The organism is Collinsella sp. AF02-46-1, assembly GCF_003465825.1.
Taxonomy (GTDB): domain Bacteria; phylum Actinomycetota; class Coriobacteriia; order Coriobacteriales; family Coriobacteriaceae; genus Collinsella.
The window spans coordinates 1-57671 of record NZ_QSBV01000014.1 but is presented as its reverse complement, the minus strand read 5'-3'; the positions used below and the strand labels follow the sequence as shown (position 1 = coordinate 57671).

The 57671-nt window shown below is 60.3% G+C and carries 49 protein-coding genes (1 of these 49 running past the window's edge); 35 read left to right on the top strand and 14 right to left on the bottom strand.

Going from position 1 to position 57671, the window contains the following annotated elements:
* Window positions 1–154, top strand: partial view of a PIN domain-containing protein gene (locus DWV20_RS07115; protein WP_118237087.1) — the 3' end only. The gene continues 341 nt to the left of window position 1, outside the view; only the last 154 of its 495 coding nucleotides appear in the window; its start codon lies off the left edge, out of view; its stop codon occupies window positions 152–154.
* Between the two features lie 234 nt (window positions 155–388).
* Here DWV20_RS07115 and DWV20_RS07110 read toward each other — a convergent pair whose 3' ends face one another.
* The 3 genes from DWV20_RS07110 to DWV20_RS07100 form a co-directional block, all read right to left on the bottom strand.
* Window positions 389–1324 (bottom strand): D-2-hydroxyacid dehydrogenase, encoded by a 936-nt coding sequence (locus DWV20_RS07110; protein WP_118237085.1) that lies wholly within the window; start codon window positions 1322–1324, stop codon window positions 389–391.
* 135 nt (window positions 1325–1459) lie between these two features.
* Window positions 1460–2347: a type I methionyl aminopeptidase gene (gene map, locus DWV20_RS07105; protein WP_118237083.1), complete on the bottom strand. Its 888-nt coding sequence runs from the start codon at window positions 2345–2347 to the stop codon at window positions 1460–1462.
* A 92-nt stretch (window positions 2348–2439) separates the two neighbouring features.
* Window positions 2440–3216: a radical SAM protein gene (locus tag DWV20_RS07100; protein WP_117584148.1), complete on the bottom strand. Its 777-nt coding sequence runs from the start codon at window positions 3214–3216 to the stop codon at window positions 2440–2442.
* Between the two features lie 225 nt (window positions 3217–3441).
* Between DWV20_RS07100 and DWV20_RS07095 the strand changes: the two genes are divergently transcribed.
* The 8 genes from DWV20_RS07095 (at window position 3442) to DWV20_RS07060 (ending at window position 10369) form a co-directional block, all read left to right on the top strand.
* Window positions 3442–4239 (top strand): alpha/beta fold hydrolase, encoded by a 798-nt coding sequence (locus DWV20_RS07095; RefSeq protein ID WP_117758378.1) that lies wholly within the window; start codon window positions 3442–3444, stop codon window positions 4237–4239.
* A gap of 211 nt (window positions 4240–4450) precedes the next feature.
* Entirely contained in the window at window positions 4451–6331 is a 1881-nt protein-coding gene (locus DWV20_RS07090) for a diguanylate cyclase (protein ID WP_117758379.1), read from the top strand.
* A 23-nt stretch (window positions 6332–6354) separates the two neighbouring features.
* Window positions 6355–6711, top strand: a complete 357-nt coding sequence (locus DWV20_RS07085) for an Hpt domain-containing protein (protein WP_117758380.1) — start codon at window positions 6355–6357, stop codon at window positions 6709–6711.
* Between the two features lie 230 nt (window positions 6712–6941).
* Window positions 6942–7502 carry a hypothetical protein gene (locus DWV20_RS07080; protein ID WP_117758381.1) on the top strand — a complete coding sequence of 187 codons (561 nt, stop codon included), beginning with the start codon at window positions 6942–6944 and terminating at the stop codon, window positions 7500–7502.
* An 8-nt stretch (window positions 7503–7510) separates the two neighbouring features.
* Window positions 7511–7840 (top strand): helix-turn-helix transcriptional regulator, encoded by a 330-nt coding sequence (locus DWV20_RS07075; protein WP_089572320.1) that lies wholly within the window; start codon window positions 7511–7513, stop codon window positions 7838–7840.
* A 144-nt stretch (window positions 7841–7984) separates the two neighbouring features.
* Complete coding sequence (locus tag DWV20_RS07070) at window positions 7985–8746, top strand: ABC transporter ATP-binding protein (protein WP_117640226.1); 762 nt, start codon at window positions 7985–7987, stop codon at window positions 8744–8746.
* Window positions 8743–9567 (top strand): hypothetical protein, encoded by an 825-nt coding sequence (locus DWV20_RS07065; protein ID WP_118256678.1) that lies wholly within the window; start codon window positions 8743–8745, stop codon window positions 9565–9567. The genes DWV20_RS07070 and DWV20_RS07065 overlap by 4 nt, the downstream gene beginning before the upstream one ends.
* Complete coding sequence (locus tag DWV20_RS07060; protein ID WP_118256677.1) at window positions 9551–10369, top strand: hypothetical protein; 819 nt, start codon at window positions 9551–9553, stop codon at window positions 10367–10369. The genes DWV20_RS07065 and DWV20_RS07060 overlap by 17 nt, the downstream gene beginning before the upstream one ends.
* 110 nt (window positions 10370–10479) lie before the next feature.
* On the opposite strand, the gene DWV20_RS07055 is transcribed toward DWV20_RS07060, so the two are convergent.
* The 6 genes from DWV20_RS07055 to DWV20_RS07030 form a co-directional block, all read right to left on the bottom strand.
* The gene (locus DWV20_RS07055; protein WP_118256676.1) at window positions 10480–11289 is read right to left on the bottom strand and encodes a gamma-glutamyl-gamma-aminobutyrate hydrolase family protein; all 810 of its coding nucleotides are present in this window, start codon (window positions 11287–11289) and stop codon (window positions 10480–10482) included.
* Window positions 11290–11341: 52 nt separating this feature from the next.
* Complete coding sequence (locus DWV20_RS07050; RefSeq protein ID WP_118256675.1) at window positions 11342–12106, bottom strand: amino acid ABC transporter ATP-binding protein; 765 nt, start codon at window positions 12104–12106, stop codon at window positions 11342–11344.
* A 36-nt stretch (window positions 12107–12142) separates the two neighbouring features.
* Window positions 12143–12976 carry an amino acid ABC transporter permease gene (locus DWV20_RS07045; RefSeq protein ID WP_118256674.1) on the bottom strand — a complete coding sequence of 278 codons (834 nt, stop codon included), beginning with the start codon at window positions 12974–12976 and terminating at the stop codon, window positions 12143–12145.
* Window positions 12973–13632, bottom strand: coding sequence for an amino acid ABC transporter permease (locus tag DWV20_RS07040; protein WP_022094657.1), 660 nt, complete (start codon window positions 13630–13632; stop codon window positions 12973–12975). Before DWV20_RS07040 ends, DWV20_RS07045 begins: the two co-directional genes overlap by 4 nt.
* A gap of 138 nt (window positions 13633–13770) precedes the next feature.
* Complete coding sequence (locus tag DWV20_RS07035; RefSeq protein WP_117785902.1) at window positions 13771–14766, bottom strand: glutamate ABC transporter substrate-binding protein; 996 nt, start codon at window positions 14764–14766, stop codon at window positions 13771–13773.
* Window positions 14767–15223: 457 nt separating this feature from the next.
* Window positions 15224–17005, bottom strand: a complete 1782-nt coding sequence (locus DWV20_RS07030; RefSeq protein WP_117758389.1) for a 1-deoxy-D-xylulose-5-phosphate synthase — start codon at window positions 17003–17005, stop codon at window positions 15224–15226.
* A gap of 228 nt (window positions 17006–17233) precedes the next feature.
* Between DWV20_RS07030 and DWV20_RS07025 the strand changes: the two genes are divergently transcribed.
* From DWV20_RS07025 to DWV20_RS06985, 9 genes are all read left to right on the top strand, one after another.
* Window positions 17234–17791 (top strand): HD domain-containing protein, encoded by a 558-nt coding sequence (locus tag DWV20_RS07025; RefSeq protein ID WP_117584135.1) that lies wholly within the window; start codon window positions 17234–17236, stop codon window positions 17789–17791.
* A gap of 3 nt (window positions 17792–17794) precedes the next feature.
* Entirely contained in the window at window positions 17795–18814 is a 1020-nt protein-coding gene (locus tag DWV20_RS07020; RefSeq protein WP_233502699.1) for a putative ABC transporter permease, read from the top strand.
* A gap of 198 nt (window positions 18815–19012) precedes the next feature.
* On the top strand, window positions 19013–20290 hold the full coding sequence (locus DWV20_RS07015) for an ammonium transporter (protein WP_117584134.1): 1278 nt from the start codon (window positions 19013–19015) through the stop codon (window positions 20288–20290).
* A 208-nt stretch (window positions 20291–20498) separates the two neighbouring features.
* Window positions 20499–20837, top strand: coding sequence for a P-II family nitrogen regulator (locus DWV20_RS07010; RefSeq protein WP_118237071.1), 339 nt, complete (start codon window positions 20499–20501; stop codon window positions 20835–20837).
* Window positions 20838–20924: 87 nt separating this feature from the next.
* The gene (locus DWV20_RS07005; protein ID WP_118237069.1) at window positions 20925–21782 is read left to right on the top strand and encodes an HAD-IIB family hydrolase; all 858 of its coding nucleotides are present in this window, start codon (window positions 20925–20927) and stop codon (window positions 21780–21782) included.
* A gap of 121 nt (window positions 21783–21903) precedes the next feature.
* Window positions 21904–22614, top strand: coding sequence for a TetR/AcrR family transcriptional regulator (locus DWV20_RS07000; RefSeq protein ID WP_117584131.1), 711 nt, complete (start codon window positions 21904–21906; stop codon window positions 22612–22614).
* An 11-nt stretch (window positions 22615–22625) separates the two neighbouring features.
* The gene (locus DWV20_RS06995; protein WP_118237067.1) at window positions 22626–27407 is read left to right on the top strand and encodes a 2-hydroxyacyl-CoA dehydratase; all 4782 of its coding nucleotides are present in this window, start codon (window positions 22626–22628) and stop codon (window positions 27405–27407) included.
* 416 nt (window positions 27408–27823) lie between these two features.
* Window positions 27824–28783, top strand: coding sequence for a 3-hydroxyacyl-CoA dehydrogenase (locus DWV20_RS06990; RefSeq protein WP_117790163.1), 960 nt, complete (start codon window positions 27824–27826; stop codon window positions 28781–28783).
* Between the two features lie 270 nt (window positions 28784–29053).
* A complete protein-coding gene (locus tag DWV20_RS06985) occupies window positions 29054–29503 on the top strand; it encodes a hypothetical protein (protein WP_147346313.1) in 450 nt (149 codons plus the stop codon).
* A 125-nt stretch (window positions 29504–29628) separates the two neighbouring features.
* Here DWV20_RS06985 and DWV20_RS06980 read toward each other — a convergent pair whose 3' ends face one another.
* Window positions 29629–30768, bottom strand: a complete 1140-nt coding sequence (locus tag DWV20_RS06980; protein WP_118256672.1) for a DUF389 domain-containing protein — start codon at window positions 30766–30768, stop codon at window positions 29629–29631.
* A 288-nt stretch (window positions 30769–31056) separates the two neighbouring features.
* Between DWV20_RS06980 and DWV20_RS06975 the strand changes: the two genes are divergently transcribed.
* Entirely contained in the window at window positions 31057–34506 is a 3450-nt protein-coding gene (locus DWV20_RS06975) for a CAP domain-containing protein (RefSeq protein ID WP_118256671.1), read from the top strand.
* 223 nt (window positions 34507–34729) lie between these two features.
* Here the strand turns inward: DWV20_RS06975 and DWV20_RS06970 are convergent, their stop codons facing one another.
* Window positions 34730–36433 (bottom strand): OPT/YSL family transporter, encoded by a 1704-nt coding sequence (locus tag DWV20_RS06970; protein ID WP_118256670.1) that lies wholly within the window; start codon window positions 36431–36433, stop codon window positions 34730–34732.
* 193 nt (window positions 36434–36626) lie between these two features.
* Between DWV20_RS06970 and DWV20_RS06965 the strand changes: the two genes are divergently transcribed.
* From DWV20_RS06965 to DWV20_RS06900, 13 genes are all read left to right on the top strand, one after another.
* Complete coding sequence (locus tag DWV20_RS06965) at window positions 36627–37478, top strand: type III pantothenate kinase (RefSeq protein ID WP_118256669.1); 852 nt, start codon at window positions 36627–36629, stop codon at window positions 37476–37478.
* A gap of 82 nt (window positions 37479–37560) precedes the next feature.
* Window positions 37561–38085 (top strand): dCMP deaminase family protein, encoded by a 525-nt coding sequence (locus tag DWV20_RS06960; RefSeq protein ID WP_117790158.1) that lies wholly within the window; start codon window positions 37561–37563, stop codon window positions 38083–38085.
* 170 nt (window positions 38086–38255) lie between these two features.
* Window positions 38256–38534 (top strand): NifU family protein, encoded by a 279-nt coding sequence (locus DWV20_RS06955; protein WP_035137589.1) that lies wholly within the window; start codon window positions 38256–38258, stop codon window positions 38532–38534.
* A gap of 109 nt (window positions 38535–38643) precedes the next feature.
* Window positions 38644–39465, top strand: coding sequence for a prolipoprotein diacylglyceryl transferase (gene lgt / locus DWV20_RS06950; protein ID WP_118256668.1), 822 nt, complete (start codon window positions 38644–38646; stop codon window positions 39463–39465).
* 74 nt (window positions 39466–39539) lie between these two features.
* A complete protein-coding gene (locus DWV20_RS06945) occupies window positions 39540–41723 on the top strand; it encodes a DUF6020 family protein (protein ID WP_233539793.1) in 2184 nt (727 codons plus the stop codon).
* Between the two features lie 165 nt (window positions 41724–41888).
* Entirely contained in the window at window positions 41889–42695 is an 807-nt protein-coding gene (locus DWV20_RS06940; protein WP_055251993.1) for a YebC/PmpR family DNA-binding transcriptional regulator, read from the top strand.
* A 165-nt stretch (window positions 42696–42860) separates the two neighbouring features.
* Window positions 42861–43406: a hypothetical protein gene (locus DWV20_RS06935; protein WP_118256667.1), complete on the top strand. Its 546-nt coding sequence runs from the start codon at window positions 42861–42863 to the stop codon at window positions 43404–43406.
* Window positions 43399–43776 carry a DUF2273 domain-containing protein gene (locus tag DWV20_RS06930; protein WP_233502694.1) on the top strand — a complete coding sequence of 126 codons (378 nt, stop codon included), beginning with the start codon at window positions 43399–43401 and terminating at the stop codon, window positions 43774–43776. The genes DWV20_RS06935 and DWV20_RS06930 overlap by 8 nt, the downstream gene beginning before the upstream one ends.
* Window positions 43777–43820: 44 nt before the next feature.
* Window positions 43821–44342, top strand: a complete 522-nt coding sequence (locus DWV20_RS06925) for an Asp23/Gls24 family envelope stress response protein (protein WP_118256666.1) — start codon at window positions 43821–43823, stop codon at window positions 44340–44342.
* A 204-nt stretch (window positions 44343–44546) separates the two neighbouring features.
* Complete coding sequence (locus tag DWV20_RS06920) at window positions 44547–45569, top strand: YitT family protein (RefSeq protein WP_118256665.1); 1023 nt, start codon at window positions 44547–44549, stop codon at window positions 45567–45569.
* Window positions 45570–45719: 150 nt separating this feature from the next.
* Window positions 45720–47084: a zinc-ribbon domain-containing protein gene (locus tag DWV20_RS06915; protein WP_158566346.1), complete on the top strand. Its 1365-nt coding sequence runs from the start codon at window positions 45720–45722 to the stop codon at window positions 47082–47084.
* Between the two features lie 195 nt (window positions 47085–47279).
* Window positions 47280–47957 (top strand): DUF4234 domain-containing protein, encoded by a 678-nt coding sequence (locus DWV20_RS09995; RefSeq protein ID WP_199576336.1) that lies wholly within the window; start codon window positions 47280–47282, stop codon window positions 47955–47957.
* Window positions 47950–48447: a DUF2752 domain-containing protein gene (locus DWV20_RS06900; protein ID WP_158566344.1), complete on the top strand. Its 498-nt coding sequence runs from the start codon at window positions 47950–47952 to the stop codon at window positions 48445–48447. Before DWV20_RS09995 ends, DWV20_RS06900 begins: the two co-directional genes overlap by 8 nt.
* 107 nt (window positions 48448–48554) lie before the next feature.
* Here DWV20_RS06900 and DWV20_RS06895 read toward each other — a convergent pair whose 3' ends face one another.
* Window positions 48555–50018, bottom strand: coding sequence for a M20 family metallopeptidase (locus DWV20_RS06895; RefSeq protein ID WP_118206293.1), 1464 nt, complete (start codon window positions 50016–50018; stop codon window positions 48555–48557).
* Between the two features lie 168 nt (window positions 50019–50186).
* Between DWV20_RS06895 and DWV20_RS06890 the strand changes: the two genes are divergently transcribed.
* The gene (locus DWV20_RS06890; protein WP_233539792.1) at window positions 50187–51824 is read left to right on the top strand and encodes an amidohydrolase; all 1638 of its coding nucleotides are present in this window, start codon (window positions 50187–50189) and stop codon (window positions 51822–51824) included.
* A gap of 604 nt (window positions 51825–52428) precedes the next feature.
* Here the strand turns inward: DWV20_RS06890 and DWV20_RS06885 are convergent.
* Window positions 52429–54480, bottom strand: a complete 2052-nt coding sequence (locus DWV20_RS06885; protein WP_158566342.1) for an LTA synthase family protein — start codon at window positions 54478–54480, stop codon at window positions 52429–52431.
* A 364-nt stretch (window positions 54481–54844) separates the two neighbouring features.
* On the bottom strand, window positions 54845–55213 hold the full coding sequence (locus tag DWV20_RS06880) for a hypothetical protein (RefSeq protein WP_118206295.1): 369 nt from the start codon (window positions 55211–55213) through the stop codon (window positions 54845–54847).
* Between the two features lie 283 nt (window positions 55214–55496).
* Between DWV20_RS06880 and groES the strand changes: the two genes are divergently transcribed.
* Entirely contained in the window at window positions 55497–55790 is a 294-nt protein-coding gene (gene groES / locus DWV20_RS06875) for a co-chaperone GroES (protein ID WP_040358989.1), read from the top strand.
* A gap of 96 nt (window positions 55791–55886) precedes the next feature.
* Window positions 55887–57524 (top strand): chaperonin GroEL, encoded by a 1638-nt coding sequence (groL, locus tag DWV20_RS06870; protein WP_006234938.1) that lies wholly within the window; start codon window positions 55887–55889, stop codon window positions 57522–57524.
* The last annotated feature ends 147 nt before the right edge of the window (window positions 57525–57671 follow it).

Genomic DNA, 57671 nt, shown 5'->3' with positions numbered 1-57671 from the left:
CCATAGCGATTACGAAGACGATTTAATCATTGCGGCAGCGATACGCGCAAAGGCAGATCTCCTGGTCACCAACGATGTCAAGCTCTCTTCGCATGCGCCCGTCGCAGCAATGAACGTCGAAAACGCAAGAAACTATCTAACAACGCTTAAATAGCGCTAGACCCCTCTGGTCGAATAATGGTCAGCGAGAGTCCACAGGTAGGGCCGCGCCAGCAAAGCGCCGCAGGTTGAACAAAAGTCAGCGAGAGCCCGCCGTTTGAGCCAAGGTGCCGTGAAATGAAAAGGCGCTGACCTTCTGGTCGCGCCTTTGAAATTGAACGGCAGATTGGCCAAACGGCGGGCTCGCAGCGTCGAGGGGTTCCGGCGTTTGGTAAAACGCCGGAACAAATCAGTGCTCGATCCAGCAGCGCAGGGTCTCGCCGGCCTGCAGGTGACGCAGATTCTTGGCGGCGATGTCGACCACGTTGTTAAGTGTGGCTGCCAGGTGGAACCAACCGGAGACGTGCGGCGTGATGAGCATGTTGGGTGCATCCCACAGTGGGCTTGTCTCAGGCAGCGGCTCGGGGTCGGTGACGTCGACCGCGGCGCCGGCGAGATGTCCCGACTCCAGGGCGGCAACCAAGTCGTCGGCGACCACAAGATCGCCGCGGCCGCCGTTGGCAAAGAAGGTGCCCGGTTTCATCGCGGCGAAGAACTCGGCGTTCGCCAGGCCGCGGGTCTCGGGTGTGCTGGGCATAAAGGATGCGACGATGTCGGCCTCGGCTAGGCGCTCGGACAGGGCATCCATGCCGTCCATGTCCTCAAACACAATGGGATAGACGAGCGGATGGCGCTTGATGCCGCGGACGTGCGCACCCATGCTGCGGCAGAGCGTGGCAAAGTGGCCGCCGATATCGCCCGCGCCCAGCACCAGCACGTTGGCATTTTTGAGCGAGGTGACCGGGCCCAAGTCCTCCCAGCGATGTTCGCGCTGCAGGTCCTGGTAGCCGGGCAGGCGCTTCATCATTGACAGCACCATGGCAAACATGTGCTCGCTCACGGCCTGGCCGTAGGCGCCCACCGAGCAAGACAGCTTGGCGTCAGCCGGCACGGTGCCGGCAGCAAGGTAGTCGTCATAGCCCGCGGTCTGCAGCTGCAGTAGCTGGAGGTGCTCGCATGCGGTAAGCAGGGCAGGGTCTATGTTGCCCAAGATCACGTCGGCGTTGGCGACTTGTTCATGCGTGATGGCGTCGGCGCTCGTATAGATAAAGTTCTCGCCCGGAGCGCTCGACTCAAGAATTGCGCGATGGCGGTCGTTGACGGGCAACAAAACCAGGATGTTCACAAGCAGTCCTCTCCGCTTGACCTGCCAAAAAGGGACAGGTTTATTTTGGCAGGTTTTATCAGGCAAAACGCTTAAATAAAGCGCCGGGCGCTCATGGACGGTTTATAAGTCCATGAGCGCCCGGCGTCCGTGCGGCTACCAGCTCAGCAGCTCGTAGCCGTCCTCGGTCACTACGAGCTGTACCTCGCACTGGGCCGAATCGCTGCCGTCCTTGGTGCGCACGCACCAACCGTCACCCTTGCTAATCTTGATGTCGGGCGCTCCGGCATTGACCATGGGCTCGATGGTAAAGACCATGCCCGGAGCCATGATGGTGTCCACATCGGGCGCCTCGGTGGTAAAGCCTACAAACGGGTCCTCGTGGAACTCCTTGCCAATGCCGTGTCCGCCGTACTCGCGCACCACGCTAAAACCGGCGTCCTCGACCGTCTTTTGCACGGCCTCGGCCATCACGGACAGCGGTAGCCATGGCTTGACGGCGGCTAGACCCGCTTCCACGCTGGCGCGAGTGACGTCGACCAGACGCTGGCGCTCGGCAGAGACCTTGCCGATGCAGAACATGCGGCTCGAATCGCTAAAGTAGCCGTCCAAGATCGTGGAACAATCGACGTTGATGATGTCGCCCTCGTGCAGCACGTCCGTATCGCAGGGGATGCCGTGACAGACCACGTCGTTGATCGAGGTGCACACGCTCTTGGGGTAGCCCTCATAGTTGAGGTCAGCCGGCGTGCCATCGTGATCGATGGTGTAGTCGTAGATCATCTGGTCGATCTGGTTGGTGGTCATGCCCGCGGCGATGTGCTCGCCTACGTAGTCGAGCACGCCCACGTTGATGGCGGCCGAGCGCTTGATGCCCTCGATGTCGGCGGGTGTCTTGTAGAGCGTGCGGGGCAGAACCTCCCAGCCCTCTTCCCACAAGCGCTCGAGGCGCTCATCAAAGGCGCTATGGCATTTCTTATATTTTTTGCCGCTGCCGCACCAGCAGGCGTCGTTGCGGCCGGGCACGGGTCCATTGTCAAACATGGCTAACTTCCTTTCATTCGCAGCTAGTATAGCCCACCCGCAGACCAGCTCATTTGGGATGGGGCTAATTTAGCTGCTGGCGGGCGGCCGCGCTAGTAGCTCACCTGGCAGGGAATACCGAGGGCGCGCACGCGCGCGGCAATGGCGTCGAGCACCTCGGGCGCTGCTTTGGCAAGGCCGGCGACTGGTGTCTCGCGCGCGACCGTGTAGATGGTCGCCTCCTGCGGACGAATGCGCTCAAGCGCCGCGAGCCAGGGGGCAACATACTCCTCGCCGGTATTGTCGATGAGCTTGCCCTGATACTCGCCGGTCAAAAAGATCGTCTGGATAATAACGTGACCGTCAAAGCTTGCGAACGTCTCGATCTGGTGTTCGACGTTGTAGGGGCCAACAGGCTGGTCGAGCAGCTGGATAAACGCCGGGTCGACGGTATCGAGCTTAAGAATGTTGTCGTCGACCATCATGAGCGCGTCGTGCACCTCGGGGCGGTCGGCGCGTGTGCCGTTGGAGAGCACGGCGATCTTGGAGTTTGGGGCAAGCTCGTCGCGCAGTGCGACGGCGCCGGCGATGGCCCGTGGAAACTCCGGTGCGGCGGTGGGCTCGCCGTTGCCTGCGAAGGTGATTACATCGGGGAGCTCGCCCTCGGCTGCCATCTCGCGCAGCTTTGCCTCGAGCGCTTCGAGTACCACGGCAGCCGTGTTATACGGCTCATGGCAGGGGCGCTCGGCGTTGAGGCCGTTCTCGCAGTAGATGCAGTCGAACGTGCAGATTTTGCCGCTGGCCGGCATCATGTTGACGCCGAGCGAGAGACCAAGGCGACGGCTGCGAACGGGCCCAAAGATGGGGCTGGCATTCAAAAACGTAGACATAGGCATATGCTCCTCAAGACAATTGTGCCTAAGCATAGCATCGGCTCCAAAGCAAGGTGTGGGCTCTTGCTTTACAAGTTTCGTTTTTTCACGTCGCTCATGATGCCGTGCCATGAAAAGCCTCGGGTCGGGTAAAGTTAATCTGTTAACAAGGTGTAAAGCAATGCGGGTCCATCCAACCGTGCTGACGTGCAACTGGATGAGCATTGATGATGGGGGCACAACATGGATTTTACGGTCGAGAATGCGGGCACCACGATTGCCTGTCGCGAATATGCCGACCCGGATGTGTCGCCTGATGCTCCTGCCTTGGTGTGCGTGCACGGCGCTTGTGTCGACGGCACATTTTTCGACGGCATCGCTTGTGAGCTCAGTCGCAACTACCGCGTAATTGCCTACGACCGCCGCGGCTGTGGTGGCAGCAGCGATGCGGCAGACGGCAGCTATGATCTTGCCGCTCAGGCCGCCGATCTGCAAGCCGTGATCGAACACGTTGGCGCTCCGACAAATGTGCTTGCGCACAGCGCCGGTACGTTGGTGGCGCTGGAGCTTCTTCGTACCGAACCCCATCTCGTCGCCCGTGCGATTCTGCATGAGCCGGCTGTGTCGGCCGAAGGCGTCGGCATGGGCGCAGCCCCGGTTTTGCTCGATATGATTGCGGCTGGAAAGGTTTCAAGGGCGCTCCGGCTTTTCTTGGGAGCCCTCGGCGACTTGGACCCCGAGGCTCCTGGAACGACCGAAGCGGAAGCCAAACATGCCCTGCGCAATGGTCGTTGCTTCATGGCCAATGAATACGGGATTACTATGACCTGCGTTCCCGATTGGGATAGCGTTCGCGCGTCAAAAACGGTGGCCGCCGTGCTCCTGGGCGAGCTCTCGATTGGCACGCCCCGCGAGGCTGGCACGCGAGCGGCTGCCGAATATCTCGATTGCCCTCTCGTGACGATCCCGGGCGCGCATAACGGTCTGCGCGATCGCCCGGCAGCGGCTGCCCGGGCTGTCCGTGGCATCCTGGGGCTCTAACACCCGCAATGGCCAAAGCAGGCTTCACCCGCAAACGTTTCGGCCGTGTTAACAAATGTGCTCAAAACCTCACGTCTGCGACTTCAATCGCGCCGCCTGCCAACTCATAAAAATGTAACAGCATTCACGTACTTACCTGCATCGACAAGGTGTTACCCTTGTAGCATTTGGAACCCACCGCTACCATGCGAAACTATCGAAAGGGCCCCATATGCTCAATAATCACGAGGTCAATCTAACCGACGAGGAGGCTGCCGCTGAGGTCGCCCGTGTCGCGAAGAACTACCCCGTGGTGCGTTTGCTGTCGGCCGATCAGATTAAGAGCGAGCCTAACTGCTTGCTCGCCGGCGATCGCTGCCCTTGTCTGCGTCAGTCGAGTCTTGAGGCTTTGGCAGACTCCGATGAGGTGTCGGAGCAACTGCTCAATGATGGCACTGAGTACCGCGCCCGTCTACGCCCTCTGAAGGTCGAGGGCGAGCCTCACGTCTTGCTGATGGTGCGTCCGATTGATGAGCAAGAGGCCGCGGAAGAGGACCTTGTCTACACCGACGTGCTGACGAGCGTGCGCAATCGCCGATATTACGAGGAAAAGCTTCGCAGCGCCCGCATGAATGCCGGCGTTGCGATGATCGACGTTGATGATTTTAGGGCCTTCAACGATACGTGTGGCCGTCATGCCGGCGACCTTGCGCTCGGTGCTGTGGCGACAGCCATACGCAGCGGAATTCGTTCGACTGACGAGCTTGTGCGCTATGGCTGCGACAAGTTTGTGGTTGTCATGCCCAATATTCCCTCCGATGACTTCACCCGTCGCCTGCATCAGGTGTCCGATGCCGTTCATTCCACGATTATTCCGGGCCATGAGTACGTGAGCTTGACGGCATGTGTTGGTGGCGTTCGCATTCATGGCGAGACGGTCGATGAGGGCGTTGGCCGCGCTGCTCAGTTACTGAGCCGCGCTAAGGCGAAAGCCGGTACGGTCGTGACCGATGCCGATTCCATCGAGGCCTTCCAAAGCGAAAAGCCTTTGGTGCTTATCGCCGATGACTCCGAGATGAACCGAGCCATTCTCAGCGAGATGCTCAAGGACGAGCATTGCATCCTCGAGGCCGATAACGGTCGTGCGGCGCTCGACATGGTCGACCGCTATGGCGATGAGTTGTCGCTCGTGCTGTTGGACATTGTGATGCCGGGCATAAGCGGCTTTGAGGTGCTGGCCGATCTGTCGCGCCGATCGGGTATCGATAATCTGCCTGTCATCATGATTTCGAGCGAAGATTCCGATGATGCGGTTCTGCGCGCGTACGAGCTGGGCGCCTCGGACTATATCAACCGCCCGTTTGACTCCCGTGTCGTGCGCCGCCGCGTAAGCAACACCATCCGCCTGTACGCCAAACAGCGCCGCCTGACGAACCTGCTGTCCCAACAGTACAACGAGCGCGTCAAGAACAGTCGCATGCTCATCGACATCATGGCCGGCGTCATGGAGCTTCGCAACGGCGAGAGCGGCAGGCACGTTACGAACATCGAAAAGCTGACCGAGCTGCTGCTTGGCTATCTGGTCCAGCGTAGCGGCACGATCTCCCTCGACAATGAGGAACGCTCCACGATCGCCCTGGCTTCGGCGCTGCACGATATCGGCAAGATGTCGATTGACGATGCGATCCTCAACAAGCCCGGACGCCTTACGCCCGATGAGTTCGAGATTATGAAGACGCATACCACGATCGGCGCCGACATGCTGCTTGAGCTGGGTAGCCATCACGCCGGTAATGCGCTTATGGAATATGCGTACCAGATTGCGCGTTGGCACCACGAGCGCTGGGACGGCAAGGGTTATCCCGATGGCCTTAAGGGCGACGATATCCCCATCGCCGCACAGGTGGTTTCGGTGGCCGACGTATACGATGCGCTGACGAGCGTGCGCGTGTACAAGGATGCCATCCCGCACGAGGAGGCGATCCAGATGATCCTGGACGGTAAGTGCGGCACCTTTAACCCGCTGCTGCTCGACTGTCTGCTCGAGGTGCAAGACCGTATTGCCGAAACATTGGCGCGCCCTGCCGAGGTCGTTGCGCTTCCTACGATTTAGTTTGACCAAAGGAGTTTGAATCCATGATTTCCATGCGTGAAGCGTATGAGAAGATCGGCGCCAATTATGATGACGCTTGCACTCGGCTGATGGGCGAGGAGATGCTTGCCCGCTTTGCCCTCAAGTTTTTGGATGACGAGAGCATGGACAAGCTGGAGGCCGCCATGGCGGCAGGAGACGCCAAGGAAGCGTTTATGGCAGCTCACACGCTCAAGGGCGTGAGCCAGAACCTGGGATTCGATAATCTGTACGAGCCGGCGGTCGTGGTGACCGAGGCGCTGCGCGGCGCCGATGCCGTTGACGGCGCTCGCGCGGGAATGCATGCGTTGCAGCAGCAATATGCGGCTACGATGTCGGCCCTGCGCGAGGTGGCCGAGTAAGAGCTCGCGAGCTTTGATGGCTATGAGAGTGGATAATCTCCCGTTTTAGGCCCGGTGGCGACCTCAAAGTGGGAGATTATCCACTCTCGTTCGATACGTGTCCAAAAATCCACTCTCACCCCTTCTGATTGGTGAATGGCCTATGCGCACTGGCGGGGCTTTCCGCATGCAATCCATATCGTTGTTCGATAAACTATTCGGATAACGATAGATTCGATGAGGGTGAGTGTATGTCCAACAGCGTTCAGCGTATGGCCAAGGCGGGCGAGACTGTAAGGAAGCTTGGCTTTTGCATGGCGGTCGTTTTTGCGGGAATGCTCGTCGCTTTTGCCGCGTTGGTTGTTTACGTGATCTGGTATGCGGTTGCAAACGTTGTTTCTGTCGATTCTTTCGGTGTCGTGACGCTTCTCGATGGCGGGAGCATCGTTATCCCAAGCGGGCTGTGCCTGGCACTCGTCGTGGGTGTTTCGCTTGTCGTTTTGTGCGGAATCAGCCATAACATCTCTCGGGGCGTCTCGCCCTTTACCAAGACGCATGTGCGGCTTATCCGTGTTCTCGCGCTTGCCTTTGCTGTTAACGCCGCGGTTTCGCTTGTTGGTGCCTATGGATCGGTCAATCTCACCATTGGCGGACTGGAGCTTTACATCGTGCCTCATTCCTTCGTTATTGAGATTTGCCAAGGCGCTACCTTTGATGCGGGGTCGTTTATCGGCGCAGTTGTCTGTTTGTTTATCTCGGCGATCTGGAGCTATGCCTCGCTGCTCCAAGAGCAGTCTGACGAGCTTGTGTAGGAGGAAACATGAGCTATCTCATCATCGAGCTTGAGACGCAGCTGCTTAAGACCGGAAAGACCAGTGCTGATCTGATTCGAGCGACGGGGCATACTCCGGCTAATATTTCAAAGCTTAGAAACGGAAAGATAAAAGCTATTCGCCTAAAGACGCTCCTCGATATCTGTGATGAGCTTGATTGTCAACCGGGAGATATTATTCAGCGCGTGAGCGAGAAAGAGCTTGAGGAGCTTATTGTCGAGCGTGCAAAAAACGTTGTGAGGCAGATGCGGGACGGCGGAGGCAACGAGGCGTCGCTTCCGACATCAGTCTTTGCTGTCGATTTGAGCGACGAGTAGCTTAAGGCGAACAACTAAAACGAAATATCAGCGTGAAGGGACCCGTGTCTAACACGGGTTCTTTCTTTTAGATTATCTTGACAAATATGAGTTATCGAAAAACAATAACAACTATGGAAAACGATAAAGTAAAGAAGGAACGATATGAGCGGTTTTGCTATCAAGCGGAACGGGAGGCCAATGAACGCATCAACGATAAGGCTATCAAGGGTGTCAAAGCGCTACGGGAAACGGCGCGTTTTGCATGACGTTTCCTTCGAGGTGGATCAGTCTGAGCTTTGCGCCCTTGTTGGTGCAAACGGGGCGGGCAAAAGCACGCTTATTAAAATAGTGCTGGGCCTCTGTGAGCCATCGTCGGGGAGCGTGGAGCTCTTTGGAGGCAAGTCGAAAAAAGAGCTGAGCCTGATGCGGACGCGTGTCGGCTATGTGCCAGATTCTTGCGGAGCATACCAATCTCTCAGTGCGGCTGAGAATCTTCGGATCCGATGTGCGGAATGGGGGCTCGATGAGAAACGTGAGGTTCCTCGCGTCTTGGGCCTGGTCGGGCTGGACGTCGATGAGAAAAAGAGCGTGAGCAGTTTTTCTCTGGGAATGAAACGGCGACTGGATATAGCTACGGCTTTATTGGGCGACACCGACGTACTAATTTTCGATGAGCCGGCAAATGGATTGGATCCGTTGGGCATCGAGAGTATATGGGCCCTTATCGGTCGATTGAATCGGGAGCAGGGCAAAACCATGCTTATCTCTAGCCACGACTTGGATGAGCTGGCATCGGTTGCAACAAGCTGCCTGTTTCTTCATGACGGTGAACTGCTAAAAAAGGAATCGATGGACGTCATAAGGGATGAGGCGCCATCCCTAAAAGAGTATTACAGGCGCTTGATGAAGGCGGTCTCGCTATGAAGCGGGCGATCCATCCCATAAAGGCAGATATGATGCGTTTGCACAGGATATTTCCGGCGAAGTTTGGTCTTGCGCTTATGTTGGCGTTCGGCCTTCTCTTCGGCATCTTTCTAAAAAACGGAACAACGTTGCTCGTCTTTGGCTATGGCGTTTGTGGGGAGGATATTGGTTTCCTCTGGAATGCAATCGATCCTTCTGCGCCTGATGAGTCCCTTGCGCGCAGCGCTTTTGCCGGTACATCCCTGTTCGTTCCACTCATCGTTTGTTTGGTGCTTTTACAAGAGCATGGCTATAAAGAGGGGCACCGAATTTCTTCGGCAAGAGGTCTCAACCGCTTTTATGGGGCTCTAGCCCATGCATTTTCGTCTGCTTTAATAATTGGCGCAGCGTATAGCGCGCTTTGCCTTCTTCTTTTTGCAATAGCCATAATACGTGGAGGGCATAACTACTCGCACAACATACTAACTGTATTTTTGCCTGCAATGATAGTCAACGCCGTATTGGTGATATCGGTTGCGCTGGAGACGGTGACCATCTATCGGATAACGGGCAGCGCTGTATTGAGCGGGGCCGTGGTGATAGTTGGATTTGTCATGAGCTTGACGCTCTACGGAGCCTTCCTTCAGGCACCTATACCATCCTTGCGATGGATCTTCTTCCTTCCGGGGCCGTACCTTGGAGTCGGATGTGCCCTTGGGTATAGCGATATGGGGCAGCTGACGCTTCTGGGATATGGCGTGGCAGCCAGCTGTCTATCGGTATTGATTTACGCTCTCGTGAGCTTTCGCGCTGGGGGTGTGCTCAATGGCTCGTCAGATTAAAAGACTTCTCCAGTCAGAATTGAAGCATGTGAGCAAATGGGCGTACGCCTTAATCCTGGTAATTTATGCGTACATGGTGATATTGCAGCTTAATTCTTTCCCGATGTGGTTCTGTAGCTTCCGTGAGAACAGTTTCTTGGGTTTTTTCCCAGACCCGACGCTTCGGCTATCGGCGGAGGATGTCCTTCTATTTGGCAATGCAGAGGTTTTTCGCGGTCTGCTGTTCAACGTAGCCCCGTTGGCCCATGCATTGTTCTTTCCGTTCATCGCGGCTTGCATTGTGCCGCGCTTTGTCAGTTCGGGCTTTGTCGAGGAACCGTGGGGGTTGTCGGAGGCTCGGGGAGGGAAGCGTGTGTGCGCTATCGTTGCGCGAGTGGTGCTATCTTCTTTTGCCCTTTTGGGCGCGTTTGTCCTGTCGAGTGTCGTTTTGTACTGTCTTAACTGCGCAATCGTTTCGGATGCTCAGCAGTATTTCAACCTGCATGTATTTTGCTATCGACTTGTTCTTGCTGCCGCTGCCTGCCTTGCATACGTGGTTTCTTGCGTAATCGTTGTTTCCTATTTTGGGTCCGGCTTCGGTCCGATTGGCATGCTGTTGCTTGTCAACGTCGTAGCGATCTACATACAGATCGGGGCCAATTCCATGCTTCCGCTTCCAGCCTCGATGCTCATGTGGATTTGCGGCGTGACCCCGTTGGGGAATGGTCAATGCATCTCGATTTTAATTGACTGCCTCATAAACGTAGCAAGCGTTTTTATCATTTGCTTTACTGTCGACCGATTGCGGTCGAGATTTCTCTGATTGTTTGTGAGGGATAATCATACCGAGCATATCAAATACAGGGGGGCGGGCACCGTAGCTGGTGTCCGCCCCCCCCGGCTTAGGAGGCTTTAACCTGAGTGGTTCGCGAGCTAGCGGGCCTGCTTTACCTTTGCCGCCGCCTCGACAAACGACTTCCACAGGTTAAAGTCGGTTTCGAGCGTCTTCCACGTGTACTCGGGATGCCATTGCACGCCTAGACAGAATGGTTGGCCTTCGACCTCGATGCACTCGGGAATACCGTCGGTTGCCTTGGCGACCAAGCGCGTGCTTTTACCCAGACGATCGACGCAGCAGTGATGTGCTGAGTTGGTCTGGATCAGTCTGTGGCCGCCAAGCGCGCGCTCCAGCAGCGAGCCCGGCATGACTTCGACAGGGTGCACGGGATCGTTGAGCACGTGGGTATGGCGCCACTGTGTGCGGCCCTCGCGAGCGCCCAGGCTCGGCACGTCCATGCACAGAGTGCCGCCAGTGGCGACATTGAGCAACTGCGTGCCGCGGCAGGTGGTAAAGAGCGGCTTTTTGGCGCGGAGCACCTCGCCGACCAGCTTAAACTCAAAGCTATCGCGGATCTCACAGCACAGCGTGGGGTCGTAGGGTCGATCATCGCCCCAACGTTTGGGATTGACATCGGGGCCGCCGGGAATGGCGATGCCGTCGGCGATATCGACGTAATGACGGATGACCTCAATGTCCTCGGTGATGGACATCTGCAGCGGCAGGCCGCCGGCGGCAAGGATGGCATCGACAAAGACACTTGCGATTTCCTCGTTGGGGGAGAGTGTCTCGCTTAAAAACGGCTTTGCCTCTTCCCAACGCGGCGCGACGAGGATGAGTGGGCGGTCGGTGGGGGCGACGTCGACATGTGGGGTGTAGGACGATGAAGTGCGAGTTCCGATCATAGGTGTTGCTTTCGAGTTTGGATGGTCATGGCGAGCGGATATGGCAATTGGGCTAGTGGCCCTTGATGGAGTTGAGGAAGTCTTGGGCGCGCTTGGTCTGGGGATGGTCAAAGAACTCGTCGGGCGTGCCGGTTTCCACGATCTGGCCGTCGGCCATAAACACGACGCGGTCGGCAACGCGGCGGGCGAAGTTCATCTCGTGCGTAATTACGATCATCGTCATGCCCTGCTGGGCCAGACGGACCATGACCTCGAGCACCTCGTTGATCATCTCGGGGTCGAGGGCACTTGTGGGCTCGTCAAAGAGCATGGCCTTGGGCTGCATGGCGAGCGAACGGGCGATGGCCACGCGCTGCTGCTGGCCGCCCGAAAGCTGTGCGGGAACCTTGTCGGCCTGCTCGGCCACGCCTACGCGGCTCAGCAGGTCCATGGCGCGCTCGCGGGCCTCGTCCTTGGAGACGCCCAGCACATCGACCGGTCCCAGCATGACGTTCTGCAGTACCGTCATATGTGCAAACAGGTTGAACTGTTGGAACACCATGCCCAGCTCGGCACGCATGCGGGCAAGGTCTTTGCCTTCCTGCGGCAAGGGCTCGCCCTCGATGAGGATCTCGCCCGAGTCGATGGTTTCCAGGCGATTGATGGTGCGGCACATGGTCGACTTGCCCGAGCCCGAGGGGCCGATCACGACGACGACCTCGCCGCGGTCGACCGAGAGATTGATGTCGTTGAGGACGTGCAGATCGCCGTAGTGCTTATCGACGTGCCTGAGCTCGATCAGCGGCTGATTGCCGGTGAATGAGGTGCTCTGTGCCATGGTGCTCGGCTCCTTATGACTCGAAATGGTAAATCGTTAGCGAATGATGGTCGCGCCGGTTTTGTGCGAAACGTAGACAGCGGCCTTGTTGATTGCGACGTTGATGAGGATATAGATGACCGCGATCACCAGGTAGACCGACACGAGGGCGTCGTAGTTGGTAATGAGCACGCGGGCGTTTTGCATAAGGTCGGGGTAGCTCACCACGTAGGCGACGGTGGTGTCTTTGACGACGACCACAAGCTGCGAAATCAACGACGGAATGATAAACCGAATGGCCTGCGGCAGCACGATTTTAAAGGTGATTTTAGCCTTGGAGAGACCGAGCGCCTGGGCGGCCTCGACCTGGCCGCGCGGCACGGCATTGACGCCGGCGCGGAAGATCTCGGCGAGTACGCCGGCTGCGGCGAGCGCGACGGGAAGCGTGAGCATCCAAAACGACGGCAGCGCGATCTTGTACTGGGGCAGCACCAAAAAGAAGAAGTAGATGAACAGCAGGCTCGGCACGCCACGGAAGAAATCGGTGAACACGCGGCAGACCAGCTGCAGCGGCTTGATGTCGCTGGTACGGCCGAGCATGAGGGCTAAGCCCAGTACCAGCGCGATGGCGCCGGCGGTGAGCGCGACCTTTACTGTGCCCTCAAAACCGGCAAGCAGGAACTTCCAGGTGGTGAGGTGCGTAAAGAAGTACCAGTAATGGACCGAAAGCTGGCCGGTCACATAAAAGCGCTGCAGTACCAGAGCGATGAGCGCGGCCACGGCAACAAGTGAGATGGCGGTGCCGACGCGAATCTTGGCGCGCATCTTGGGGCCGGGAGCCTCGTAGAGCGCATCGCGCATGGTGAGCGCGGAGGTGGAGTGCTTGCTCATCGGAGGATCCTCACCTTCTTATCGATATAGTTGCCAATGTGGCTCACCACAAAGGCCGTGCCCAGGTAGCCGAGCGCCGAGATAAAGAACGCGGCGACGCCGCCGAGCGAGCGCGTGTTGATGTAGCTCACCACGCCGGTGAGCTCCTGCGGTTTAAGCGGCACCTGACTGCCGAGCGCGGTGGTGAGCATGACGGCGATAAAGAGGTTGGTCATGGGCAGCACGCTCGAGCGCAGCGCCTGCGGAATCACGATCTTGGCGAGGATACGGCTGAAGCTCATGCCCAGCGAGCGGGCGGCTTCCACCTGGCCGACACCGACGGTGTTGATGCCGCTCATAAAGTTCTCGGAGCCAAAGGCAGAACCCAAGAGCACTGTGGCGACGATGACGCAGGTGCGGTAGGGCAGGACGACCTTGAGCGGCGGCAGCGCGTAGACGACGATAATGAGCAGCGCGATGCCGGGGATGTTACGGAAGACCTGGACATACAGGTCGCCAAAGACGCGCAGCGGTTTGAGCGGCGACACGCGCATCACGGTGACGGCGACGGCCAGCACCATGGCGATGGCAAACGACTCAAGCGTCATGCCCCAGGTTGCTAGCAGCGCGTCAATGTAGTTCTGGCCATAGAGCGACCAGAGCTCGGAGAGACTCATGCGGACCTCCCGCCGATAAGGAAAGGGGCTCCCGTGTGTACGGAAGCCCCGACAACTCAGTGAAGAAACAGTTTAGCGCAATAAAGCGCACCGTGCGTTTCCGTAAGGTTTCGTTGCGGCCGTTACTAGGCGCGTTGCCTAGGCGCCGATCTCGGGCAGCTCGGGAACATTGGTGTCACCCGTGCGGTCACCGATGCAGATCTGCCACAGCTCGGTCCAGGTGCCGTCGTCCTCAATCTTCTTAAGGAAGTCGTTAACGAAGGCGACGCCGTCGGAATCGAGCGGCAGGCCGATGCCATAGGGCTCCTTGCTGCCGAAGGGCTTGCCGGCGATCTTATACTTACCGGGCTCGCGGACTAGGGCGCTCTGCTGCATGTTGTTGTCGATGACGTAGGCGTCAACGCGACCCTGCTGGAGTGCCTGGCGGGCCTCCTCGTCGGTCTTGAACTCCTGCTGGCTGGCCTTGGGAGCGAGCTCCTCCAGGATGGCAGGGCCGTTGGAGCCGGACTGGACGGCGACGTTCTTGTCGGCCAGGTCGTCGACGCTCTTGATGTCGTCGTTGTCGGCGAGCACCAGGATGGCCTGCTGGGTGTAGTAGTAGGGACCGGCAAAGGAGACGAGCTTCTTGCGATCGTCAGTGATGGTGTAGGTGGCAAAGACGGCGTCGACCTGGCCGTTCTGCAGGACGGACTCGCGCGTGTCCGAGGTCACCTGGGTGATCTCGACCTTGTTCTCGCCCAGAATGTAGTTGGACAGAAGCTGTGCGATACCGGCGTCGAAGCCGCGGGTCTGACCGTCTTTCTCGTTGAGGAGGGAGAAGAGCGTGGAGGTCTGAACGCCACCGATCTTAAAGACACCGGCGTCCTTGACGGCCGTGGCCCAGGTGCTGGCGGCGATGGCATCGTCATCGGCCTTGGGGCCGTTGTCGACGAGCTTGTCGAATGCCTTAGCGTCGAGCGTGGTGGAAGCCTCGGCATCTTCGGAGCTCTTGGAAGAGCCGGCGGCGGAACCCTTGTCGGCCTCGGCGCTGGTGTCGGAGCAGCCGGCAAGACCAAGGCCGGCGACGGTTGCGAAGGTGGCGGCAACGAAGCCGCGGCGGTCGAGAACGACCTGCTGGGAGAGGTTCTTGCTCATGGGAGAACACCTTTCTCAATAAAATCCCTAGCGGTTGAGTAGAGTTATACCCCATCGCGCTCAAATGGGTCAACACGAAATAACTCAGAAACATACTTACCTTATGGGTTATTGTACCTACCAAAAAGGGACAGGCACCTTTGTGGTGGTTCTTGCAGATGTGGTGGCCTGTCTCGCTGCTTTGTCTCAATCTGTAACATCTGCAGCCGTTTTTGCCGAGTAACTGTTACAGATCGAGATTTTCTCTTCAGGGGAATTCGAATGTCTCAATCTGTAACATCTGGACGGCCAAAAGGTCCCTATCTGTTACAGATTGAGACAAAGGTCTGGGACTAAGATGTCTTATCTCAATCTGTAACAGGTAGACGGAAATTCGGGCCCTAGATGTTACAGATTGAGATAATCGTGTCGTGAAAACAAAAACCTCCGCAGGGGTGCTTCCCTTGCGGAGGTTTTCTTACTCGTTGAGTAGCCTTACGGCTTCGGCGGCCATGTTCTCGACCGTCATGCCGTTCTGAGCGAGCAACTCGTTGGGGTCGTAGCGGTCGGGGAAGCCCTTGGCGATGCCAAAGGTGCGCGTGCGCAGCGGCGTGCAGGCCAGATAACATGCCACGCGCTCGCCCCAGCCACCGTCCAAGATGCCGTCCTCGAGGGTGACGACAACGCGATGCTCAGCGACAAGGCTGTCGAGGAACTCACGGTCAAGCTCGGTTGCAAAGCGCGGGTTGACGAGCGTGGCCTCGATACCGTACTCGGCAGCCAAGCGGTTTGCCACGCGCTCGCCCAGCTCAAAGAAATCGCCGAGCGCGAGCACTGCTACGTCGCGACCCTGGCGCACCACGTTGTAGCGAACGGCGCTGTAGTCGGTGCCTTCGGCGGGCGCAAGGTCGGGACGGCTCACCAGGCCAATGCCCGGTACGCGGATCGCCACGGGATGCTCGCGGTGGTCGAGCGACCAGCTCAGCATGGACAGATATTCCTCCATGCAGGCCGGCGCCAAGTAGTGCATGTTGGGAAGAGCGCCCAGCATGGAAATATCGAAGAACGAGAGGTGCGTCTCGGATGTGGTGCCAAAGATCGACGCGCCAAACACCAGGATGGTTGCCGGGGCGTCGTTGAGGCACAGGTCGTGCCACAGCTCGTCGTAGGCGCGCTGCAAAAACGTGCCGTACACACCAAAGACTGGCTTGGCGTCCGAGCGTGCAAGCGCGGTGGCAAAGGTCACAGCGTGCTCCTCGGCAATGCCCGCATCGACGAACTGTTTGCCGGCGGCAGCGCGAAGCTCGGGTGTAAAGCCCATAATGTAGGGCGTGGCGGCCGTGATGCCCACGACCTGCGGATCGCGCTCGATGGCGGCGCTGAGCGCCTCGCCCGTAATGTCGGCATAGGTGCGCGGCGCAGGCTCGCTCGGATGGCCCGGGCAGAGCTTGCGCCCAGTCGCCATGTCAAACGGACCCACATGATGCCAGCGCTCGGGGTCGCTCTGGGCTGGCTCAAAGCCCTTGCCCTTTGCGGTGGAGACGTGCAGCACGATGGGATGATCGATATCGCGCAGCTCCTGCAGCGTGTCGACCAGGGCCAACACATCGTTGCCGGTGTCCAGATAGCAGTAGTCGAGCCCCATCGCGCGGAAAACGTTGCGCTCACAGGTGCCGTTGCTGGCGCGTAGCTCGGCCAGATTGCGATACAGGCCACCGTGGTTTTCGGCGATGGACTGGTCGTTATCGTTGACGATGATGATCAGGTTGCTGTCGAGCTCGGCGGCATTGTTAAAGCCCTCAAACGCCAGACCGCCCGAAAGCGAACCGTCGCCAATGATGGTGATGACGTTGTACGCATCGCCCGCCAGGTCACGAGCGTGCGCCAAGCCGCAGCCCAGGCTCACCGACGTGGAGGTGTGGCCCATGGCGAACAGGTCGTGCTCGGACTCGTCAGGATTGGCAAAACCAGAGGCCTCGCCGTAGCGTGCCGGGTCGATATAAGTGTACGCGCGCCCAGTCAGCGCCTTGTGGGCGTAGGTCTGGTGCGAAACATCAAAGACAATCTTGTCGATGGGGGAGTTAAACACGCGATGGAGCGCAACCGTAAGCTCAACGACGCCCAGGTTGGGGGCAACGTGCCCGCCGACGGCGGCGGAGCTTTCGAGAATGGCGTGGCGGATCTCGCCGCAGAGCAGCGGAAGCTCGGCGCGATCGAGAGCCTTGACGTCCTCGGGCGTTGTCGTTTGCGTAAGCAGCATCGTTGTGGGTTACTCCATGCGAATCGTGCGCCGGCACTCCCTCGGCCGGCACAATTGCACAAGACAGTCTCGCACATTTTGGCGTTTGATATGTGACGGCGGCGCGGTAATTCGCCAACTGGTGGGGCAAAACGTTTTGTCCGATGCCATACTGGTAAATTCGATGATGATTTTATTCATTGCGCGCAGGCCGCGGCTTGCCGCCGAGCGCCGCCGGAAGGAGGCCGCATGTCCGATACCGTTCGTGCCGAGAAAATCGCGCGCGAGGTCGACGATGCCGCCCGTCAGCTTGCCCAGGCGGGCCGCTTGGACCTGATGCATGAGTTTATCCAACATGGCGATGTGACGGTCTATACGCATGTGACCTCGGTAGCGCGGGCAAGTCTGTCCTTTGCCGAGCGCCTGGGCCGCGTCGGTATCTCCGTCGACCGCTTATCGCTGCTGCGCGGGGCCCTGCTGCACGATTACTTTCTCTATGACTGGCACGATCCCGACCCAAGCCATCGACTGCATGGCTTTCGTCACCCGTTTTTTGCCTTGGCGCGTGCGGAGGAAGATTTTGAGCTGACGCCGCGCGAGCGGAATATTATCGTACGGCATATGTTTCCGCTGGTACCGGTGCCGCCGACGTGTCGTGAGGCATGGATTGTGTGCCTGGCGGATAAATGGTGCGCACTGCGCGAGACGATTGCCGGCCGTCTGCCGCGCAAAGGCGGCGCGAACGATTTGAACGAGGGCCCGAGTGACGGCTCGAGCAAAGAATCGAACGAAAAGAGGAGTGGGTAGACGGTGGGAACCGCGATCGACATGGCATTTGACGGCGCGACGCTTGCCGCCTGTCCGCTCTCGGCGCTGGTACTCTCGTTTGCCTTCTACGGTTTTTGCGGCTGGGTATGGGAGTCGACAGTCTGCGCCATGCTCAACCACGGACGCTTTGCCAACAGCGGCTTTTTGCTAGGGCCGTGTTGTCCCATCTACGGTGCGGGCGGCATTGCGTGCTGGTTGCTGCTGCGTGGAATCCCAGACGCCTCGAGCCAGTTTGTCGCTGCCGCGCTCGTATGCAGCGTGATCGAATATAGCGTGGGCGTGCTGTTGGAAAAAACGACGGGTGCCCGGTTTTGGGATTACTCGCATCTGCCGTTTAACCTGCACGGACGCATCTGCCTGTACTGGGCCTGCGCGTTTGGCTTGGGTGCGTTGTGTATTTGCCGTTTAGTGGAGCCGGCATTGCTGGGGCTGCTTGGCCATCTGCCGGTGCTAATCGTGCGCTTGGCCGCCTTTATCGTCGCGGTCGCGATGATGGTCGATGCGGTGTGCTCGTTGGCGAGCTGGCGGCGTCTGTCCGATCAGCTTGAGCGTGTGCGTGCCGACCTTGCCGACCGCATCAATGAGTCGCTTGCCGACGCCTCCGACTCTATGCTCGAACGTATTCCCGATTCGGCGATTGACTCGGTGGCGCAGACGCATATCCGCGGTCGCGCCGTTAACGCTTGGCTGGCCGAGCTGGGCGACGCGGCGCTCGATGCCCTGCGCGAGAAGACTTCGATGCCGACGTTTATCTCGGATGGTGCTCGCGGCCTGGCGCTCGCTGCCCGCCGCGTGGCCGATGCCGCGCCGAGTATGCCGCGTCCGTCGCTCGGTCGTCGCCTTGCCGGCAAGCGCATGAGCCGCCCGGTACCGAGCGTGTCACTCAGCCGCCGCGACCTACGCTTCTTTAACGCCTTCCCGCGTCTGCGCATCAATCGTTACGAGGGTGTCATTCGAGCTACCGACCTCCGCGACCGAGCCCGCGAGCTGTTCCGGCGCTAGCCAGAGCGGAGCCAAGCGCGCCCTTCTCGTTCGCACGTTTCCCGTTCGTTTCGCGTCCGTTGCCGCGCCGTTTCCAAGATTGCGGTGCCGTTTCCATTCGACAACGCAGCGTTTAACAACGCCGTATCTGGTCTACACCAGTTGCCCCTCGGCCGCATCATGAGCGCCGACAACGTTCATGCGACCAAGGGGGAGCGAATGTACGATACGGGATCGACAACGTTTATGCTCATCTGCACCATGCTCGTGTTTTTAATGACACCGGGTCTGGCGTTTTTCTATGGCGGCCTGTCCAGGCGCAAAAATGTCATCAACACCATGCTTATGTGCTTTGGCGCCATTGGCCTGGTTGGTGTGCTGTGGATTGTTGCCGGCTGGTCGCTGGCCTACGGTGGCGACGGTTCTAGCCCGTTTATTGGCGGCTTTGACCAGTTGCTGTGCCTGCCGGTGCTCAACCAGGTGCTGCAGGCGGCCGAGGGCAATGCTGCGGATGGTGCCGTCTACCCTCAGATCATCAACATCGCCTTCCAGATGGCGTTTGCCATGATCACCGCCGCTATCGTTACGGGCAGTCTGGCAGGCCGCGTTAAGTTTGGTGCCATGACGGCCTTCCTGGGCATTTGGCTGCTCGTGGTCTATGCGCCGCTCGCCCACATGGTTTGGGGCGGCGATGGTTCCTTTATCGGCGACATCATCGGCGCGCTCGACTTTGCCGGCGGCGACGTGGTACACATTTCGTCCGGTCTCACGGGCCTGATTCTCTGCTTAATGCTCGGCCGTCGTCGCGGCTTTGGCATGGTGAGCTACCGTCCGCATAACGTGCCGTTTGTGGCGCTGGGCGCCGGTCTACTTTGGTTTGGTTGGTTTGGCTTTAACGGCGGCAGCGAGTTTAAGGCCGACGCCGTGGCGGCACTCGCCATCCTCAACACCGTGACGGCCAGCGCGGCGGGCATGGTCTCGTGGCTTGTCGTCGAGCGCGTGCACACCGGTCGTCCCACGCTGGTGGGTGCTAGCACCGGTTTGGTTGCGGGCCTTGTGGTGGTTACGCCGGGTGCGGGCTTTGTCGAGCCGTGGGCGGCGCTGGTCATGGGCCTGATCGTATCGCCCGTCTGCTATCTGGCCATCAGCCATCTTAAGACCAAGTTCGGCTACGACGATGCGCTCGACGCGTTCGGTTGCCACGGTATCGGCGGCATCTTGGGCGGTGTGCTCACGGGCCTGTTCTGCGTGCCGGAGCTCTCGTGGACCGGTAAGGGCGGCCTGTTCTACACGGGCGACGTGTCGCTGCTTGTCTCGCAGGTTCTGGGCATTGTGGTGACGGTCGTTATTGTGCTGATGCTCGACTTGGTGATCGCCGCGGTGGTCAAGGCGCTGTTCCACGGTAGCCTGCGCGTGGACGAGGCCGACGAGGCACTGGGCCTGGATGCGAGTCAGCACGGCGAGAGCGCATACCCCTCATTCTCCGGACTCGATTAGCAGCTTCCCCAAGCACCGCACCTTGCCGTTCAATCGTCGCTCACGTACTTAAGTACGCTTCGCTCCTCTTTCACGGCAATCTGCGGCACTTGGGAAACCTGCTAAGACCAGTCAGTTGAACTTTTTTGATCTCTGAGGTTGGTTTACGGCACCTGGGAAACCCGCGTCTCATGTAAAGGGATACGTTGATTATTGAGAGGAATTCACTATGAAGAAGATCACGGCGATCGTCCGTCAGGAAAAACTTGAGGTTCTCAAAGACGCGCTGTTTGCTGCCGATGTTCGCGGCATGACCATCAACCAGGTGCAGGGCTGCGGCGCGCAGCATGGCTGGAAGGAATACGTGCGCGGCAACGAGTTGCTTGTCAACACGATCCCTAAGGTGCAGTTCATCCTCATCTGCGCCGATGAACATGTCGACGGCATTGTCGAGATCATCTGCAACGCTGCTCGCACCGGTGCCGTCGGAGACGGCAAGATTTGGGTCGAGCCGGTCGAGGAAGTTATCCGCATCCGTACCGGCGAACATGGCCCTGCCGCGGTGTAGGACAATCTTTCGCCCGACGGGCGTGCCTCTCTTGGGGCGCGCCCGTTCTCGTCTACAATATCGTGCAGACGAAGGAGAGGCACGCCCATGATCAAGATGTTTGCGAGTGACTTAGACGGAACGCTGCTGAACGCCCTGCACGAGGCGGATGGGACCATCCGCCGTGCCATCCGCGAGCTGACCGAGGCTGACTTGCATGTGGTTCCCGCGACCGGGCGCTCGACGTTGCCAATCGGCGAGCATGGCTTTACGGGGCTGGCGATCGATGCCTGCTGCTCTAACGGCTCCATCGTGCGCGACAGTCATGGCGAGGTGCTCAAAACCTGGACCATCGACCCGCAGGTTACCGAGGAGCTGCTCAAGGCGTTCCCGGATATCTGCTTTGATTGCTCCACGCCCGATGGCATGTTCTCGAGCGGTTCGTTCGAGATGCATCAGGCGGGCTTTAAAAAGGACAGCCCCATCAAGCGTATTGTGATGCGCGGCATGCGTGCGCGTGGCGGCTATCACGAGGAACAGTATTTCGACCAGTCGATCGGCGATATCTTGCGTCACGATGTATGCAAGATCAATTGTCGCGTGACCTCGCCCGAGCTGGAGCGCGACCTTAAGGCATATTTGGCCGAACGATCGGACCGCGTGGTCAACGCGCCGTTCGATCCGGTGATGTTCGAGATCACGGACGTGGCGTGCAACAAGGGCGAGAGTGTTGCCTGGCTGGCGGGTTACTACGGCATTGCCGAGGACGAGGTGGCGGTCTACGGCGACGGCGGCAACGACATTGCCATGCTCAAACGCTTCCGCCACAGTTATGCGACCAAAAACGGCAGCGATGCAGCCAAGGCCGCCGCAGGCGCGACTATCGGCAGCTGCATGACCCACGCCGTTCCCAAGCACATGCTCGCCACCATGCGCAAGCAAAACTCCCGCACCGTCATCGAATAATGTGACCAAGGGACTGCGCTTTTGCCACAATCTAAATATTGCCTTTACGTGTTGATGCACACGGTGTGCAATAATACTCGCACTGTGCAATAGTGCACAGGTTGAGTAACAGGGAGGACGCTTGTCCCAGCTCGAGAAATGCGATCGCCGATCCCTTCGCTCGCAGCGTGCCCTTCGCCAGGCACTTGCCAGCGAGCTTGCCGAAAGCGGCGACCTTTCGCGCATTAACGTTGCGTCGCTCACCGAGCGCGCCGGTCTTACGCGCCGCACGTTCTATTCGCACTACCGCGATATTCCCGACTTTATCAATCAAATCGAGGACGGCTTGCTGGCCGAGATCCGTGAGCGCATTGAGCTCATCACTGCAGCTCAGCTGCCCGATCTCTATCACAACATCGATGAGCTCGAGCCGGCGCCCGGTTCGGTTGAGCTGCTGCGTTATCTTGCGGCCAACCGCGACTTAATCGGTGCGCTGCTGGGTCCGGGCGGCGACCAGGCCTTTATTAAAAGGATTATCGACACCGCGCGTGAGGCTGTGGTGCCGCGTGCGCAGACGGGCATTTTGGGCCTGGCGCTGGGCACGTTCTTTGACTACTACGTCACCTACGTCGTGAGCGCCGAGGTCGGCATGATTCAGCGCTGGTTTGAGCGTGGGCTCACCGAATCGCCCGAGGCCATGGCGCGCATTATGACGGTGCTCGCTTTTGTGCGCCCCGGCGACCTGTATGGCCAACCCATCGATATCAACGTGCCGGAATACGGCATGAAGCTATTGAACTTGCAGCTCGAGGACGCGGTCGACACCGCCGCAACCGTCGAGTCCAACAACTAAGAGGAGAGACAATGAGCAAACTCGTCGAGGGCATTAAGGACCGCATGGTCGCTGCCGCACGCGAGGCCGCGCCCGCCGTGGTGGACGCCGCGCAGAAGGCCGCGACCGCGGCAGCCGAGAAAGTTGCCGAGGCAGTTGCCGATGCCAAGAACGCGGCAGGGGAGGCGTCCGTCACTGGCGAGCCCGCTGCCGCCGCTGAGCCCGTAGCCGCCGCCCACGCCCCCGAAGGCGCGATCTTCAACCCCGAGAACGCTCGTGGCAACCTGCACCTGGGCATCGACGTGGGTTCCACTACCGTTAAGCTCGCCGTGCTCAACGACGACAACCAGATCGTCTACGCCAAGTACCAGCGCCATCACACCGACGTCCGTGCCTGCGCCCGCGACCTGTTCGAGGGTGCCGCGACCGTGCTGCCGACGGCCCAGATGACCTGCGCCATTACCGGCTCGGGCGGCCTGCTGCTGTCCCAGTGGCTCGACCTGGAGTTTGTCCAGGAGGTCATCGCCAGCAAACGCGCCGTCGAGACCCTTATCCCGGCCACCGATGTCGCCATCGAGCTGGGCGGCGAGGACGCCAAGATCATCTACTTCGACAACGGCATCGAGCAGCGCATGAACGGCACCTGCGCCGGCGGTACGGGCGCCTTCATCGACCAGATGGCAACCCTGCTGCACACCGACGCGAGCGGCCTCAACGAGCTCGCGGCCAACGCCACTACCATCTATCCCATCGCCAGCCGCTGCGGCGTCTTTGCCAAGACCGACGTCCAGCCGCTGCTCAACGAGGGCGCCCGTCCCGAGGACGTGGCTGCCTCCATCTTCCAGGCCGTCGTGACCCAGACCATCTCGGGCCTGGCGTGCGGCCGCCCCATCCGCGGCAACGTCGCCTTCCTGGGCGGCCCGCTGCAGTATCTCTCCGAGCTGCGCCACCGCTTCTACCTCACGCTCAACCTGGACGAGGAGCACCGTATCGTGCCCCAAAACGCCCACCTGTTTGTAGCGAGCGGCGCCGCCATGGCGCACGAGTCCAACAAGCTCAGCACGTTCCCACAGCTTATCGAGGCCATCGACAGCTTGGGCGACACGCAGGGTGCTGAGGTCGAGCGCCTGGATCCGCTCTTTGCCACCGACGAGGACTTTGCCGAGTTCAAGGGTCGCCACGACACCGAGGTCGTCCCCAAGGGCAAGCTCGACGGCTACACCGGACGCGTGTTCATCGGCATCGACGCCGGTTCCACCACCATGAAGGCCGCACTCGTGGGCGAGGACGGTCAGCTGCTGCACACCTGGTACGGCAACAACAACGGCGACATCCTGGGCACGGCCAAGGTCATCATGGCCGATTTCTACAACCACATCCCCGCGGGCTGCACCATCGGCCACGTGACCACCACGGGCTACGGCGAGGCGCTGCTCATCGAGGCTCTCAAGGCCGATTCCGGCGAGATCGAGACCGTCGCGCACCTGCGCGGCGCCAAGGCGTTCCTGCCCGGCGTCGAGTTCATTCTGGACATTGGCGGCCAGGACATGAAGTGCCTGCGCGTCAAGGACGGCGTCATCGAGCACATCATGCTCAATGAGGCCTGCTCGTCGGGCTGCGGCAGCTTTATCGAGAGTTTCGCCGTCTCTATGAACATGGACGTGCGCGCGTTCGCCGACGCCGCCATCCATGCCAAGGCCCCCGTCGACCTGGGCAGCCGCTGCACGGTCTTTATGAACTCGCGCGTCAAGCAGGCGCAAAAAGAAGGTGCCACGGTGGGCGACATCGCGGCCGGCCTGTCCTATTCCGTCATCAAGAATGCCCTGTTCAAGGTCATTAAGCTGCGCGACCCCCAGGAGATCGGCAGTCAGGTGATCGTCCAGGGTGGCACCTTTATGTCCGATGCCACGCTGCGCGCGTTTGAGCAGCTCACCGGCGTGCACGCCGTGCGTCCCGACATCGCCGGCTGCATGGGCGCCTATGGTGCGGCCTTGCTCGCCCGCGATCGCGCCGGCGTCGACGGCACCTCGACCATCCTTTCGGCTGAGGATATCGCGCACCTCACCGTGACGCAAAAGCATGTCCGCTGCGGCCGTTGCTCCAACAACTGCCAGCTTACCGTCAACGACTTTGGCGGCGGCAGGCGCTTCATTACCGGCAACCGCTGCGAGAAGGGTGCCGGCCACAAAAAGCAAAAGACCGAGGCCCCCAACCTCTTCAAAAAGAAAAACGAGCTGCTCTTTAACCGCGAGGTGCTGAGCCCCGACGAGGCCCCGCGCGGCACCGTCGGCATTCCGCGCGCGCTCAACATGTACGAGAACTACCCCTTCTGGCATGCGTTCTTTACGCGCCTGGGCTTTAGCGTGCAGCTGTCCGACCAGTCGAGCAAAAAGACCTATCAGGCGGGTATCGAGTCCATGCCGTCCGAGAGCGTGTGCTATCCAGCCAAGATGAGCCACGGCCACGTGATGAACCTTATCGACCGCGACGTCGACTTTATCTGGATGCCGTGCGTGCGCTGGGAGCGCAAAGAGGACCCGACCGCCGGCAACTGTTACAACTGCCCCATCGTCATGAGCTACCCCACGGCGTTGGCACTCAACATCGACGACATCCGCGAGCAGAACATCGAGTTCCTGTACCCGTTTGTGCCCTATCATGACAAGACCGAGCTCAAGCGCCGTCTGTACCAGGTGCTCGCCGTCGACCGTGTGGCCGACGCTGAGGCCGGACGCGGTCGCGTGCGTGGGCCCAAGATCACGCGCTCCGAGGTCGATGCCGCTGTCAACGCCGCCTTTGAGGCCGATGCGCGTTTCCACGAGGACATCCAGACCATGGGCGAGGAGGCTCTTAAGTGGGTCGAGGACCACGGCGGTCACGGCATCGTGCTCGCCGGTCGTCCCTACCATAACGACCCCGAGATCAACCACGCCCTGCCCGAGCTTATCTCGAGCTTTGGCTTTGCGGTCTTTACCGAGGATTCGCTTGCGCATCTGGTGAAGCCCGAGCGCCCGATCCGCGTCGTCGACCAGTGGATGTACCACAGCCGCCTGTACGCCGTCGCCCGCTTTGTGACCATGCGCAACGACCTGGACCTGATCCAGCTCAATTCCTTCGGCTGCGGCCTCGATGCCCTGACCACCGATCAGGTGCAGGAGATCCTGGAGGCCAGTGGCAAGATCTACACCGTGCTCAAGATCGACGAGGTGTCCAACCTGGGCGCCGCGCGCATTCGCATCCGCTCGCTCATGGCGGCACTCAAGGACCAGGAGGCCGAGCGCTTGGCCGAGGCCACGGCCGCGGGCAAGGTCTTTGAGCAGGGCGACGCTGCGCCGGTGGCGCCCTCCACGGATGCCCCCGCGTTCGCGAGCCGCAAGTACACGTTCGAGGCACAGCGTGAGAGCGCCTCGACCGCATGGCCCAAGGTGCCCTTTACCGAGCAGATGCGCGACGAGGGCTATACCATCCTGTGCCCGCAGATGGCGCCGATCCACTTTGACCTGGTCAAAGAGGTGTTCCGCGGTGCCGGCTACAACCTTGAGCTGCTGCCCTCGACCGACCACGATGCCGTCGAGGCTGGCCTGCGCTATGTGAACAATGACATTTGCTACCCGTCGATTCTGGTGACGGGCCAGATTATGGAGGCCATCGAGAGCGGTCGGTACGACCTGTCCAAGACCGCCGTGGTCATCAGCCAGACCGGCGGCGGCTGCCGTGCCACCAACTACATCGCGCTCATCCGCAAGGCCCTGCGCGAGAGCGGCCACCCCGAGATTCCTGTCATCTCGCTTTCGGCCGTGGCGCTGGGCGAGGACAACCCCGGCTTTAAGCTGACGCCGGCGCTGCTTAAGCAGGCAGTCTACGCGGTGCTCTTTGGTGACGTGATGATGCAGATGCTCTACCGCTGCCGCCCGTACGAGGCCACGCCCGGTGCCGCCAACGCGCTCTACGAGGAGTACATGGCGCGTGCCCGCAAGCTGGCGCCCAAGTTTAACCGCCACAACTACACCAAGCTGTGCCGCGAGGCCATCCGCGCGTTCGACACCATGCCGCTCGTGGGCGAGGGCACCAAGCCGCGCGTGGGCGTGGTCGGTGAGATCTTGGTCAAGTTCCATCCCACGGCTAACAACCACGTGGTCGATGTCATTGAGCGCGAGGGCTGCGAGGCCGTGGTGCCGGGCCTGCTCGACTTCTTCCTCTACTCCATGAGCAACGCCGAGCTGCAGAAAGACGAGCTGGGAAGCTCTGCTACTACACGCGCGGGCATGCAAGCGCTCATCAAGCTTGTGGACTGGATGCGCACGCCGGTGGAGGAGATGCTCGAGAAGTCCCGCCGCTTCGAGGCGCCCGAGCGCATCGGCACCATGGCCGAAAAGGCCCGTACGGTACTTTCGGTGTGCAACAACATGGGCGAGGGCTGGTTGCTCACGGCCGAGATGCTCGACCTGATCGACCATGGTGCGCCCAACATCATCTGCACGCAGCCCTTCGCGTGCCTGCCCAACCACGTGGTGGGCAAGGCCGTGATCAAGGAGCTGCGCCGCCAGCATCCCGAGAGCAACATTGTCGCGGTGGACTACGACCCCGGTGCGTCCGAGGTCAACCAGCTCAACCGTATTAAGCTTATGATCAGCGTGGCAAAGGAAAACATGCGCGCCGGCAAGGGCTTTAAGCTCGAGAAGGTGGCGCCGCTCGCGATGGACGAGGTCACCGGTCAGATGCGTGCCCATGACGGCTGCGTGAGCTGCGGGCCGGCCAGCGAGGAGGCCGTCACATCGGTCGCCAAGCGTCTGGGACGCGGCATTAAGAAGTAGCTTGCCCGCTATGGGCTAGATATGAGACAAACGGGTGGCAGCCGTGCCGGCTACCACCCGTTTTTGCTGGACATATGTTGCGTAAACGCCCCAACTATCACCCTTTGCGAACTTAGATTTCGGAAGTATGCGGCAAAATCTGAATAGGCCGAGCACACCGGATATGTCCAAGCTCTGTACCTGCGGTTTTATTGGTGAAAAACCAGGATGTGCTCAAGAGTTCCGGAGTTTGCCGCATACTTTCGAAAATGACGTCTCGGTGGCACCATAAATTGCCCTTGAAGCCCTGAGATAATGAACATATGTAGCCGTTTGCCGCGAAATACCGCCCGTTTATAGAACCCAACCCCTGCGCGTGCCATCCTTACGGTTGAATAAATACACATCTATGGAATTACGTAAGAGAGGACCGTTCCATGAGCTACAAGACCGTTTGTGTTGCCGGCGGCGGCGTGTTGGGAAGCCAGATTGCCTTTCAGGCTGCCTACTGCGGCTTTGATGTAACGATTTGGCTGCGCAGCGAGGGCAGCATCGGCCGCACCCAGCCCAAGATCGATCACGTGCGCAAGGAGTACATCGCGGCAATCGAGGGCATGGCGGACGGCACGGGCGAGTGGTGCGCCGGTATCGCCGATGGCACCCAGCCCTTCGACAAGGAAGCGGCGCTCGCCGCCGTCGAGCGTGCCTACTCCACACTCAAGCTGGAGCTCGATCTTGCCAAGGCCGTGGCCGACGCCGACCTGGTCATCGAGTCTATGGCCGAGGACACTCAGGCAAAAATCGACTTCTACAAGAAGCTCGCCCCGGTTCTGCCGCAAAAGACCGTCATCGTGACCAACTCATCCACGCTGCTGCCGAGCACCTTTGCCAAGTACACCGGCCGTCCCGAGAAGTACCTGTCGCTGCACTTTGCCAACTCCATCTGGAAGAACAACATGACCGAGGTCATGGCACAGGACCAAACCGACAAGCGCTACTTCGACGAGCTCGTCGACTTTGCCAACGATATCCGTATGCTTGCCCTGCCCGTCAACAAGGAAAAGAACGGCTACCTGCTCAATTCCATGTTGGTGCCGTGGCTGCTTTCGGGCCTTGACCTGTATGTTTCGGGTGTGAGTGACCCCAAGAGCATCGACCTTGCATGGACGCGGGGCACCGGCGCCCCCAAGGGCCCGTTCCGCGTATTCGACACGGTGGGTATCCAGACGGCCTACAACATCGTCATGCAGTATCAGAAGGTCCCGGGCCTGGTGAGCCCGCTGCTCAAGAAGATGATGATGCCCTACAACTTTAAGGCTATGGCATCCGTCCTCAAGAAAATGCTCGACGAAGGTAAGCTGGGCGAAAGCTCGGGCGAGGGCTTCTTCAAGTACTAAAAATGATCTCTTGGGGGCGGAAGCGTTGAGGATCTACGGTAGTATGCGACAAGATCTGAATAGGTCGAGCAAGAGCTGTAGCGCGCGTTGACGTTTGCCCAATAGAACGCAAAAATGCACCGTTCGCCGATACTCCTCTCGCGAGTGGTTGCCATATGGTTTGATGTTGGAAACATATGACTGCCGCCGGGCTGCGGGTGACGTTTGCTCTGATATCGGAGGTGCCAGGTATGTTTCGCGCTCCGTTAAATAACTATCGGTTGGGCTAACATGGGTCGCCGTGCTATTTCGATAGCCCTTGCAGTGGTCTGCCTGGCTGTGCTCCTGGGCGCTGCAGGGCAGTTTGTTGTAAATCGAGAAACATCCTATATGCAGGAATGCGTTTCCGAAGGCTTTGCCATTGACGGTTACTATCGGGATGACAAAGCAGGCTTGGAAACCCTGGCCTTTCTTGAAGAGGATAACCATCGATGGCAGTTGGTCGGCAAGGGCGGCGGCTGCGTTGATGGACAGTTCGAGCGTATGGACGACCCCAACATTCTGGTATTAAAGAATGAAAGCGGCGAAATATATGGCAGGGTCCACGTGGCGTATATTTCGCGCCGACGCGATCAGGGCTTGCTCTACCTATTTAGAGATACCAAGGTGACCCGTTTTTATCTGGTGAGTACCGGTCCGGCGTTTACAGTGGAGTCTGGCGATGTTGATGCGGACAGCTGATTCACGGCAATAAAAAGTCGAGCGGGGCGCGGGTGTGAACTGCACCCCGCAATTTGCTCGTGTCCGTATCGCGTCTGCGCCTCGTCGTAGCTCGCGTCCGTGCGAGCGCTCATCCCGCGTCCGCATCACTGCACATCAAACTCCACACGATCGAGTTCGGGCACATTGAGGTCGATGAGCTTGCGGGCGACGTGACGGTCGTGTGCCCCAAGCGCCTCGCTTGTCGTCACATGGGCGACAATCTCGCGCTCGACAATGCCCTCCTCCTCGCCTTCGGTAGCCGAGGTCTCGACGGCGACGGTGTAATCCTTAAAGCCTGGCAGCACGGCGGCAAGCTCGCGCGTAGTTTCGGTGACGCCGTAGCCGTCCTGCACGCCGGCCTGCGCCGAGCCAATGGAGCCCGCGGTCATAACGATGCAGGGGATGGCAAAGATCACCGTACCCACGATGATGCGGCGGCGCACCTTGTGTGACAGCTCATCGACCTCGGCGTTTTCCTCGGCGGTCACAATGCCGTCGCCGTTGAGGTCACGCTTGAGCGGTACACGTAAAAGAAGCAATACGGCTTCGGCCGCCAGCGCGATAAAGACGACGTTGATGCCAAACTCGTAGAGCGCCGAGAGGAACAGCGACCCGCTCGCGATGGCGATGCCGTAACCCGCCGCGCACAAGGGCGGCATGAGCGCGGTTGCCACGGCTACGCCGGCAATGAGCGTGGCGGGTTCCTGGTCGCGAGAGTTGCCCAGTCCGCCCGCAAAGCCGCCCGCGAGCGCGACGGCAAGGTCCCAGATGGTGGGCGTCGAGTTATCGATGATGGCGGCCGTGGTGGTGCCGAGCGGCGAGAGCTTAAAGTACAACGTGGACGTGATCAGGCAGAAAGCCATCTGCAGCGCGAGGCCGGCAATGGCTTCGACGGTAATCTCGCGGTCGAGCGTGGCGATGCCATATGCCATGGCAAGGACCGAGCCCATGAGCGGGCAGATGAGCATGGCGCCGACGATGGCAATGTCCGAGTCGATATCGAGGCCGATGCTCGCGATGAGCATGGCGATGATCAGGATGCATAAGTGCGAGCCAGTCAGGCGTGCTCCGTTTACAAAGCGCTTGCGGATCACGTGGTAGGGCGCACGACCCTCGCGAATGTTGAATGCCTGCTTCAAAAAGCGACTTGCCTGCTCAGCCGCCTCGCTATGGGCAGGGCGGATGCCGTGGCGCCGATGATGGCGCTCGCGCAGTCGCTTGATCTGTTGTTTGTCGAGCTCCATGTCCACCTCGTTCTAACACGGGCCGCGTTGCGCTTGCTGCTATTACTCTACACCGTGGCAAGTGGAACGGATTCCGGGACGCGGGATGGGGCGTCCAGACGGCTTTGCCTGCATTTAGCAACGCCTCGCAAAATGAATCAATCTCAACTGCATATGTGACGGAACTGTGTCGAACGCTGTTGAACAACCGACTTGCCCGCGTTGCCGCATTGTTGCGCAACAAAGACCGGGAAATGCGGCCCTAGACTCGCGGTAACGCAGATAGCGTTGTGTCGAAGGGAGCACAACATGGCAAAGTACAGTCCAAAGCATCTTTCGTCTCCAGCTAAGACCGTCAACGTAAGGGGTGTCGCCAACCGCGCCGTCGCAACCGTTTTGACGGCAGGCCTTATCGCCCAGCCGCTCATGTCGCCGCTGGCGGCAATTGCCGCGCCGGCCGGTGACAGCACCGATGCCGCAAAGGGCGAAAGCCCCATCGAGAGCACCGTCGTTGCCGGCAACCAGGCAGTCGCGAAGACAGCGGCGCAGCTGGCCGAGGAATCGGCAAAGCAGTTCGAAGCTGCCAAGGCGGCCTACGATGCGGCTCAGAAGAAGGCCGACGCTGCGGGCCAGGCGCAGAAGCAGGCTCAGCAGCAAAAAGACCAGGCTTCGCAGGCCGTGACCGATAACGGCGCCGAGCAGAATGCGGCAGAAGTCGCTGCGCTTCAGGAGAAGACCGACGAGCTTAAGGCGGCCGTCGACAAGGCCGAGCAGCAGCAGAAGAAGCTGGGCGACCTGAACGATCAGCTCGATCAGGCCAACAAGAGTGTCGAGGGTAAGACCCAGGCGCTCAAGGACGCCAAGGCAAAGCAGGATGAGGCCAAGAAGGCCCTCGATGATGCCCAGGCCAAGCTCGAGGCCATGGGTATGGGCAAGTACGAGGCCGCCAAGAAGGACGTCGAGGACGCGCAGGCAAAGCTTGATGCGGCCAATGCCGGCGTGAAGACGGCTGAGGGCGAGCTCGAGGCCGCTAAGACTGCCGCTGCTAAGGCTGAGCAGGCCAAGACTGACGCTGAGGCGGCTGTGACGACTGCCCAGGACAAGAAGAAGGAGACTGCCGCTACCCTCGCCGCTGCGACCACCGCGCGCGACAACGCCCAGGATAAGCTGAACGACGCCCAGAAAGCGCTCGATGCTGCCGTCTCGGGTACGGGTGTCGACCTGAGTGCGCTTGAGGCCGCCAAGAAAGCTGCTGCCGGTGAGCTCAAGACCGCGCAGGCGGAGCTCAAGGCCGCGTCGGATGCCGACGCCACCGCCCAGGCGAACCTCCAGGCCGCACAGGAGCGCGTCACCGCTGCGAACGCCGCCGTCACGACCGCGCAGGCCGCATACGACGAAGCGAACGGGAAGCTCAGCGGGGCGACCGAGACCTATAACGCCGCGAAGACGGCATACGAGCAGGCCCAGCAGACCGAGGCCGACAAGAAGGCGGAATACGACCGTCTCATCGAGGTCAGCCAGCAGAAGCGAGCTGAATATGACGCAATTTGCGACGAAGTCACATCGGCAAAGAGCGCCTATGATACTGCGAGCGCTGAAGTCGACAAGCTTAACCAGCAGATTGCCGACCTCAAGTCGAACATGACCGTAGACCAGAATGTCATCAACCAGGGTATGTTCGGCTTCATGAACTACATCATCGGCGGCAGCCAGTTCACGGCCACGCAGAAAAAGAACGCCCAGGACGCCGTATCGATGCTGACCGGTGCCAAGAGCAAGGCCAAATGGTATGACCAGTACGTCGATCAGGACATGTCTCGCGACACCAACCCGCTTTCCTTGAAGCAGATGCGCAACGCCCTGACCTACCTCGACACCCAGAACAACCTCCGCAAGGCGAACGGTCAGTCGGCGCTCAGCGTCAGCCTCCGCATGACTGTGGCAGCAGCCCTTAATACGTCATATTCATCGAACATCTGGGGACACTCGGGCTGCTACTCGGACAATGGAGAGAATCTTGCTGGCGGTGGTGGCGCATATACCGGCGGCGAGACCGAGGACACGCTTGGCTGGCCATATACCGGTCTCTACACCCAGGAGAAGAGGGCATTCGATAAGTACGCCGAGAAGAATGGTGACCTTGAAAACCATCGATATGATGCCTGGTATATCTACCAGAACTACAACAGCATCTACCAGGAGTGCGGGCACTATCTCAACATCGTCGCTTCCGCTACGGAAGCCATCGGTATTGCAACCGGTAGCGGTAAGAACACCGATTCCGAGGTAACCATCTTCGATTACAGCGCTTATGGCAGTGAGGCTGATTTCACTGTCTCCGAGTTCAAGAAGCTCGTCAACGACTACATCGATTCCGCCTACAATGCAGGCGGCACGCAGGAGCAGAAGGAGCAGCTGAAGCAGCTGCAGAATAAGCTGGCAGAGGCACAGAAGAATTACGGTTCGACCAGCAATGCCTACTACGCTGCCGTCAACAAAAAGGATTCCGCGCGCGACGCCTATACCGCGGCCGACACGAACGTGAACACCGCCAAGGGCGAGTACGAGAAGGCAAAGTCTGCTACCGCTGCGGCCAAGACCGCCTATGACACGGCCGGTGCAAATTTGAAGCGTATCGACATCACGACGCCGAAGGCGAACCTTGATGCCGCCAAGAGCGAAGCCACCGCTGCTCAGACTGCTCTCGACAAGGCCAACGCGACGGTCACCGATTGCCAGACGAACGCCTCCAAGGCTTCCGCCCGCAAGGCGAAGGCCCAGGGCGATTACGATGCCGCCAAGGCAAAGTCCGATAAGGCCAACAAGGCGTATGGCGACGCTACCGCTTCGGTCAAGGACCTTACCGCCAAGTGCGATGCCGCTAGGACAGAGTCCAATCAGGCTAACGAGGCGTATGGCAAGGCAAAGGCGGCCGACGTCACTGCCCAGGCTGGCGTTGACGACGCCAAAGCCGTAGCGACAGCCGCGGCAACGGCCCTCTCGAACGCGCAGCAAGCTGTCACCAACAAGGAGCAGGCGCTTGCCGCCGCACAGCAGGAGGTCACGTCTGCCCAGACGGCCCTCGATGCCGCGAATGCCTCATTCCAGCGTTACGCCGATGCTCAGAGGGCGCTTGATGACGCCGAGGCAGCCCGTAAAGCTGCTGTCGCCAGCGTGAACGCTGCTCAGGATCAGCTCAAGGCCGCTAACCAGGCAGTCGTGGACGCCAAGCAGGCCATCGCCGATGCCCAGACCGAGCTTGAGGCTGATCAGGCCCTTCAGGCCGATCTTGAGCACGTCGACCACGAGGCTTCCCTTGCCGCTGGCGTAACGGTATTCAACGCGGGCTGGACGGCGCAAAATCAGCTACCCAAGCTCGATGCTGCCTATGCTCGCTATAAGGCCGCCGTCGACGCCGAGAAGGGTCTGAAGCAGGCCGAGGCCGACGCCGATGCCAAGCTGTCCGATGCCAACGACGCCTATGCCGCCGCGCTTGCAGAGCTTAACGATGCCAAGGGAGCCCTGGCAGCCGCACAGGCCGAGTACGACAAGTATCATCCCAAGGCCGAGCCGCAGGCTAAGCCCCAAGTTGCGCAGGCCGCCGCAAAGGCCCCCGCTGCCAAGAAGCAGGCTGCGGATGGTGCGCTCGCCCAGACGGGCGACAACTCCGCGCTTGCGGGCGAGGTTTTCGTCATCGGCGGCATTACGCTCGTAGCTGCGGGCGTAACGCTGGGCGATCGTCGCCGCAAGCAGATGTAGTATTTTGAGTACTGGTTTCGCAACGAGCTGCGGTTTATTGCGAGACTGACTCGATGACTCAACCGATAAGGCCGGCGTGCTGTGATACGCAGCGCGTCGGCCTTTCTCTGTATCGATATCAAAAAGCCCGGTCGGCAGCCGCGAAAGCTACCGACCGGGCAAGCCGTAGGCAATATGATTGCGACCGGGCTGTCGCTAAAGTACGAGCGAACAGCTGCTCAGCTTATCCCAGCAGGCTCAGACCGACGGAGACAAACGCCAGGATAACGCCGACGATGGACTCGCCGCCCAGCAGGCCGCTGGCGACGACCAGGCCCTGTTCCTGGAAGGCGGCGTCCTTGGCAGCCTTCTCCTCGTCCGAAAGACCAGCGGTGGCGTCGCGGTGGGCGGACCACTTGTCGTAAGCGAGCTTGACACAGGAGCCCAAGAAGGCCGTGAGCGACATATAGAACGGCAGGTACACGCCCAGGCCGATCATCATGGCTGGAATGCCGAGCCAGTACATGACGATACCGGCGATAAAGCCGCCTGCGAACCACGGCACACTCGGGATGCCCGAGACCATGGTGGCGACGACGCTTGCCTGTGCGGCAACGAAACTCTTGTCGGGACCAAAGGCGTCCGGACCATAGGCGGTGACGAGCGCGACCATGACGGCGGCAGCGACCAGGGCGCCCACGATGCCGCCGATGGCCTGGCCGACCCACTGTGCGCGCGGGTTGGTGCCCAGCACGGCGCCGGCCTTAAAGTCGTTCATGACGTCGCCCGCAAGGCCGCACGCTACGGCCACGATGCCGGCGATAAAGAACAGCTTGACCTGAGCGAGCTGCGCGAAGGCGGCAACGATGAGCATGACGATGAGGCCGAAGATCTCCATGGGGTCGATGCCCGTCTGGCCGCAGCTCTGCGCGCTCATGATGGTGGTGACAAAGGTGAACAGCGTGACGATGACGGCCGGAACGGGGCCAAGGTCGAGCACGATGGCGATGATCACGGCGATGGCGGCAGCGCCCAGGCCGATGATACCGGCGTCGAGCTTAAGGGAGCCCGAGATGAGCGACTGCTCGTCGGTGTCGGTGGAGCTGTCGGCGGCGAGGCCGCGGACGATACCGGCGACCTGCGGCAGGATGTCCTTGAGGACGACGGCGACGCCAAAGCCCATCATAAGGCCCATACCCAGGGACTTAACAATGCCTTGTGCGGTCATAACGTCAAACAGACCGGTAGCGGTGCCGCCGACAATGATGCCAAAATTGCCCAGTAGCGCGCCGGCAAACCAGAATGCGACCGGGGCGAAGCCCACGAGGAAGCCGACGGAGAGCAACATGGGCGAGTTGTAGATGGCAAAGGTCACGCCGGGGATGTTGAGCGTGCACAACATGCTGGGCACAATGCCCAGAGCGTCGCGCAGCACGCTGTAGATGCCGGCGATGGCCATGGAGCCAAAGAGCTGCTTGCCGGTCTTGCCGCCTGCCTCGGTGGCGCGCAGGGTCTGAGCTGCGGCGTTGCCGGTGGGGAACTCCAGCGCGGCGTCCACGATAAAGTGACGGTGGATGAGCGCCGTGGCCAGCAGACCCAGGATAGTGCCGGCGAGTGCCACGATAAACATGTCGAGCCAGCTGATCTGGTCGGCATAGCCCAGCATCCAGGCGCCCGGAATGGTAAATGCCAGACCGCCGGCGACCATGGCGCCTGCGGACATGATGGTGTGGGTGACGTTTGCCTCGTTGAGGCTGGCGTTGCCCATGAGCTTAAGGAAGAACAGCGAGATGACGGCAGCGAAGACGATCGGCCAGGGGAGTGCACCCATCTTGAGGGCGGTGTAGGCCGAGCTTGCCGTGATGATCACGCAGCCGAGGACGCCGATGACGACGCCGCGCAGCGTGAGTTGCCCGCGCATCGAAGCGCGGTTCGAGGGATTGCTCATATTAAAACTCCTTTGCGTATATCCGCTTCCCCCGGGAGCGCCGATACGGATACGGCGCGGGAAGTCGGGTTACCAAGGGCCGCCGCGTGAGCTCGCGCGCGACCGCGCACCAGTATAGCCGCAAGTTAGTCATTTTGGGATGACTGGTTTAGGTAGGCGATATACTGCTGGGCAGACGAAAGGAGCGCCGACGATGCTTAATGGGTGCGCATATATATTGACGGTCGACGTGGGCAACACGTTCATTCGCTTTGGCCTGTTTGCAGAGGATTCGGCCGCGGCGCAGGAATGTTCGCTTGCGACGTGCGAGATCACCACGCCGTCGAGCATCACAGCAGACGAGGCGCGCATGCGTCTCGTGCAGGTCATGGCCGCACTGGCGGCCGATGCGGGCATGCCGGGTGCGCTTGTGCCCGCGGCTGCTGTGCTGAGCTGCGTGGTCCCGGCGCTCGAGCGCCCGTGGAAGGCGGCACTTTCCCGCACCTGCACGGGGCGCGTGCTCACCGTGGGGCCGGGACTTAAGACCGGCATACCCGTGCACTACGACGATCCGGCCGAGATCGGCCCCGACCGCATCGCCGATGCCGTGGCAGCCCGCGCCGTCTACGGCTCGCCGTGCATCGTGATTGACCTGGGCACGACGACCAATATCGAGGTCATCGACGCGCACGGTACCTTTGTCGGCGGCGTTATCGCGCCGGGGCTGGCACTCGGCGCCCGTTCGCTCTCGGCGGCGGCAGCGCGCCTACCCCAGGTTGAGCCCTCGGCGCCAACGCACGTCATCGGACGCAACACGCGTGAGGCCATGCGCTCGGGTGTGGTTTTGGGCGAGGTAGCCCGCATCGACGGCATGCTCGACATGGTGCTTGCCGAGATGCGCGCGACCAAGGCCGCGGGGGAGGGCGATGTGCCCATCGTCATTACCGGCGACGATGCCGAGGCACTTGCGGCGCTGGTCGGCCATAGCCTGACGGTAGACGACGCGCTGACGTTGCGGGGTCTCGCCGAGCTCTACCGCATCAACCAAAAGCCCCGCCGCGCGTAGGGCGAGGGGCTGGTGGGATAAGCGCCCCTACCTTTCACCTGCTACAATGGGCCAAACTATTGCGATTCCGGAGGTGTCTGCCATGTCGGACGATCTTCATCAAACCGCGTCGGGCAAGCGCCGCGACGTTATTAGCTGGGACGAGTTCTTTATGAGCGTGGCCATCGCCGCGCAGCGCCGCAGTAAGGATCCCAACACGCAGGTGGGCGCGTGCATCGCCAGCACCAACCACCGCATCCTTTCGGTGGGTTACAACGGCACGCCCTCGGCGCTCAACGATGACTTTTTCCCGTGGGGAACGAGCGATGACCCGCTGCAGGACAAGCACAACTACGTGGTCCATGCCGAGGCCAACGCCGTGCTCAACTACCGTGGCTCGCTCAAGGACCTCGAGGGTTCCACGGTCTACGTCACGCTGTTCCCGTGCCACGACTGCGCCAAGATCCTGGCGCAGGTGGGCGTGGGCGAGGTCGTCTACCTGGACAATAAGTATGCCGACACCGATGACGGCCGTATCAGCCGCCGCATTCTCGACTCCTGCGGCATCAGCTACCGCCAGGTCATCGTCGATGTCCAGATTGGTACCGGGGAGCAGACTCAGCAGTAGCGCGTGCCAACGCCAGCTGGCGGCAAAACAGCCAAAAGAGACCCGTCCCAAATTGACTGCTCGTGAAAGTCGTGTCCGCACGCATGGCTGGCGCCTAAGCGGGTACATGGCTGTAGTAACATAGCCCCTGTCCGCGGGCGTGCCCGCGTTATTGTGAGAAAGGAGCCCCTGTGGCTGTTAACGAAGAGCTGCTTAAGAAGGTTCTTGAAGAGATTCGCCCCAACCTGCAGGCCGATGGCGGCGATATGGAGTATGTGGGCGTCGACGACGAGGGTGTTGTCAAGCTGGAGCTGCAGGGCGCCTGCGCCGGCTGCCCCATGAGCTCGCTAACCCTTTCCATGGGTATCGAGCGCATCCTGAAGGAGCATGTGCCCGGCGTTACCCGCGTTGAGCAGGTCAATGCTTCCGGCGAGGCCGAGGACCTGTACGACGAGTACGCGCCGTTCTAAGATGCGAAAGCTGCGGACGGTACGCTCCGCATAGACGTTACGTCCAAATATGCGGCTGCGAGCGTAAGGCCCGCGGCCGCATTTGTATGTAGGGAGCAGGGGGATCGATATGCTCAACGACCTCTACCATATGCTTGATCCCGTCGCTATCTCGGCGGGCCCCATCATTATCTACTGGTACGGCCTGGCCTACGTGGTCGGCGCCCTGCTCACGGCGGTCGTTATGTACCGCACACAGCGTCGTTGGGGCTTCGACATTACGATTGATGACCTGACGAGCGTCGTGGTCGGCGCGGTCTTTGGCCTCATCATCGGCGCGCGCCTGTTTTACGTCGTCTTTTACGGCGATGGCTACTATTGGACCCACCCGCTCGAGATCTTTGCCACCAACGAGGGCGGCATGAGCTTCCACGGTGGCCTGGTCGGCGGCATCTTGGGCGGCATCATCGTGTGTCGCATGTATAAGCTCGACGCCTGGACCATCGCCGACCTTGCCGTTATCGGCGCTCCGCTGGCGCTGTGCCTGGGACGCTGCGCCAACTTCGTAAACGGTGAGCTGTGGGGTAAGCCGACCGATCTGCCCTGGGGTGTGGTCTTTGGCGGCACCGCGGGCAATATGCCGCGCCATCCCTCCCAGCTCTACGAGGCGTTTCTTGAGGGCATTGTGCTCTTCTGCATCCTGCAGGTGCTCAGTCGCAAAAAACCGCTGCTGCCCCAGGGTACGTTTATGGGCGTCTTTGTGATGGGCTACGGCATCGTTCGCTTTTTGATTGAGTTTGTGCGCGTGCCCGATGCCCAGCTGGGCTATCTGCTGGGAGGCGTTATCACCATGGGCCAGCTGCTGAGTTTGCCGCTCGTGATTGCCGGCCTGGTGCTCATCATCTTCGCCCGACACCGCAATCGCCCCCAGCGCATCTACCTCGACGCCTAACCACCACAAAGGGGACAGGCACCTTTGTGGTGGTTTTGCCGAGTTTGATAGGTTTCTAGAAAGGCTTTCGGACTGTGAAGGATTCCGACCTCTCCACAACGGCTGCGCGCGACGCTGCCCGCATCGTCTGGTTTAAGCGCTACCCCGCCAAGCAGACGCTCATCGCATTTCTGCTCGCGCTGTTGGCGACCACGGCGTTTTCCATCGATCCCGCCCCGGTGTCGAGCAACGCAGTCTTGGCGATTGACCCCAAAGCCTCGGGCATGCTGTACGTGTGCTACGAGGTGCTCCTCTCGTTTGCCGGCCATACCGACGCGGTCATGCTGCTTGCGCTTGCCTGCCTGCTCACGCTGCCGTTTCGCTACGTATTCTTTGGCCGCGGCGATGCTTGGCGTCCTTCGGTGATCCTTCCGTCGCTGTTCTTTGCCGTCTGCATGGTGTTTGGCCGCAGCTACGACCTCACCGATTCTGCCGAGATTGTGCTCGGCGACAAGGCCCGCATCATCTGCGCCTGGATAGGCGGTGCGGGCTGGATGCTCTTGGCGGTCGTTGCCTTCTACCTGGCTTTTGAGTGTCTAGATTGGCTGAGCTCTCGGCGCATTCCGTTTTCCGAAGCGCACTTTGGCCGCGTATGGCGTGTGGCTCACGCCGTGCTCTCGGTCCATCCCTTTGCCGGGCCCTTCCTGGTGCTTGTGATTGCCTGGGCGCCCACGCTTATCGCTTCGCTGCCCGGCCTTTTTATGGGAGATACGGGTGCGCAGATTCGCCAGTGGTTCAACTACCCCAACGGCACGAGTGACTACCTGCGTCTGCTCAATCCCAATGTGTTGCTCAACGGACATCACCCCGTGGCGCACACGGCTATCATCGGTTCGTGCGTCCAGCTGGGGCTTTCACTGTTCAACAGCGCCAACGCAGGTCTTGCCATCTACACCTGCGCTCAGTTCGTCATTACGGCCGCCTGCATGGCCTATTCCATCTCGTCGCTGCGCAAACTGGGCGTGAGCCTGCCGGTCCGCGGCGTGATTTTGCTGTTCTTTGTGTTTATGCCCATGTTCTCCAACTACGCGGCCCTGCTTACCAAAGATGTGCTGTTTGCCGACGCGTTTTTGGTGCTGTTGGTGCAGACCGTGAAGCTCGTGGCCTGCGGCCTGCCCCGTCGCGATGCCAATGCCGAGCGTGCGGGCGAACAGAGGCCCGTGCTCTTTGCGCGCCACGACTGGCTGCTGCTCGCTCTGGGCGCCATGGGTTCCACGTTTCTGCGCAACGGCGGCCTGGTGTTTCCCCTGGCGGCATGCGTAATCGCGGCGGCGTTTTGCGCATGGGACGCGCATGCGGCTCGTCGCGCAGTCAAGCAGGCTGGTGCTGCGCCTTCGGGCGCCATCCCGCGTTTCCGCTGGGTGGGAGTTCTTGCGGTGCTTGCTCTCTGCCTTGCCTCTAATATGTACTTCGCCAAGGTCTTTATGCCGGCGCACGATATCACGCCTGGTTCCAAGCGCGAAATCCTCTCGATTCCGTTCCAGCAGACGGCTCGTTTCGTCCAAAAGCACGACGGCCTCAACTCGGGTGTCAACCCTACGGTTAAGGAGGACGGTACTATCGTGGAGGCTCCTTGCGACGGCTTGGTGACCGACGATGAGCGTGCCGTGATCGACCGTGTGCTCAAGTACGACAATCTGGGCCGCCGCTACAACCCGGATAAGTCGGACGCCGTCAAAAATTGCTTTAACGAGTACGCCTCGCAGGAGGACATCAAGGCCTATTTTGAGGTCTGGGCGCAGATGTTCAAAAAGGATCCCGAGTGCTACATCTCGGCGCTCATCAATAACTACTACGGCTACTTTTATCCGAGTGCCCGCGATGCGTGGGTCTACAGCACGGCGCGCAGTGCCGAGATTATGGCGAAGCCCGATAACCTCAAGTACTTTGACTTCCATCCGGTCGATAGCAAGGTTGTGCGCTGGTGCGACCACCTGATCAACCTGTATCGCGTGGCGGTGCAGCGCATTCCGTTTATCTCGCTCACCATGAGCTCGGCCACCTATGTGTGGATTATGATCGCCGTGGTGGTCTACCTGTTGCGCCGCCATTCGTGGCGCGGGCTGGCCATTTGGGTGCCGCTGCTGGGCGTGCTCGCCGTGTGTCTGATCGGTCCCTGCAACGGTTCGACCTATATGCGCTACCTGTATCCGGTTATCGCCTGCATGCCCTTTGCCATCGGTGCCACCATCACTCGCAGCGACCTTCTCTGGTCCTAATTTGGTGCAAAGGGGACAGGTTGCTTTGCACCAAAGGATGGCATCATCACGACGCCTTCATTTTGGGGTTTATCTCGCAGGCCAGTAGGTATATCATAACGACGTTTGTTTATATTGCCCGAGCATCTGCGCTGGGCTTTAGGTCAAAACCGATAGGAGACACGTATGTCCGGACACTCTAAGTGGGCCACAACCAAGCATCGTAAGGGCGCGCAGGACGCCAAGCGTTCCGCCCTCTTCTCCAAGCTGAGCCGCAACATCACCGTTGCTGCCCGTCTCGGCGGTGACCCGCTGCCCGAGAACAACGCCAGCCTCGCCGCTGCCGTTGCTAAGGCCAAGGCTCAGTCCATGCCCAAGGACAAGATCAAGTCCGCTATCGACAAGGCCTTTGGTTCGGGTGCCGATGCCGCCGTCTACGAGAACATCGTGTACGAGGGCTATGGTCCCGCCGGTGTCGCCGTCTATGTTGACTGCCTGACCGACAACCGCAACCGTACTGCCGCCGATGTCCGTTCCGCCTTCTCCCACGCTGGTGGCAACTTGGGCACCTCCGGCTCCGTCGCCTTCCAGTTTGAGCGCAAGGGCCAGATCGTCGTCGCCAAGGAGATCCTGGACGAGAACGCCAAGAAGGAGACCATGATCGCCAACGGTGCTGCCGGTGACGAGGATGAGTTCATGATGGCCATCGCCGAGGCCGGTGGCGAGGACTACGAGGACGCCGGCGAGGAGTGGATCGTCTGGACCGCTGCTAACGACGTCATGGCTGTCTCCAAGGCACTCGAGGAGCAGGGCGTCCAGGTCAAGGGTTCCGAGACCACCATGGTTCCGACCACCCCGACCGAGGTCTCCGGTACCGACGCCAAGAAGGTTCAGCGCCTCATCGACCGTCTCGAGGAGCTCGACGACGTCCAGGACGTCTACAGCACCATGGACATGACCGACGAGGTCATCGCTGCCCTCGAGGAGGAGTAGCGCCTGCACGGGTTAAGCCGTGCATATCTGGGCATAATGAAGCGAGCATGCAAGCCTCGTGGAATAGATGAGCCGGATCCGCGTGCGTATGGCACCGGACCCGGCTCTTTTATAATGATGCGAATCGTTTTGCATTCTGTGGACCGAAACCTGAAGGGAGCGCGCGTGCGCGTACTCAAACGAGCCCTAGCGATCGTGTATCTTGCCGCCGCCATCGTGGCGCTGGGTACGCTTGTCTGCCAGTTCTGGGGACCGTATACGTATCGCTTTATGCTGCTATTGCGTGACACCATGCCTCGCGTCGTCGTTACGGTGTGCGCCGCCATCGTGGCGCTTGGCGTGCTCATCGGTTTTTTCCGCTTGATGTTCGCGCGTCGCGAGCCGTCCTGCGTGCATCCGGCGGGGGAGCGCAATATCGAGGTCACGCTCGCAGCGCTTTCCTCGTGCGCCCGTGCTGCGGCTGAGCGCGACGACCGCGTGATGGTCGAGCATATCGATGCGCGCGTCCAGGGCTCCGACGAGTCGCACGTCCGTTTTAAGGTCGACGCCATCGCACTCGTCGATCACGATGTGGCTTCCCTTGCAACCGCGATGCAGCAGCGTATCGAGGAGGCCTGCGACACCATGCTCGGTACGCCGGGCACGACTGCGCGCGTTCGCTTTTTGCCGTCCAAGACTACCGTCCAGACCGTGGAGGTTTCCGGTGAGTGATACCAACCAAGACAAGACCGCCCGCACGCCGCGCCTGACGATCGATCAGAACGCTATGCCGGCAGGCGAGTCCGCCGACACCAAGCCCGAGGCCGGCGAGCAGCACGACAGCGCCGCCAACGACTTTGACGAGGCCATGGGTCTCATCAAAGGTACGGGCGCTGCTATCTGGAGCTACGCCGTGCGCCACCCCAACACTACGCTCGGCGCCGTGGCAGGCTTTATCCTCGCCGTGCTGGTACTTACGTTGGGCCTGTGGGACACGCTCGTCATCGCATTCTTTGTGCTGATCGGCGCCGTGATCGGCCAGATTCGCGACGGCGAGAACGGTATCGTTAACTTCTTCGGCCGTCTGTTTAGCGGCCGCTAATATGTATTCGACTGTCGCATCCGTGGCAGGCATAAGGAGGAACCATGGCTTTTAACACGAAGGTCGATGTGGCCGATACCGAGCTCGAGACGAACGAGGCCGTCGCCGCCGAGGCGGAGGACGTAACGCTCGAGGACGAGGCGCTCGTCGAGGCGGAGTCCGAAGACGAGGCGGACGAGGATGACGAGGAGGCGGACGAGTCCGAGGACTCGCTGACATATTCCAACGGCGTGATTGAGAAGATCGTCGCCATGGCCACCCGCGAGGTGTCGCACGTTCTGGGCATGAAGGGCAACCTCATGCACTTTGTGCAGGAGCAGTTTGGTGCCGAGAACCTGACCAAGGGCGTGACGGTCGAGGTCACCGACGACAACCGCGTGGTTGTCAACATCTCGGTCATCATCGAGTACGGCGCCTATGCGCCTGCGATCTTTGACGACGTTAAGGCGCGCGTCACCGAGCGTCTTGCCGCGATGACCGGCCTTGAGGTGGCAGGCGTCAACCTGCGCATCGAGGATGTCATCACCCCCGAGGAGTACGAGCACCGTACCAGCCAGCACGAGTAACCTACCAAAAAGAGATGTTTATTTTGGCAGGTTTTATCTGCGAAAACGTTAAACGGCCGACCGCGCAAGCAAAAGCGTGGCCGGCCGTTTTTGTACGCACCCGATGTAGTCATACCGCTCGTCTAACTAAGGGTTGCAATCCCCACGTTCCGCGTTACCCTAATGGGCGCATTGTTTCCAAATTGTTAACGAGGGGTTGCCGTAATGGCCGACGAACACGAGACCGAAAGCAAAGCATGGGCGATTGAGGCCGCTGCGGCAGAGGCGGCGTCGCGTGCCGCCGAGGAGGTGCATCGTCCTCCGGTGGTGCCGATGGAGCGCGTGGTCGGTCGCGAGGATATCGAACGTGGCGAGCGCGCCGGCCGCAAGCGCAGCCAGGAGCCAGGCTTTCCGCGCTTTTTTGCCGAGCTCAATCTGGGCCTGATTCTCACGGCGTTCGCCATCGTGGCCTTTAAAACCCCCAATCACTTTGCCTTCGGCGGCACCTCGGGCGTGTCGGTCATTCTTTCCACGCTGTTCCCGACCCTGCCCGTCGGCGTCTTTATGTGGATTATCAACGCGGTCCTGGTCGTTCTGGGCTTTATCTTTTTGGAGCGCAAGGCGATTCTGTGGAGCGTCTTTGCCTCGTTTGCGCTTTCGGCCTACGTCTCGCTGTTTGAGCTCTTCATTCCGACCGATGTCTCTCTGACGGGTGATATGTGGCTCGACCTGTGCTTTGCCGTCATCTTGCCGGCGCTCGGCAGCGCTATTGTCTTTGACATCGGCGCCTCGACGGGTGGCACGGACATTCTTGCCATGATCCTCAAACGCCGCACCACGCTCGAGATTGGCCGCGCGCTGCTGCTGGTCGATATCGGCATCGTGACCATCGCGGCTTTCCTGTATGGCCCGCGCGTCGGCCTGTACTGCGTGCTTGGCCTGTTTGCCAAGACGCTCGTGGTCGATAAGGCTATCGAGAGCATCCACCTGCGCAAGGTCTGTACGATCATTTGCACCGAACCGCGAAAAGTCGAGGAGTTTATTGTCAAGCATCTCAACCGCACGGCAACGATCAGCCGTGGCTACGGCGCCTTCTCGGGCAAGTGCGTCACGGTGATTATGAGCGTGCTGAGCCGTCGCGAGGCAGTGCAACTGCGCCGCTATACCCGCGAGATTGACCCTGGCGCCTTCATCACCATCGTCGATAGCTCCGAGATCGTGGGCAAAGGCTTCCGCGGCACGAACTAGCGCGGACGCACCCTTCGAATCATTGAATAAGGCCGCCTACGTTGCAAATCGGCCATCTTGGAGTATTTGTCCCCACATTGGGCGATAATGTTGCCAAAGACATCGTTTGCGATCCAGGTGATTCGCTCTAGATACGAAGGGATGATTTCGATGTTCTGTTCGCAGTGTGGCGCCCCCATGGGCGATAACGACAAGTTCTGTGGCGCGTGTGGCGCTCCTAATACCGGTGCTGCAACCTCTGCTCCTCAGGGGCAGTCTCAGCCTCAGCAGTTTGCTCCTCAGCCTAACGTGAACGTGCCCAAGGGCTGTGTAGCTCAGGCGTTTGAAGACATGACCAAGACGCCGGGCGTGCTGCAGCGCGTGTGCCAGATTGCCTTTTTGCCGGCGCTCATCTGTGTCGTGTCGGTGCTCGTGCTCTTCATTCCCGTTATCGGCGGTATCGCGGCTGCCTTCGGCTTTTTGGCTGCCTGTGTGGCAAGCGCGTGCGGTTCTGGCTTTGGCATCGAATGGGGTCGCGATCTGTCGCTCAAGGTCGATGACGGCATGGATCGTCCGTTGATGCGTTCCACGTCGTTTGGCCTTGGCGTCTTTTCGGGCGTTATTTCGAGCGTGCTCAAGGTTATCGCGGCTATTCCCGTTATTGGTGTAGCGCTTTCGCTGGTGGAGAGCGTGGTAATTGGTGCCGCGGGTGCGTACTCTTATTACGGCTCCTATGCGCTTGAGGCCGCTCTATTTGGCTCGCTGGGCCTGTTTGTTCTGGCTATGATTGCCACGGCGGTCCTGGGTGTCTTCTTTACTATGTTCGCCGACATCGCCGTGATGCACTTTGCGGTGACCGGTCGCGTCGAGAGCGCGTTTTCGCTCGATAAGGTCTGGGCGGCCTTTAAGAACAATAAGACCAAGCTGTTCTGCGCATCGTTCCTTCCCGAGTTTTTGACGGGTCTGGTCGCCAACGTTATCACATGGATCCTGACGCTCGTCTTTGGCACCATTGCCTCTGTCGGTATGTATAGCTACTACTACCGTCCTACGGCTATTGAGGCGCTTGTTACCGGCGGTGGCATTACGCTCGTATTGTTCTTGGTGCTGACGGCGTTTGTCACGGTATTCCTTACGGTCTTTGGCAACATGCTCAAGCATCGTGCCGTTGGCTATTGGGTGGCGCGCTACGCAAGCGAGTGGGCCGACGAGGACAAGGACGACGTCCTGACCTTTGTGCTGCCGTTTGAGAAGAAGTCTGCTCCTTCGGGTTACAGCGCTCCGGATGCTTCGCCGGCACCTGCGCCCGAGCCCGAGCCCGCGCCCGAGTCTGCGCCTGAGCCTGCACCCGAGCCGGCGCCTGTGCCTGAGCCGGCACCCGCACCTGCGCCTGCAACGTCGCCCGCACCGACGTCTGCCCCGGCACCGGCCCCCGCGCCCGAGGCGACGCCTGCAGAACCCGATTGGAATGCCGTTGCCACGCCGGCGGATGAGCCGGGCGATAATCCTGCTGCCGAAAACAATCAAACCGAATAGTCGGTCGAGGCGCCCTGGGCAACTGAGCCCGGGGTGCCTTTTTCTACTGTGAAAGCAAGACAATACCTGGGAAAACGGTTGCAGATAAATTTCTCGGAAATTGGTCAATGTTGCGCAACAACGTCGCGGCTATTGTTGAGAACATAGACGTGTAAGGTTTGAAGGCGTGCGACGCCTTAGGAAAAGGAGAAGCTTATGTTCTGTCCCACTTGTGGTTCTCCCATTTCGGATGATGCCAAATTCTGCCCTGTTTGCGGTTCTGCCATCGGTGCCGCTCCCACCGCTCCGGCCCCTCAGCCCGCGCCGCAGCCTGCGCCTCAGCCCCAGCCTGCTCCGCAGCCCACGCAGATTCAGCCCACTCCGGTTCAGGCAGTTCAGCCCCAGCCTCAGCAGCAGTACACCGGGCAGCAGCAGTACGCCGGCCAGCAGCAGTATGCTCAGCAGCCTGCACCTGCCCCGATGGGCTATGCTCCGATTAAGACCGACCGTGGCGTGATCGGCTGGCTCCTGCTTTCCATCGTGACCTGCGGCATCTATTCGTATTACTTCCTCTATTGCCTTGCCCGCGACATCAATGTCATGTGCCAGGATGACGGCGATTCCACGCCGGGTCTGGCAGCATTCATCTTGCTGTCGTTCGTGACCTGCGGCTTCTACGGACTCTACTGGTACTACAAGATCGGTAACCGCCTGCAGGCTAATGCCCCTCGCTATGGCCTGATGTTCCAGGAGAACGGTACTACCGTTCTTATGTGGCAGATTGTCGGCGCGCTGCTGTGCGGCCTTGGCCCCATCTTTGCCATGAACATCATCATCAAGAACACCAATGCCATGGCAACGGCTTACAACACCCGTCTTGGCGCTCGTGCCTAACGATAAGAACGGCGTGAACAGCTCCCAGGGACATAAGGGCGCGGCGGAGCTCATTCGCCGCGCCCTTTCTTGCATCGGCGCGCTCTTTGTCGCCTGGCTCGCACTCTACCTGCTCGATATCGGCTGCGTGTTTCGCCTGATGACGGGCATTCCCTGTCCGGGATGCGGCATGACAAGGGCCTGGCTGGCAGCACTGCGCCTCGGTTTTGCGGCTGCCTTTGCCTACCATCCGCTGTTTTGGGTGGTGCCGATTGCGTTTGCGCTCGCGTTCGTGCGCGAGGAGGCGGTATCGAGCAAGCTAAAGCGTGGCATCGACATTGCGGTTATTGTTCTGTGTGTGCTGGTCGTTGCCGTATGGATCGTGCGCCTTATCAACCCGGCAGACGCGGGCCTGCTCCTTGGTGGTCACGTTCCCACCGGAGTTCCCACCGATATCATCCACCTCGAAACCCCACGCTGGCTCACCATCCTTCGCTCTTACCTGTCGTGACGGAGGACGCGCTAGAAAAGCATCGACACATAAGCGGGGGGCGAACGTTGAGATAACGTTCGCCCCCCGCTTTGCTCTAGCCAGGTTGTTACGGGTGGACGTGACGGCTACTCGCCATGCTTCTCCTCGTGGCGAGCAGCGGCACGGGCATCGTGAATGCCCTTGATGGCGGCATGGCGGGCGGTGCGGGCGTCGTGCACGGCGTCGCGGGCCTCGGCGGCCGTTGCCTTGGCAGAGCGCAGCTTGGCTGCCAGGTCGGGATTGGTCTCGGCAACCGCGGCGATTGTGGGGCCGTCGAGCTCCTCTTGTGTGGGCTCGGCCAAAAAGTCGATGGCATACTGAGCGGCTACCATGGAGCCCTTGGCGAGCGCGCTCTCGTCGATCTTGTAGAAGCAGGAGTGCTGGGCATAGGTGGCGCCAATCTGGGGGTTGCGCGTGCCAACAAAGGCGAGCACGCCCGGCACGCGGCGCAGGTACTCCGAGAAGTCCTCGCCCGAAAGCGTGCCGCGGTAATGGCCCTCGCCTGCGGGGCCCAGGCACTTGAGCACAGCTTGGCGGCAACGCTCGCTCGAGGCGGCATCGTTTTCGACCTTGTAGTTGGCGATGGTGTAGTCGGTGAGTTCGGCCTCGGCGCCTAGTGCTGCTGCGGTGTGCTCCACGATGCGGCGCATAAGCTCGGGCATTTCCTCATGCGTCTTGTCGCCATAGGTGCGCACCGTGCCGGCGAGGTATGCCGTGCCGGCGATAACGTTGCGCGCGGTGCCGCCGTGCAGTTCGCCGACGGTGATGACGGCGGGTTCGTAGGGGCTAATCTCGCGCGAGACGATGGTCTGCAGGGCGTTGACGATTTCGGCGGCAACCATAACGGCGTCGTGGCCGCGCTGGGGCATGGCGCCATGGCACGAGGTGCCGCGGACATCAATGCGGAACCAGTCGGTGTTTGCCATGCGCGGACCGGGCTCGCAGCTCACGGTGCCGGCATCGACCTCGCTCCAGATGTGCGCGGCATAGGCACCGTCGACGCCATCGAGTACGCCCGTGCCGATCATGAGCTTGGCGCCCTGGCCGTTTTCCTCGCTGGGCTGGAAAACGATGCGAATCTCGCCGTGGATGTCATCGGTCATGTGGCGCAGAATCTGCAACGTGCCGAGCATCATGGCGATATGGCAGTCGTGGCCGCAGGCGTGCATGCAGCCCTCGTTGACGCTGGCGAACTCCTCGCCGGTCTGCTCGGTGACGGGCAGGGCGTCGATGTCGGCGCGCAGCAGGATACGGCGGCGCGGCGTGCCGTCCTCGCGGTAGGCATCGGGCGCGGTGCCGCGGAGTGTCGCCACCAGGCCCGTCTTGAGTGGACGCTCGTAGGGGATATTCATGGCGTCGAGCTGGTTGGCGATGTCGGAAGTCGTGCGCTCCTCGGCAAGGCTCAGCTCCGGGTGCTTATGGAAGTGCCGGCGCTGCTTGATGATGTAGGGTTCAAACTCGGCGGCGATATCATGGATGGCCGCGGTGACGTCGTCTGCCGCGCGAACCTCGGTTGCCGCCATAATCTGCTGTGCCTTGGTCTTCGTCATGGTCGATTTGCTCCTTGCTGGCTCGATCGCAAAATCGTACAGGCTCTCTCCAGTATGCCACCTGCCGCTAGGGCTGGTAAAGTTGCCGTTTGCCGCTTGGGGTTTTGTTGCAAGGGCGGGGGAGTACACTCGGGGATGTTGAATTACCTGCCAGAGATGGGGATGCTCATGCAGCATATCGATCGGATTATCCGCTCCAAGAACGTTTTTACCGCCCAAGACGGTATCGATACCGCCCGCGAGCTGGCGATCGCCATCGCGGGTGATCGCATCGTCGCAGTCGGCGCGCCCGATGACGTGATTGACGCCGCACCTGCCGCCACGCCGGTGGTCGATTACGGCGAGCAGTTTGTCTGCCCCGGTTTCCACGATGCGCACTTGCATTTCTTCCATACTTCGGTTGGCTCCTCGCCGTACATGCTCATGGATATGGGCACGTCCGAGGCAGCATTGGTGCAGCATGCGCTCGAGTTTTCCCAAGGCTTGCCAGATGACGCCTGGGTCGTGACCCAGGGTTGGCGCGATTACCGCTGGGATCCGCCCGAGCACCCTACCAAGGCCTCCCTCGATGCGGCATTTCCCGATCGTCCCTGCGTTATGTACTCGGGCGACGGGCACACGCTGTGGCTTAACAGCCGCGCACTCGAGGCGCTCGGCGTTACGCGCGACAGCGAGCCTCCGGCGGGTGGCAGTTACGACAAAGATGCAAATGGCGAGCTTACGGGTATCGCCCACGAGGCGGCTGCTATGCAGCTGCTGCCGCGCTGCCTGGAGTGGCTGGGCGAGGACCGCATCGCGAGCGCTTACGCCGACCAGATGAAGCGTATGGCCGAGCAAGGCATCACCTCAATCTGCGATATGTCGCTCATGCCCATGCCGGGCTGCGACTTTATTCGCGACGATGTTTACGACAAGCTGCAGGCCTCCGGCAAGCTGGGCATCCGCGCCCATCTGTTTCCCACGCTGCTGGATGACCAGTCGCGCTTGGAAGAACTCCAGACCCGCTACGCGAACAACGCGCTGCTCTCGGCGCCAGGCTTTAAACAGTTCTTCGACGGCGTGTCGAGCGAGCATACCGCATACCTCACTGAGCCCTATACCAACCCGCGCTTCCCGGGCGACCAGGGCCGCCTGACGGTCCCTGTCGAGCGTATGCGCAAGTTGGTTTTGGCGGCAGCCGAGCGTGACCATACCGTGCGCATCCACGTTATCGGCGACGGTGCCATCCATGCTGCGCTCGATATCTTTGAGGAGGCGGCAGAGCTCTACGGCTTGCCCCAGCACGGCCACAATACGCTTGAGCACCTGGAGAATCTGCTGCCTCAGGACATCGATCGTCTGCGCAAGCTCAACGTCATTGCCTCGAGCCAGCCTTGCCACATCACGCTCGACCCGGGTGGCCCGGAGCGCGACCTGGGCCTGGAACGCAGCCGCATCATGTGGCCGTTCGCAACTTATCAGCAGCGCGGTATCCGTCAAGCTTTCGGTACCGACAGCCCCATCACGGCCGTTACCAGCATGAACGTGCTCTACACGGCTATCACGCGCCAAGATCCCCGCAGCCACTGGCCCGAGGGCGGCTGGCTGCCGAGCGAGCGTATCGACGCGGCAACGGCCCTGCGCAGCTACACGCTTGGCAGCGCGTACGCAGCGGGCGACGAGCAAAACCTCGGCAGCCTGGAACCCGGCAAATACGCCGACCTGGTAGTCCTGGACCGAAACCTGCTCACCGTTGACCCCCAAGAGCTCCAGGCCACCAAGGTTCAGGCCACCTACCTGGCGGGCAACTTAATCTACGAGCGCTAATATTCATGCCGTACCGTTAAACGCGGCTCGGGCAGCCTATTTTGGGATGGCGCTCGAGCCGCGTTTGTTTGCCGATGGGGGTTCGTTAGGAGCGTCCCCTCTCTGCTGGATTTGGGCGCAGGGTGGAAGCGCTGCTGCTCCGCGCGCTCAATTGGGACATCAGCGATGCTTTCTCTTAGCGTTTTGCATACTTCCAGTTGCAGATTGCAAAAAAAGTTGAGATGTTCTTTCCGGTCCTGATGTACCCCCGCCTGGGCCGTGCAAAAAATGGAGTATTCAGCACCGTGAGCTCTGCCGGTGCCGCTGCAGTCGGGTGGCATTGCGGAGATCGACGTCATTTTGGGGTCCGGTGTGGCGCGAGGCACGCTTTTTTGTCCTGACGGGATTTGCCCGTCGACCCAAATCGCCGGTCAAAGGCGTTCTTGGGACCAATATGGTGTGTCCGGCGCGTATGCAGCCGTCCTGGCCTGCTGAAAACTCCCAAAAATGCACGCTGCTCCCCAGGGGACCCGTGCGAGCGGCGAAAACCATGCCCAAGTCGCTGCCCGCATCGCCATTTTGCTGCACTGACTTTTCTGAATACCGGGCCCGAGATTGGTCAACCCTAGGCTCCCGGAGCTGCGTTGGGGTCGGTTTCGTTGGCGGCCGCCTGCTTATGGGTGGCAAAGACCGAGCCTTCGTGGTCGAAGAGCTTACGATATTGCATGCGGTCCAGGCGATCGCGCGCATTAGCGGTCTTGGCGGGAACGTTTTTGGCCTCGGCTGTATACCAAACGCTGTGCGCATCCTGCGCCCCCACCACGTTTATCGCCGGCATGTGCGCTCGGTTTTGCAAGCGTGCGCGTTGGTAGGCGGTGAGCGGGGCACCGATGGCATTGAGTGCGAGTGCACCGACGTTATTGATGCTTGTGTTGAGTTCCCCACTCGTTTGTGCGTTGCCGGCGACATCGTAGTTCGCCCAGACCACATAGCGTGTCTGCCAGATGCGCTCGGTATGGGTGGCATCGTCCTCATCGGTAAAGTAGAGGTCGTTGTAGCGGTCGGTGAAGAACGGCTGGTGGTCGCCGTACATCACCACGACGACGGGGCGGTCGAGATCACGCAGCTTTTCCAGGAAGGCGGCGAAGGCGGCATCGGACGCTTCCATGAGCGAGCAGTATTCATTGGTCCAGGTGATAACTTTGTCGGACACACCTTCGACGGCAAGGTGCAGTTGCTGGTCGGTGGGCACCAAGCCCGTGTCATAGGCGGAGTGGTTTTGCATCGTCACGTCGTGGATGAAGATCGGCTGGTCGCTCTGCTTTAGTACCTCGAGGCACTTGTCGTAGGTGGCGGCGTCGGTGACCTTGCGGCAGAGCTCGGGTGCGCCGGCGAAGTCCTCGATCGAGAGGAACTCGTCGAATCCCATGTCCGCGAAGACGTTCTCGCGATTCCAGTTGGTGGCGTGGTTGGGGTGCATGGCCACGGTGCGATAGCCGAGTCTCTTGAACTGACGGGCGAGGTTCTCGCTCGGGGCCAGGTTGTAGCTCATGAACGGGTAGACGCCAGCGCCCAGGAATGCCATGGAGTGTCCGGTTAAGAACTCGAACTCGCTGTTACAGGTGCCGGCACCGAAGGCGCTCATGTAGCTCACTCCCTGCAGAAGCGCGTTATCGATGGCTTTGAAGCGCTCGGGCCCCTTATAGCCACAGCCCAGTTCGTTAAAGATTGAAAGGTCGGCGAAGGACTCGTTCATGATACAGATGACTGAGGGCTTGAGCTGGTCAAACTGTTCGACGGCAGCGGCACGGGAGGGGTCGGCGATGCCGTTCGTGCCCGCGTTCCAGCGCGCGGCAAGGCGCTTGATGATCGCCGAGGCCTCACCGCTCTTGTAGTGCTTGGGTTTAGGCGGCACCATTTTTTGCGCGCTCGAAATAAAGGTGGGGAGAAACCCCTGACTGTAATAGCTTTCGAGGGGCTTCCAGGTATGAAGCTTGATGCCCAAGGTGTCGTAATAGCTGATGAAGGCCTGCGCCCCCAGTGCGGCTCCGGCAACAAGTGCGGTACGACGGTCGACGGAGAGGGGGAGTTTGGATTTGGTTGCGACTGGATGCTCCCTCGGCGCTGTCGATGTCCCCTCGGTTGCCGGAGACGCCTTTGAGTCCTTCGATTTCAAGGACGCAGACATCGCATGGTCGATGGACTCGGGGGACGTTTCCGATGCGCGGCGCGGCGGTCGCCCACATGCATCACGCGGAATGAGGACGATAAGCGCGATTCCCAAGGCCGCGGCGGCAAGCCCCATGAAGCAGAAAGTGCTGAGCTCATAGGTGTAGCTGCCGGCGACCGTCGCAGCGGTCGAGAGGGCGAACAGGTCTCCGGGTTGGATGGGCATCGATTTGAACGTGATTACGAAGTACTCGGCGATACCGATGCTGGCGAGCGCAACGATGCCAACGATTGCGGGGGTCTTACGGCGGTGCGGCAGATAGAACAACAGGCACAAGAAGCAGAAGATGAGCAAAAGCTCTAAAAGTGCCGGTCCGGCCTGCATCTTCCATAGTTCATGGTTGGAGGGCAGCTCGAGGGCGAGCATCGAGCATATCGATGCGCCGCCGATCGTTGCCAGCGTACGGGGGTAGGGATGGTCGGTCATCCAGCTTTTCAGATCCTTCATGCTCATCTTCATCGTCTCTGTTCCTTACTCCTAGTTCAGCGTCTTCACGAGCTTCTCCAGGTTGTCGTTCATGATGGGTGGGTAATCCTCGCCGGCTTTAAGCTGTTTGTCAGTGAGCCCCTCGACGGGGTCGAGCTGGACGCATTGTCGTCAGAAGCGGCGAGAGTAAAGACCGCACTTAAAAGGGGCATATATGCCGCCGCCATGGGGCCACGGTGACGAATAGGACGCCGCTTGGGATGGCGACGGTAGATTCGGTTGTCCATAGATTGCTCCTGAATTGAAAACGGCTGCGTCGGGGTGCCGACGGCCGAAGGCGATGCCGCTGTGGCACGCGGTAGCTATTTGATTCAATTGGGAGCCGCTAATCGTCCAGACGGACCCTGAGGGATAATAGGGTGACCGGGGCATATGAAGATCGCTCGGTGCCGATGACGGCTAGGGCGGAGATCAGCAAGAGGATGATGAACGATGTCGCGCCCACGGGGACGGTGTCACCGCCACGGGCGATCGACAGATTGCCGGCGAGCTCGGCGCAGATGGTGCAGCCCGCGCCGGTGCAGTCATGATGCAACTCATGGGCGGCTGCGATGGGGGAGAGGATGGTTACCGCGAGAAGGGCGAAGACGAGAGCCAGGGCGAGCAGGCGAGTGCGAACGGGCGGCATGGAGTCGTGTGCATCGCGATTCGGTGCTATATCTCGCCACGCCGAGGTGCTCAGTTCATCAGTCATCTGCCCTCCCTTCCTCTCATCTGGGCATATTTCATCTGGAGGATTGTAGTCTTGAGAAGCTGATTCACAAAGTTGCCGCGCTAAAACTTCATGCTTTCCGGTCCGCCTTGGGGCCGAGCATAAGTTATCCCCCGGCATTCAGAAAATCTAAGTGCCAAAAAATAAGATTTTTTGACTCCGTGTTGTATAACCCGCCATTCGTGGGTACCATTCAACGCGTACGCAAACAAAAAGGGTTAACCCGCGCGGCATGACCGCGCGGCCCACAAAGGAGGAAACAAGCATGTCGTCTTTGAAGCCGCTTGCAGATCGCGTCCTGGTCAAGCCCGACGAGGCCGAGCAGAAGACCGCTTCTGGTCTGTATATCGCCAGCAACGCTCAGGAGAAGCCGCAGCGCGGCACCATCGTTGCCGTTGGCGCCGGTAAGGTCAACGACAAGGGTGAGCGCATCCCTATGGACGTTCAGGTCGGCGACGTTGTCATCTACGGTAAGTTCGGCGGCAACGAGGTCAAGGTCGACGGCGAGAAGTATCTGCTGATGCGCGCCGACGACATCTACGCCGTCGTCGAGGCCTAGTCTCGTCAGAATCTCTGATTCGTCTTTGAACGCGCCCGCCGCATAGGACTCGGAAGCGGCGACGCGAGTCACATTTCTTTTGGAGGATTACCTACCATGGCAAAGAACATTACGTTCAACACCGATGCCCGCGCCAAGCTCGCCAAGGGCGTCAACACTCTGGCCGACGCCGTTACCGTCACCATGGGCCCCAAGGGCCGTTACGTCGCTCTGCAGCGCACGTTCGGTGCCCCGACCATCACCAACGACGGCGTTTCCGTCGCTAAGGAGATTGAGCTCGAGGACAACATCGAGAACATGGGCGCCCAGCTGGTGAAGGAGGTCGCCACCAAGACCAACGACACCGTGGGTGACGGCACCACCACCGCAACCCTGCTCGCTCAGGCTATCGTCAACGACGGTCTGCGCAACGTCGCCGCCGGCGCCAACCCGCTGGCCATCCGTCGCGGCATCGACAAGGCTGTAAACGCCGCCGTCGCCGAGATGAAGAAGCAGGCCAAGCCGGTCGAGACCAAGGAGCAGATCGCTTCTGTCGGCACCATCTCCGCTGGTGACCCCGAGGTTGGCGAGAAGATCGCCGAGGCCATGGAGGTCGTGGGCAAGGACGGCGTCATCACCGTCGAGGATTCCCAGACGTTCGACATCACCATCGACACCGTCGAGGGCATGCAGTTCGACAAGGGCTACGTCTCCGCTTACTTCGTCACGGACAACGACCGCATGGAGGCCGTGATGAAGGATCCGTACATCCTCATCACCGACCAGAAGATCTCCAGCGTCCAGGACATCATGCCTGTTCTCGAGGCTGTCCAGCGCGCCGGCCGTGGCCTGCTCATCATCGCTGAGGACATCGACGGCGAGGCTCTGCCGACCCTGGTCCTCAACAAGATCCGTGGCGCTCTCAACGTCTGCGCCGTCAAGGCCCCGGGCTACGGCGATCGCCGCAAGCGCATCCTCGAGGACATCGCCGTCCTCACCGGTGGTCAGGCTGCTCTGGACGAGCTGGGCGTGAAGGTCGCTGACATCACCGCCGATATGCTCGGCACCGCTAAGTCCGTCACCATTTCCAAGGACAACACCGTTGTCGTCGGCGGCGCTGGCTCCAAGGAGGCCATTGACGCCCGTATCGCTCAGATTAAGGGCGAGATGGAGAACACCACCTCTGACTTCGACCGTGAGAAGCTCCAGGAGCGCCTGGCCAAGCTCTCCGGTGGCGTTGCCGTCATCAAGGTCGGCGCTGCTACCGAGTCCGAGCTCAAGGAGATCAAGCACCGCGTTGAGGATGCCCTGCAGGCTACCCGCGCTGCTGTCGAGGAGGGCATCGTCGCCGGCGGTGGCGTCGCCTTCATGGACGCTGCTCCTGCGCTCGATGCTGTCGAGATCGACGACCCCGAGGAGAAGATCGGCGTCGACATCGTCAAGAAGGCTCTGACCGCTCCGGTCGCCACCATCGCCAAGAACGCTGGCTTTGAGGGCGCTGTCGTGGTCGACAAGGTTGCCGAGCTGCCTGCTGGCCAGGGTCTCAACTCTGCCAACGGCGAGTGGGGCGACATGATCGAGATGGGCGTCCTCGACCCCGTCAAGGTCAGCCGCGTCACCCTGCAGAACGCTGCTTCTGTCGCCAGCCTGATCCTCATCACCGAGGCTACCGTCTCCGATGTCCCCAAAAACACTCAGCTTGAGGACGCTATCGCTGCTGCTACCGCTGGTCAGCAGGGCGGCGGTATGTACTAAGGCCGACAAGGTCTAGAACTCCCACCGGGGATCCGGGGGCGTGACGGGGGTTTCTCTCCGGAACGTCCTCGGACATGCAAAGAGGCTCCGCATCGCGCTTCGCGCTGCGGAGCCTCTTTGCGTCCTGACGCTCCTATTTGGCAAGGT

What these genes read in the sequence shown, in the direction of transcription:
- DWV20_RS06885 (WP_158566342.1), bottom strand. Translation starts at nt 54,480, where the DNA reads ATGAAGGATCTGAAAAGCTGGATGACCGACCATCCCTACCCCCGTACG.
- DWV20_RS06985 (WP_147346313.1), top strand. Translation starts at nt 29,054, where the DNA reads ATGGGTCGCCGTGCTATTTCGATAGCCCTTGCAGTGGTCTGCCTGGCT.
- DWV20_RS07100 (WP_117584148.1), bottom strand. Translation starts at nt 3,216, where the DNA reads ATGTCTACGTTTTTGAATGCCAGCCCCATCTTTGGGCCCGTTCGCAGC.
- DWV20_RS06980 (WP_118256672.1), bottom strand. Translation starts at nt 30,768, where the DNA reads ATGGAGCTCGACAAACAACAGATCAAGCGACTGCGCGAGCGCCATCAT.
- DWV20_RS06995 (WP_118237067.1), top strand. Translation starts at nt 22,626, where the DNA reads ATGAGCAAACTCGTCGAGGGCATTAAGGACCGCATGGTCGCTGCCGCA.
- DWV20_RS07070 (WP_117640226.1), top strand. Translation starts at nt 7,985, where the DNA reads ATGAGCGGTTTTGCTATCAAGCGGAACGGGAGGCCAATGAACGCATCA.
- DWV20_RS07035 (WP_117785902.1), bottom strand. Translation starts at nt 14,766, where the DNA reads ATGAGCAAGAACCTCTCCCAGCAGGTCGTTCTCGACCGCCGCGGCTTC.
- DWV20_RS07030 (WP_117758389.1), bottom strand. Translation starts at nt 17,005, where the DNA reads ATGCTGCTTACGCAAACGACAACGCCCGAGGACGTCAAGGCTCTCGAT.
- lgt (WP_118256668.1), top strand. Translation starts at nt 38,644, where the DNA reads ATGCTCAACGACCTCTACCATATGCTTGATCCCGTCGCTATCTCGGCG.
- groL (WP_006234938.1), top strand. Translation starts at nt 55,887, where the DNA reads ATGGCAAAGAACATTACGTTCAACACCGATGCCCGCGCCAAGCTCGCC.
- DWV20_RS07055 (WP_118256676.1), bottom strand. Translation starts at nt 11,289, where the DNA reads ATGATCGGAACTCGCACTTCATCGTCCTACACCCCACATGTCGACGTC.
- DWV20_RS06895 (WP_118206293.1), bottom strand. Translation starts at nt 50,018, where the DNA reads ATGACGAAGACCAAGGCACAGCAGATTATGGCGGCAACCGAGGTTCGC.
- DWV20_RS07095 (WP_117758378.1), top strand. Translation starts at nt 3,442, where the DNA reads ATGGATTTTACGGTCGAGAATGCGGGCACCACGATTGCCTGTCGCGAA.
- DWV20_RS06925 (WP_118256666.1), top strand. Translation starts at nt 43,821, where the DNA reads ATGGCTTTTAACACGAAGGTCGATGTGGCCGATACCGAGCTCGAGACG.
- DWV20_RS07080 (WP_117758381.1), top strand. Translation starts at nt 6,942, where the DNA reads ATGTCCAACAGCGTTCAGCGTATGGCCAAGGCGGGCGAGACTGTAAGG.
- DWV20_RS07050 (WP_118256675.1), bottom strand. Translation starts at nt 12,106, where the DNA reads ATGGCACAGAGCACCTCATTCACCGGCAATCAGCCGCTGATCGAGCTC.
- DWV20_RS06915 (WP_158566346.1), top strand. Translation starts at nt 45,720, where the DNA reads ATGTTCTGTTCGCAGTGTGGCGCCCCCATGGGCGATAACGACAAGTTC.
- DWV20_RS06970 (WP_118256670.1), bottom strand. Translation starts at nt 36,433, where the DNA reads ATGAGCAATCCCTCGAACCGCGCTTCGATGCGCGGGCAACTCACGCTG.
- DWV20_RS06975 (WP_118256671.1), top strand. Translation starts at nt 31,057, where the DNA reads ATGGCAAAGTACAGTCCAAAGCATCTTTCGTCTCCAGCTAAGACCGTC.
- DWV20_RS07025 (WP_117584135.1), top strand. Translation starts at nt 17,234, where the DNA reads ATGTCCGATACCGTTCGTGCCGAGAAAATCGCGCGCGAGGTCGACGAT.
- DWV20_RS06920 (WP_118256665.1), top strand. Translation starts at nt 44,547, where the DNA reads ATGGCCGACGAACACGAGACCGAAAGCAAAGCATGGGCGATTGAGGCC.
- DWV20_RS07005 (WP_118237069.1), top strand. Translation starts at nt 20,925, where the DNA reads ATGATCAAGATGTTTGCGAGTGACTTAGACGGAACGCTGCTGAACGCC.
- DWV20_RS06990 (WP_117790163.1), top strand. Translation starts at nt 27,824, where the DNA reads ATGAGCTACAAGACCGTTTGTGTTGCCGGCGGCGGCGTGTTGGGAAGC.
- DWV20_RS07040 (WP_022094657.1), bottom strand. Translation starts at nt 13,632, where the DNA reads ATGAGTCTCTCCGAGCTCTGGTCGCTCTATGGCCAGAACTACATTGAC.
- DWV20_RS06960 (WP_117790158.1), top strand. Translation starts at nt 37,561, where the DNA reads ATGTCGGACGATCTTCATCAAACCGCGTCGGGCAAGCGCCGCGACGTT.
- map (WP_118237083.1), bottom strand. Translation starts at nt 2,347, where the DNA reads ATGTTTGACAATGGACCCGTGCCCGGCCGCAACGACGCCTGCTGGTGC.
- groES (WP_040358989.1), top strand. Translation starts at nt 55,497, where the DNA reads ATGTCGTCTTTGAAGCCGCTTGCAGATCGCGTCCTGGTCAAGCCCGAC.
- DWV20_RS07060 (WP_118256677.1), top strand. Translation starts at nt 9,551, where the DNA reads ATGGCTCGTCAGATTAAAAGACTTCTCCAGTCAGAATTGAAGCATGTG.
- DWV20_RS07090 (WP_117758379.1), top strand. Translation starts at nt 4,451, where the DNA reads ATGCTCAATAATCACGAGGTCAATCTAACCGACGAGGAGGCTGCCGCT.
- DWV20_RS07015 (WP_117584134.1), top strand. Translation starts at nt 19,013, where the DNA reads ATGTACGATACGGGATCGACAACGTTTATGCTCATCTGCACCATGCTC.
- DWV20_RS06890 (WP_233539792.1), top strand. Translation starts at nt 50,187, where the DNA reads ATGCAGCATATCGATCGGATTATCCGCTCCAAGAACGTTTTTACCGCC.
- DWV20_RS06965 (WP_118256669.1), top strand. Translation starts at nt 36,627, where the DNA reads ATGCTTAATGGGTGCGCATATATATTGACGGTCGACGTGGGCAACACG.
- DWV20_RS06940 (WP_055251993.1), top strand. Translation starts at nt 41,889, where the DNA reads ATGTCCGGACACTCTAAGTGGGCCACAACCAAGCATCGTAAGGGCGCG.
- DWV20_RS06880 (WP_118206295.1), bottom strand. Translation starts at nt 55,213, where the DNA reads ATGACTGATGAACTGAGCACCTCGGCGTGGCGAGATATAGCACCGAAT.
- DWV20_RS07075 (WP_089572320.1), top strand. Translation starts at nt 7,511, where the DNA reads ATGAGCTATCTCATCATCGAGCTTGAGACGCAGCTGCTTAAGACCGGA.
- DWV20_RS07085 (WP_117758380.1), top strand. Translation starts at nt 6,355, where the DNA reads ATGATTTCCATGCGTGAAGCGTATGAGAAGATCGGCGCCAATTATGAT.
- DWV20_RS07010 (WP_118237071.1), top strand. Translation starts at nt 20,499, where the DNA reads ATGAAGAAGATCACGGCGATCGTCCGTCAGGAAAAACTTGAGGTTCTC.
- DWV20_RS07065 (WP_118256678.1), top strand. Translation starts at nt 8,743, where the DNA reads ATGAAGCGGGCGATCCATCCCATAAAGGCAGATATGATGCGTTTGCAC.
- DWV20_RS07045 (WP_118256674.1), bottom strand. Translation starts at nt 12,976, where the DNA reads ATGAGCAAGCACTCCACCTCCGCGCTCACCATGCGCGATGCGCTCTAC.
- DWV20_RS09995 (WP_199576336.1), top strand. Translation starts at nt 47,280, where the DNA reads ATGTTCTGTCCCACTTGTGGTTCTCCCATTTCGGATGATGCCAAATTC.